The 57,671-nt window shown below is 42.8% G+C and carries 51 protein-coding genes (2 of these 51 cut by a window edge); 29 read left to right on the forward strand and 22 right to left on the reverse strand.

Features of this window, described 5'->3' with window-relative positions; all coding sequences use genetic code 11:
- On the forward strand, nucleotides 1-145 hold the final stretch of the coding sequence (locus KJK34_RS09535) for an exodeoxyribonuclease III (protein WP_223053645.1). Its footprint begins 617 nt before the window's first position; the window shows 145 of its 762 coding nt (coding positions 618-762); its start codon lies off the left edge, out of view; it ends in the stop codon at nucleotides 143-145.
- A 26-nt stretch (nucleotides 146-171) separates the two neighbouring features.
- Nucleotides 172-1,131 carry an OmpA/MotB family protein gene (locus KJK34_RS09540; protein ID WP_223053749.1) on the forward strand — a complete coding sequence of 320 codons (960 nt, stop codon included), beginning with the start codon at nucleotides 172-174 and terminating at the stop codon, nucleotides 1,129-1,131.
- A gap of 172 nt (nucleotides 1,132-1,303) precedes the next feature.
- Here the strand turns inward: KJK34_RS09540 and KJK34_RS09545 are convergent, their stop codons facing one another.
- Together KJK34_RS09545 and KJK34_RS09550 are read right to left on the reverse strand one after the other, a co-directional pair.
- A complete protein-coding gene (locus tag KJK34_RS09545; protein WP_223053646.1) occupies nucleotides 1,304-2,299 on the reverse strand; it encodes an aldo/keto reductase in 996 nt (331 codons plus the stop codon).
- Between the two features lie 26 nt (nucleotides 2,300-2,325).
- Nucleotides 2,326-3,177 carry a ChaN family lipoprotein gene (locus KJK34_RS09550; RefSeq protein ID WP_223053647.1) on the reverse strand — a complete coding sequence of 284 codons (852 nt, stop codon included), beginning with the start codon at nucleotides 3,175-3,177 and terminating at the stop codon, nucleotides 2,326-2,328.
- A 173-nt stretch (nucleotides 3,178-3,350) separates the two neighbouring features.
- Between KJK34_RS09550 and KJK34_RS09555 the strand changes: the two genes are divergently transcribed.
- Nucleotides 3,351-4,712: a hydroxymethylglutaryl-CoA synthase family protein gene (locus tag KJK34_RS09555; RefSeq protein WP_223053648.1), complete on the forward strand. Its 1,362-nt coding sequence runs from the start codon at nucleotides 3,351-3,353 to the stop codon at nucleotides 4,710-4,712.
- Nucleotides 4,713-4,753: 41 nt separating this feature from the next.
- Here the strand turns inward: KJK34_RS09555 and KJK34_RS09560 are convergent, their stop codons facing one another.
- Nucleotides 4,754-5,197 (reverse strand): hypothetical protein, encoded by a 444-nt coding sequence (locus tag KJK34_RS09560; protein WP_223053649.1) that lies wholly within the window; start codon nucleotides 5,195-5,197, stop codon nucleotides 4,754-4,756.
- 86 nt (nucleotides 5,198-5,283) lie between these two features.
- Between KJK34_RS09560 and KJK34_RS09565 the strand changes: the two genes are divergently transcribed.
- Nucleotides 5,284-6,576 carry an aminopeptidase P family protein gene (locus KJK34_RS09565; protein WP_223053650.1) on the forward strand — a complete coding sequence of 431 codons (1,293 nt, stop codon included), beginning with the start codon at nucleotides 5,284-5,286 and terminating at the stop codon, nucleotides 6,574-6,576.
- A 138-nt stretch (nucleotides 6,577-6,714) separates the two neighbouring features.
- Nucleotides 6,715-7,764 carry a PA0069 family radical SAM protein gene (locus KJK34_RS09570; RefSeq protein WP_223053651.1) on the forward strand — a complete coding sequence of 350 codons (1,050 nt, stop codon included), beginning with the start codon at nucleotides 6,715-6,717 and terminating at the stop codon, nucleotides 7,762-7,764.
- Here KJK34_RS09570 and KJK34_RS09575 read toward each other — a convergent pair.
- Both KJK34_RS09575 and KJK34_RS09580 read right to left on the reverse strand, forming a co-directional pair.
- Nucleotides 7,750-8,745 (reverse strand): YpdA family putative bacillithiol disulfide reductase, encoded by a 996-nt coding sequence (locus KJK34_RS09575; RefSeq protein WP_223053652.1) that lies wholly within the window; start codon nucleotides 8,743-8,745, stop codon nucleotides 7,750-7,752. The genes KJK34_RS09570 and KJK34_RS09575 overlap by 15 nt on opposite strands.
- On the reverse strand, nucleotides 8,736-9,206 hold the full coding sequence (locus KJK34_RS09580) for a CYTH domain-containing protein (protein ID WP_223053653.1): 471 nt from the start codon (nucleotides 9,204-9,206) through the stop codon (nucleotides 8,736-8,738). Before KJK34_RS09580 ends, KJK34_RS09575 begins: the two co-directional genes overlap by 10 nt.
- A gap of 223 nt (nucleotides 9,207-9,429) precedes the next feature.
- Between KJK34_RS09580 and KJK34_RS09585 the strand changes: the two genes are divergently transcribed.
- A complete protein-coding gene (locus KJK34_RS09585) occupies nucleotides 9,430-12,678 on the forward strand; it encodes a collagen-binding domain-containing protein (protein ID WP_223053654.1) in 3,249 nt (1,082 codons plus the stop codon).
- Between the two features lie 63 nt (nucleotides 12,679-12,741).
- On the opposite strand, the gene KJK34_RS09590 is transcribed toward KJK34_RS09585, so the two are convergent.
- Complete coding sequence (locus KJK34_RS09590) at nucleotides 12,742-13,740, reverse strand: sterol desaturase family protein (RefSeq protein ID WP_223053655.1); 999 nt, start codon at nucleotides 13,738-13,740, stop codon at nucleotides 12,742-12,744.
- Between the two features lie 167 nt (nucleotides 13,741-13,907).
- Here KJK34_RS09590 and mce point away from each other — a divergent pair, with 167 nt between their 5' ends.
- The 4 genes from mce to KJK34_RS09610 all read left to right on the forward strand — a co-directional run bounded on the left by mce (nucleotide 13,908) and on the right by KJK34_RS09610 (nucleotide 17,542).
- On the forward strand, nucleotides 13,908-14,309 hold the full coding sequence (gene mce / locus KJK34_RS09595) for a methylmalonyl-CoA epimerase (protein ID WP_223053656.1): 402 nt from the start codon (nucleotides 13,908-13,910) through the stop codon (nucleotides 14,307-14,309).
- A gap of 34 nt (nucleotides 14,310-14,343) precedes the next feature.
- A complete protein-coding gene (gene rbfA / locus KJK34_RS09600; RefSeq protein WP_223053657.1) occupies nucleotides 14,344-14,736 on the forward strand; it encodes a 30S ribosome-binding factor RbfA in 393 nt (130 codons plus the stop codon).
- Nucleotides 14,737-14,744: 8 nt separating this feature from the next.
- Complete coding sequence (locus KJK34_RS09605) at nucleotides 14,745-15,950, forward strand: ABC transporter permease (RefSeq protein ID WP_223053658.1); 1,206 nt, start codon at nucleotides 14,745-14,747, stop codon at nucleotides 15,948-15,950.
- 167 nt (nucleotides 15,951-16,117) lie between these two features.
- Nucleotides 16,118-17,542 carry an MATE family efflux transporter gene (locus tag KJK34_RS09610; protein ID WP_223053659.1) on the forward strand — a complete coding sequence of 475 codons (1,425 nt, stop codon included), beginning with the start codon at nucleotides 16,118-16,120 and terminating at the stop codon, nucleotides 17,540-17,542.
- A gap of 168 nt (nucleotides 17,543-17,710) precedes the next feature.
- Here the strand turns inward: KJK34_RS09610 and KJK34_RS09615 are convergent, their stop codons facing one another.
- The 8 genes from KJK34_RS09615 to panC all read right to left on the reverse strand — a co-directional run bounded on the left by KJK34_RS09615 (nucleotide 17,711) and on the right by panC (nucleotide 27,631).
- Nucleotides 17,711-19,081, reverse strand: a complete 1,371-nt coding sequence (locus KJK34_RS09615) for a PQQ-dependent sugar dehydrogenase (protein ID WP_223053660.1) — start codon at nucleotides 19,079-19,081, stop codon at nucleotides 17,711-17,713.
- A gap of 127 nt (nucleotides 19,082-19,208) precedes the next feature.
- Entirely contained in the window at nucleotides 19,209-20,822 is a 1,614-nt protein-coding gene (locus KJK34_RS09620; protein ID WP_223053661.1) for a DUF4139 domain-containing protein, read from the reverse strand.
- 65 nt (nucleotides 20,823-20,887) lie between these two features.
- A complete protein-coding gene (locus KJK34_RS09625; protein WP_223053662.1) occupies nucleotides 20,888-22,885 on the reverse strand; it encodes a transglycosylase domain-containing protein in 1,998 nt (665 codons plus the stop codon).
- 16 nt (nucleotides 22,886-22,901) lie between these two features.
- Nucleotides 22,902-24,263 (reverse strand): DNA repair protein RadA, encoded by a 1,362-nt coding sequence (gene radA, locus KJK34_RS09630; RefSeq protein ID WP_223053663.1) that lies wholly within the window; start codon nucleotides 24,261-24,263, stop codon nucleotides 22,902-22,904.
- A gap of 6 nt (nucleotides 24,264-24,269) precedes the next feature.
- Complete coding sequence (locus KJK34_RS09635) at nucleotides 24,270-25,415, reverse strand: alpha/beta hydrolase (RefSeq protein ID WP_223053664.1); 1,146 nt, start codon at nucleotides 25,413-25,415, stop codon at nucleotides 24,270-24,272.
- A gap of 39 nt (nucleotides 25,416-25,454) precedes the next feature.
- The gene (locus KJK34_RS09640) at nucleotides 25,455-26,417 is read right to left on the reverse strand and encodes a lysylphosphatidylglycerol synthase transmembrane domain-containing protein (protein WP_223053665.1); all 963 of its coding nucleotides are present in this window, start codon (nucleotides 26,415-26,417) and stop codon (nucleotides 25,455-25,457) included.
- Between the two features lie 4 nt (nucleotides 26,418-26,421).
- Entirely contained in the window at nucleotides 26,422-26,772 is a 351-nt protein-coding gene (gene panD, locus KJK34_RS09645; protein WP_223053666.1) for an aspartate 1-decarboxylase, read from the reverse strand.
- Nucleotides 26,773-26,785: 13 nt separating this feature from the next.
- On the reverse strand, nucleotides 26,786-27,631 hold the full coding sequence (gene panC, locus KJK34_RS09650) for a pantoate--beta-alanine ligase (RefSeq protein WP_223053667.1): 846 nt from the start codon (nucleotides 27,629-27,631) through the stop codon (nucleotides 26,786-26,788).
- A 109-nt stretch (nucleotides 27,632-27,740) separates the two neighbouring features.
- On the opposite strand from panC, the gene KJK34_RS09655 reads away from it, so the two are divergent.
- From KJK34_RS09655 to KJK34_RS09680, 6 genes are all read left to right on the forward strand, one after another.
- Nucleotides 27,741-28,547 (forward strand): glycogen/starch synthase, encoded by an 807-nt coding sequence (locus tag KJK34_RS09655; protein ID WP_223053750.1) that lies wholly within the window; start codon nucleotides 27,741-27,743, stop codon nucleotides 28,545-28,547.
- 20 nt (nucleotides 28,548-28,567) lie between these two features.
- Nucleotides 28,568-30,139, forward strand: coding sequence for a BamH family beta-barrel-assembly machinery protein (bamH, locus tag KJK34_RS09660; RefSeq protein WP_223053668.1), 1,572 nt, complete (start codon nucleotides 28,568-28,570; stop codon nucleotides 30,137-30,139).
- Nucleotides 30,140-30,149: 10 nt separating this feature from the next.
- Nucleotides 30,150-31,997 (forward strand): glutamine--fructose-6-phosphate transaminase (isomerizing), encoded by a 1,848-nt coding sequence (gene glmS / locus KJK34_RS09665; protein WP_223053669.1) that lies wholly within the window; start codon nucleotides 30,150-30,152, stop codon nucleotides 31,995-31,997.
- A gap of 100 nt (nucleotides 31,998-32,097) precedes the next feature.
- Entirely contained in the window at nucleotides 32,098-33,006 is a 909-nt protein-coding gene (locus tag KJK34_RS09670; RefSeq protein WP_236937627.1) for an AraC family transcriptional regulator, read from the forward strand.
- Nucleotides 33,007-33,280: 274 nt separating this feature from the next.
- Nucleotides 33,281-34,276: an NAD(P)H-dependent glycerol-3-phosphate dehydrogenase gene (locus KJK34_RS09675; protein WP_223053671.1), complete on the forward strand. Its 996-nt coding sequence runs from the start codon at nucleotides 33,281-33,283 to the stop codon at nucleotides 34,274-34,276.
- Between the two features lie 13 nt (nucleotides 34,277-34,289).
- Nucleotides 34,290-35,276: a TerC/Alx family metal homeostasis membrane protein gene (locus KJK34_RS09680; RefSeq protein ID WP_223053672.1), complete on the forward strand. Its 987-nt coding sequence runs from the start codon at nucleotides 34,290-34,292 to the stop codon at nucleotides 35,274-35,276.
- 93 nt (nucleotides 35,277-35,369) lie between these two features.
- Here the strand turns inward: KJK34_RS09680 and KJK34_RS09685 are convergent, their stop codons facing one another.
- Together KJK34_RS09685 and KJK34_RS09690 are read right to left on the reverse strand one after the other, a co-directional pair.
- The gene (locus KJK34_RS09685) at nucleotides 35,370-35,525 is read right to left on the reverse strand and encodes a hypothetical protein (protein ID WP_223053673.1); all 156 of its coding nucleotides are present in this window, start codon (nucleotides 35,523-35,525) and stop codon (nucleotides 35,370-35,372) included.
- Nucleotides 35,522-37,336, reverse strand: a complete 1,815-nt coding sequence (locus KJK34_RS09690) for an SLC5/6 family protein (RefSeq protein ID WP_223053674.1) — start codon at nucleotides 37,334-37,336, stop codon at nucleotides 35,522-35,524. Before KJK34_RS09690 ends, KJK34_RS09685 begins: the two co-directional genes overlap by 4 nt.
- Nucleotides 37,337-37,528: 192 nt before the next feature.
- Between KJK34_RS09690 and nadD the strand changes: the two genes are divergently transcribed.
- From nadD to KJK34_RS09715, 5 genes are all read left to right on the forward strand, one after another.
- The gene (nadD, locus tag KJK34_RS09695) at nucleotides 37,529-38,110 is read left to right on the forward strand and encodes a nicotinate (nicotinamide) nucleotide adenylyltransferase (RefSeq protein ID WP_223053675.1); all 582 of its coding nucleotides are present in this window, start codon (nucleotides 37,529-37,531) and stop codon (nucleotides 38,108-38,110) included.
- A gap of 70 nt (nucleotides 38,111-38,180) precedes the next feature.
- Nucleotides 38,181-39,038 carry a nucleoside 2-deoxyribosyltransferase gene (locus KJK34_RS09700; protein WP_223053676.1) on the forward strand — a complete coding sequence of 286 codons (858 nt, stop codon included), beginning with the start codon at nucleotides 38,181-38,183 and terminating at the stop codon, nucleotides 39,036-39,038.
- A gap of 250 nt (nucleotides 39,039-39,288) precedes the next feature.
- Nucleotides 39,289-40,800: a F0F1 ATP synthase subunit beta gene (atpD, locus tag KJK34_RS09705; protein WP_223053677.1), complete on the forward strand. Its 1,512-nt coding sequence runs from the start codon at nucleotides 39,289-39,291 to the stop codon at nucleotides 40,798-40,800.
- 73 nt (nucleotides 40,801-40,873) lie between these two features.
- Entirely contained in the window at nucleotides 40,874-41,158 is a 285-nt protein-coding gene (locus KJK34_RS09710) for a FoF1 ATP synthase subunit delta/epsilon (protein WP_223053678.1), read from the forward strand.
- Between the two features lie 210 nt (nucleotides 41,159-41,368).
- Nucleotides 41,369-41,680 carry a GIY-YIG nuclease family protein gene (locus KJK34_RS09715; RefSeq protein WP_223053679.1) on the forward strand — a complete coding sequence of 104 codons (312 nt, stop codon included), beginning with the start codon at nucleotides 41,369-41,371 and terminating at the stop codon, nucleotides 41,678-41,680.
- Between the two features lie 228 nt (nucleotides 41,681-41,908).
- Here KJK34_RS09715 and KJK34_RS09720 read toward each other — a convergent pair whose 3' ends face one another.
- Genes KJK34_RS09720 through KJK34_RS09735 form a run of 4 tightly spaced genes read right to left on the reverse strand, consistent with a single transcriptional unit; the run spans nucleotide 41,909 to nucleotide 43,585 of the window.
- Nucleotides 41,909-42,325, reverse strand: a complete 417-nt coding sequence (locus tag KJK34_RS09720) for a DUF3592 domain-containing protein (RefSeq protein ID WP_223053680.1) — start codon at nucleotides 42,323-42,325, stop codon at nucleotides 41,909-41,911.
- Nucleotide 42,326: 1 nt separating this feature from the next.
- Complete coding sequence (locus KJK34_RS09725) at nucleotides 42,327-42,548, reverse strand: helix-turn-helix domain-containing protein (RefSeq protein WP_223053681.1); 222 nt, start codon at nucleotides 42,546-42,548, stop codon at nucleotides 42,327-42,329.
- Nucleotides 42,549-42,550: 2 nt separating this feature from the next.
- Nucleotides 42,551-43,072 carry a DUF2975 domain-containing protein gene (locus KJK34_RS09730; RefSeq protein ID WP_223053682.1) on the reverse strand — a complete coding sequence of 174 codons (522 nt, stop codon included), beginning with the start codon at nucleotides 43,070-43,072 and terminating at the stop codon, nucleotides 42,551-42,553.
- Nucleotides 43,073-43,075: 3 nt separating this feature from the next.
- Nucleotides 43,076-43,585, reverse strand: coding sequence for a DUF2975 domain-containing protein (locus KJK34_RS09735; RefSeq protein ID WP_223053683.1), 510 nt, complete (start codon nucleotides 43,583-43,585; stop codon nucleotides 43,076-43,078).
- 122 nt (nucleotides 43,586-43,707) lie between these two features.
- Here KJK34_RS09735 and KJK34_RS09740 point away from each other — a divergent pair, with 122 nt between their 5' ends.
- The gene (locus tag KJK34_RS09740) at nucleotides 43,708-44,847 is read left to right on the forward strand and encodes an aminotransferase class I/II-fold pyridoxal phosphate-dependent enzyme (protein WP_223053684.1); all 1,140 of its coding nucleotides are present in this window, start codon (nucleotides 43,708-43,710) and stop codon (nucleotides 44,845-44,847) included.
- Here KJK34_RS09740 and KJK34_RS09745 read toward each other — a convergent pair.
- On the reverse strand, nucleotides 44,837-45,940 hold the full coding sequence (locus tag KJK34_RS09745; protein WP_223053685.1) for an AI-2E family transporter: 1,104 nt from the start codon (nucleotides 45,938-45,940) through the stop codon (nucleotides 44,837-44,839). The two genes, KJK34_RS09740 and KJK34_RS09745, sit on opposite strands and share 11 nt — an antisense overlap.
- A gap of 152 nt (nucleotides 45,941-46,092) precedes the next feature.
- Here KJK34_RS09745 and bioD point away from each other — a divergent pair, with 152 nt between their 5' ends.
- The 7 genes from bioD (at nucleotide 46,093) to KJK34_RS09780 (ending at nucleotide 53,427) form a co-directional block, all read left to right on the forward strand.
- Complete coding sequence (bioD, locus tag KJK34_RS09750; protein WP_223053686.1) at nucleotides 46,093-46,713, forward strand: dethiobiotin synthase; 621 nt, start codon at nucleotides 46,093-46,095, stop codon at nucleotides 46,711-46,713.
- On the forward strand, nucleotides 46,713-48,017 hold the full coding sequence (gene bioA, locus KJK34_RS09755; protein WP_223053687.1) for an adenosylmethionine--8-amino-7-oxononanoate transaminase: 1,305 nt from the start codon (nucleotides 46,713-46,715) through the stop codon (nucleotides 48,015-48,017). The genes bioD and bioA overlap by 1 nt, the downstream gene beginning before the upstream one ends.
- Nucleotides 48,018-48,044: 27 nt before the next feature.
- Entirely contained in the window at nucleotides 48,045-48,647 is a 603-nt protein-coding gene (locus KJK34_RS09760; RefSeq protein ID WP_223053688.1) for an SET domain-containing protein, read from the forward strand.
- Between the two features lie 41 nt (nucleotides 48,648-48,688).
- On the forward strand, nucleotides 48,689-49,855 hold the full coding sequence (locus tag KJK34_RS09765) for a beta-ketoacyl synthase N-terminal-like domain-containing protein (RefSeq protein WP_236937628.1): 1,167 nt from the start codon (nucleotides 48,689-48,691) through the stop codon (nucleotides 49,853-49,855).
- Nucleotides 49,856-49,890: 35 nt separating this feature from the next.
- Nucleotides 49,891-50,208, forward strand: a complete 318-nt coding sequence (locus KJK34_RS09770) for a hypothetical protein (protein WP_223053689.1) — start codon at nucleotides 49,891-49,893, stop codon at nucleotides 50,206-50,208.
- On the forward strand, nucleotides 50,208-51,110 hold the full coding sequence (locus tag KJK34_RS09775; RefSeq protein WP_223053690.1) for a histone deacetylase family protein: 903 nt from the start codon (nucleotides 50,208-50,210) through the stop codon (nucleotides 51,108-51,110). Before KJK34_RS09770 ends, KJK34_RS09775 begins: the two co-directional genes overlap by 1 nt.
- Before the next feature lie 154 nt (nucleotides 51,111-51,264).
- A complete protein-coding gene (locus KJK34_RS09780; RefSeq protein WP_223053691.1) occupies nucleotides 51,265-53,427 on the forward strand; it encodes a T9SS type A sorting domain-containing protein in 2,163 nt (720 codons plus the stop codon).
- Between the two features lie 141 nt (nucleotides 53,428-53,568).
- On the opposite strand, the gene KJK34_RS09785 is transcribed toward KJK34_RS09780, so the two are convergent.
- Nucleotides 53,569-57,671 carry the 3' portion of a DNA repair ATPase gene (locus KJK34_RS09785; protein WP_223053692.1) on the reverse strand. Its footprint extends 751 nt past the window's final position, so 4,103 of the gene's 4,854 nt are visible here — the last part of the coding sequence; the start codon falls outside the window, past its right edge — the gene reads right to left on this strand; the stop codon is at nucleotides 53,569-53,571.

Raw genomic sequence — 57,671 nt, forward strand, 5'->3', positions numbered from 1 at the left:
CGCCAATGCCCGCAACAATAACAAAGGCTGGCGAATAGATTACTGCCTGGCTACCGAGCCTATGCGCGAAAGGCTTACAAGGGCGGTAATATTACCGGAGGCAAGGCACAGCGACCATTGCCCCATATTGATTGAGTTTGAATAAGAATGAACCGATAAAACACAAAAATGATGATCAAGAGAATTTCTGCCGGGCTACTGGCGCTGGCGCTTACCACTTCGTGTGTATCGTCTAAGGTTTACAAAGACCTTGAAAATAAGTATGCCGACCTTAAAAAGGAAAACCGTTCCCTTGCCGACCAAAATACATCGCTGGAGCAGGAAAGGAACCAACTCGACCTCAAAAGCAAAGACCTGCAGGCGCAGCTTGACAAGCTGAAAGCAGAACGCGACAAACTCTCGACAGAATATGCTGCGGCGCAAAACAGCCTTAACACGCTAAAAACATCTTATGCCGCTCTTGAGAAAAACAGTAGTGACGCACTGGACAGCAACATGAAAAAGAACCGCGAACTGCTTGCACAGCTTGAGGCTAAAGAGAAAGCTCTTGCAGCCGAACAGGAAAGGCTTAACAAGCTGAGAAGCGAACTGCAGGACCGCTCGCAGCGTGTTGATGAGCTGGAAGGCATGATAGCCGCACAGGACGCAAGCCTTAAGCGCCTGAAAGAAACCCTTAGCAAAGCACTTAACAGCTTTGAAGGCAAAGGGCTTACTGTAGAGCAGAAGAACGGCAAAGTATATGTGAGCATGGAGAACAAGCTGTTATTTGACTCCGGTAGCTGGACAGTGGGTAAAGAGGGCCGCAGGGCGGTAACCGAAGTGGCAAAGGTTCTTGCCGAAAACCCAGAAATTGCCGTACTGATAGAAGGGCATACTGATAACGTTCCGTATAATGGTGGCGGGCAGATTACCGATAACTGGGATTTATCTACCAAACGTGCCACTGCCATAGTTACCATTATTAAAGAAAACAAGGGTGTTGACCCTAAAAACCTTACTGCTGCCGGGCGTGGCGAGTTCGCCCCTATTGCCGGCAACGATACTGCCGAAGGAAGGTCTAAAAACAGGAGGATAGAAATTATACTTACGCCAAAACTGGATGAAATCTCTAAAATGCTTAACGAGATATAATCTTTAATCATATAGAAAAAGGCTTTCTCAAAAGTGTCATTCTGAACAAAATAAAATGAAGTGAAGAATCTTTTATTTGATTGTAAAGAGATTCTTCCTTCGTCAGAATGACAATAATGCTTATCTAAAGTACTTTTGAGACAGCCTTATTTTTATTTCTAAGCTGTTGCGGTTACTTTACAAGTTCCAGCTTGTTAAGCTCGGCAGTGATAAAATCAAGCTCATCAGCAGCAAGCTTTATATTTACCGCTTTGGCATTTTGCACCGACTGCTCTGCATTACGTGCACCTGCAAGCGCAATGGTTATGCCCGGTTGGTCTATAGTCCATCGCAGTACCAGTTGTGCTAAAGTAGCATTCTTTTCTTCAGCAAGCGGCTTTATTTTATCAAGAAACGCATCCACTCTCTTAAGGTTTTCATCGCTGTAAAAATAAATATTAGCTCTGTGGTCGCCTTCGGCAAACTTGTGGCCGGGTTTCATTTTGCCGGTGAGCAGTCCACGCTCAAGCGGACTGTATGCAATTATTGCTTTATTATTTTCAATACAAAACGGTACAAGCTCCTTCTCTATACCGCGCTTTACCATACTGTAAGGCACCTGGTCAGATATTACATCAACATATTTAGATGCTTCTTCTAACTGTTCGGCGCTGTAGTTACACACACCCGCATAGCGCACCTTGCCCTGCTGTATAAGCTGCGCAACCGCCTCCATGCTTTCGTGTATGGGTGTGGTGCTTTCAGGCCAGTGAATCTGGTACAGGTCTATATAATCTGTTTTAAGGCGGCGCAGGCTGTCTTCGCATTCTTTTATGATACTTTCCCTTCCGGCATACTTGTAAATATCGATGTCCTGCCCGTGGTTATTTTTGCTTTTCATGGCAAAATCGCCCTTAGCCAGATCCCAGCGCATTCCAAATTTAGTAAGTATCTGTACCTTATCGCGCCCTATGCCCTGTAGGGCCTCGGCTACTATCTCCTCACTGTCGCCCTGCCCGTAAATTGGCGCTGTATCAATAGAAGTTACACCCTCATCATACGATTTACGGATGGCATCAATGGCATCTTTACGCTCCGTTCCGCCCCACATCCAGCCGCCTGCTGCCCAAGCGCCAAAAGTAATGGCAGAAAGCTGCAATTCAGAGCCTCCAATTTTTCTGTATTCCATACTATTATGATTTTAGATTGATGTCGTTAATATGTCTTTGTCATATCCTCATCTACAACCAGTATAAAATCGGCTTTATTAAGATGTTCCTTCTCAAGGTTCATAATATCCGCCTGTGTTACCGCCGCTATAGTGATGATTTTTACCTGTGGCTTTTCGCGCTTCAGGTACCAGTTTATGCCCTCATAATTATCGCTGTGGTAAGTACCGTTGTAGTGTATAAACACACTGCCCTTCTCAAGGTTTTTTGCAATAAAATGAGCCATGGTAGCATCTTTAACAGCCTGTGCTTTAGGCAGGTTGTCGCCGCCGTGGCCGCCCATCATCTCCAGCATTTTTACATAGCCCGGCAGGGTTGCATCATAGGCAATAGGTAGCGGGGCAATCCATGCTTTTTCGGCTGCAGGTAATGAGTCGAGCGCACCAAAACCTTTCTTATACACCATGCTGGCATATCGGCGCGGCACGTTGGTTGCAATAAACTTTATATTTTTACTTTTGGCAAAATCTACCAAAGGCTTGTAGTCGGTTTTATGGTTGTTCCACAAACGCGCAAGCGTATCAAAAGCCTTTTGGTTGATGGTACCATTAAGGTAACTGTCAAGTTCATCCTGGTTATCGGCTTCAATCATTTCGGCACCCATAACCAGCTTCTTCTTCTCAGAAAGGTCTTTGGCAAATTCAAGCTCCAGCCAGTGGATAAGCGCATCGTCATGGTGCTCGCCAAAAAGCACCACATCGGCTCCTTCGGCGGTTTCAAGCAGTTTTTTATAGGTTGTTTTTTTGCCTTTGGCGTTATACAACTGGTAAGGCTGCTTATCCTGTGCGCCTGCAAAGCTAAAGAGTAACAAAGTGGCAAGGGTATAGAGTATTTTCATTGTAGTACGTAAGATTAGACTGCTAATTTACGCATTAAAGAGGAGACACTAATTGCGGAAATGTAAAATTTAACCGCCTGTTTTTTTGATATTGGCAAAAGTAACAGCACGCTGATTTTTTATGGTGGTTATATTGTTAACAGTAAGTAATTTTACCTTTCAAATAACATTATATGAACACCGGAATAGATGCTATTGCCTTTGATATTGCTAAACTTTGCCTGCCTATAAAAACACTGGCACACGCCCGTAACATCGACCCTGACAAGCTGGAAAAAGGGCTGGGGCTGTTAAAAATGACCCTGCCCGACACCCACCAGGACGCGGTGGTTTTTGCAGCTAATGCGCTTACAAAACTCATAAATCAGCAAAACCTCAACCCTTCCGAAATAGCCCGCATATATGTGGGTACCGAAAGTGCTATTGACAGTGCCAAGCCTATAGGTTCTTACCTTATTGCGCTTATGGAGCAACTGCATGGCACGGGCAGTTTTAGCCATTGTGATGTTACCGATTTTACCTTCGCCTGCATTGGCGGTGTGGATGCCCTGCAAAACTGTATCGATTTTGTGCGGCTTAACCCTGATAAAAAAGCCGTTGTAGTAACTACCGATATTGCAAAATATGATTTAGATAGTACCGGCGAATATACACAGGGTGCGGGTGCACTTGCAATGCTCGTAACTGCTAACCCACGCATCATAGCTATAGAAAACCAGTGGGCTGTAAGCACCGAAGGGGTTTTTGATTTCTTTAAACCAACACGCTCGCTCAATAAAAAAGATATTACTGGCAATGACAACAACGAACCGTGGTTGGGCAATCTTGAAAATGTAATAGAAATCCATAAGCCGCAACCCGTTTTCGACGGACAATACAGCAACCAGTGCTACACTAACCGCACAAAGCAGGCTTACTTCCGCTTTAAAGAAATGGCAGGGGTAAGCAAACCATTATACAACTGCTGGGAAAGCATCATCATGCACCTGCCCTACGCCTACCAGGGGCGCAGGATGTTTGCCGAAATTTTTGCTGCAGATGCACAGCCGCCTTTGGTTACAGGCAAAGAAACAGAAGCTGAGGCAACCTCGAAAATTAAGGAAATAAGCAAAAGTGCGGCCTACCTTGATTTTGTAAGCCAAAAGCTGGCACCTGCCGAAACTGCATCTTCTTTAATAGGCAACCTTTATACCGGCTCTATTTTTATGGGGCTATTGAGTACGTTATGCATACATACAGAAAAAAACAGTAACCTTACAGGTGAAAAAATAGGCTTTCTTGCCTACGGCAGCGGCTCTAAGTCGAAAGTATTTGAGGGCACCATACAACCCGGCTGGCAGGAAGCCCTAAAGCCTGTACAACTTTTTGAAACGCTGGCACAAAACCATGAAATTGATTTTTCGACCTACCTTAAACTTCACAAACGAGAACAGCAGGAAAGCATATCACAACCTTCAGGTGAGTGGGTTTTAGATAATATAGAAAGGGAAAAGCCTAACCTTATGGGGGCACGGTATTATAAATGGGTAGAGTAGCTTAGTTACATTTGGCAATAATTGCTTGCGGATCAACGCAGTTATTTGTCGAAATTAGTCCAATAATCATCTGATATTTTAGATAAAATGTCAACGTTAATTTCACTATTTTCATGTTGATAGATGTGAATTTCTGATGCTTTTAAGTGGAGTTCAGCTACAATATATTTTGCCGAAACATCACCTTGATATAAATGTATGACTGTCTTATCATCGAAGCTTTCAGCCGAAATAATTTCGAGTTCCCCTGAGAAAATCTCGTCCGGCGAAGTTAAAACACAACTTTCTTCGTCTTTAAGATGACAGGTTAAAGACAAACTTTCTACAGCAGGTATTTCAATGTAAAAAAATTCAAATTCAGGATTTATCATTTCTGCCAGGTAAAGACAACTAACCTGCAATTTAAGTATGTTGTCATCAAAGCTCCACGCTTCAATCCCCCCGTCATGCAGTCGGCTAAATGTCCTAACAATATCATTTTCCATTTATCAAATATAGAAATCTAATTGTCTTTTATTAACCTGTTCATAAAATTCTCACTAATTTTGAGAATCATTAAAAATGCTTTAATATGAAATACCACCAGATAGACCGCAACCTTTTTATTAAGAACCGTAAAAAGTTCATGGCAGAGATGAAGCCGAAAAGCGTGGCGGTATTTAACTCTAACGATATTTACCCCATTAGTGCCGACAGTACCATGCCGTTTCAGCAGCACCGCGATATATTTTACCTTAGCGGGGTAGACCAGGAAGAAAGCATATTGCTTTTATGTCCCGATGCGCCTTATGAGCACCAGCGCGAAATGCTTTTTCTTCGTGAAACGAACGAGCATATTGCCGTTTGGGAAGGTGAAAAGCTGACTAAAGACAGGGCTTTTGAAGTTTCGGGTATTAAAACCGTGCACTGGCTAAAGGATTTCGAGAAAGTGATTTTCGAGATTATGACGTATTGCGAAACCATGTACGTTAATACGAACGAGCATTACCGTTCGGCAGTAGAGACCGAAACCCGCGAGGCGCGTTTTATAAAATGGTGGAAAGAAAAATACCCGGCACACAGCGTTGCAAAGAGCAACCCGATACTACAACGCATCCGCAGTATTAAAGAAAGTGAGGAGCTTGACCTTATACAGAAGGCGTGCGACATTACCGAGAAAGGTTTCCGCAGGGTGTTGCAGTTTACAAAGCCGGGCGTGATGGAATATGAAATTGAGGCCGAATTTATACACGAGTTCATCCGCAACCGCAGTAAGGGTTTTGCCTATACTCCTATAATTGCATCAGGCAAAAATGCAAACGTGCTGCACTATATAGAAAACAACCAGCAATGTAACGAAGGCGACCTTATATTATTTGACGTTGGCGCGGAATATGCCAATTACAGCAGCGACATGAGCCGCACCATTCCGGTTTCGGGCAGGTACACTGCCCGCCAGAAAGAAGTATATAACGCTGTACTTCGTGTTAAGAATGAAGCTACCAAAATGCTGGTGCCGGGTACATTATGGAAACAATATCATGTAGAGGTTGGCAAGCTGATGACATCTGAATTGCTTGGTCTTGGGCTTTTGGACAAAGCCGATGTGCAGAACGAAAACCCCGACTGGCCTGCCTATAAAAAATATTTTATGCACGGCACTTCGCACCACATGGGTCTCGACACGCACGACTATGGCCTGCTGCATGAGCCAATGAAAGCCAATATGGTATTTACCGTAGAGCCGGGCATTTATATACCGGCTGAAGGTTTCGGTATTCGTATAGAAGATGATGTTGTAATACAGGAAAGCGGTGAGCCGTTTAATCTGATGCGCAACATACCAATAGAAGCAGACGAGATAGAGTCGCTGATGAACGCTTAACCGAAACACATATAAATGCATTAAGCCTGCCCGAATATGGCAGGCTTTTTTTGTCAGCATTTTCTGTGTTGATAAAATATTCCTATTTAATATTAGAAAATAATCTTATATCTATATCTTGCGCTTAAATGTCAGGATATGAAAAAGGAGATTAAAGGACAGGGCGCAACAGGCAATATACACAACCACTTTGAGAAAAACCGATATGAACAAAGCATCTACCAGGATGATTATGAGGAAGATATAGCAAAAACACAGGTTATAGACGTTTATCCTAAAACCATTGTAAACACTGTAAAAAGCCCTGACCTTTCGATGGCTTATTCTATGAACCCCTATCAGGGTTGCGAGCATGGCTGTGCTTACTGCTTTGCCCGCCCCACACATGAGTACTGGGGCTATAGTGCAGGCATCGACTTTGAAAGGGTAATACTCGCCAAAAAAAATGCTCCCGAACTGCTGGAACAGTTCTTCAAAAAGCGGGGCTATAAACCTGAACCTATATTGCTTTCGGGTAATACCGACTGTTACCAACCGGTAGAACGTAAGATGCAGATTACCCGCAGGCTGCTACAGGTTTTCCTGGACTACAGGCACCCGGTACACATACTCACCAAAAATGCATTGGTAACCCGTGATACTGATATTTTACAGCAAATGGCCGAAAAGAATCTTGTAACCGTTTCTTTAAGCATACCCACCATAAACGAAGAGCTGCGGCGCAGGCTTGAACCGAGAACCTCATCGGCTATCAATAAATTAAAAGCAATAGAAACGCTTTCACAACACGGCATACCTGTCCATATCATGGTTGCACCAATGATACCGGGACTTAACACCATGGAGATACTACCCATTGTAAAAACAATAGCGGAGCGTGGCGCTCTTGATTTCGGTTATACGCTGGTACGGTTAAATGATGCTGTTGAACCCGTTTTCAGGGGGTGGCTTGCTGAGCATTATCCGGAACGGCAGGAAAAGGTGTTGCACCAGATAGAAAGCATGCACGGCGGCAAGCTGGGCGAAAAGCAGTTCTTCAAACGCCGGAAAGGCGAAGGCAATATTGCCGAGATGATACACACCTCGTTTAAGGTGGCGCGGCAAAAGTATTTTACAGGAAAAGAACTGCCTGAGCTTACCACTTCGCTGTTTGACGGTACCAAAGGCGAGCAGCTACGGCTGTTTTAGCTCCCGCCTGCTCATAATATCATTTACAATCATGTCGGCATGCACACGCGAGTTTTCTATAAACCACTTGTGGGTTTCCAGTCCGCCGCACACTACGCCTGCAAGGTATAATCCGCTTACATTGGTTTCCATTGATTCGGGATTATACTTTGGCGTGCAGTTTATCCCATCTGAAAGGGTAATACCGCAGCTTTTCAGGAAATCAAGGTCGGGGCGATAGCCGGTCAGCGCCAGTACAAAATCATTCTCTACAGTAACAGTACCTTCAGGTGTGGTAATCGTTACTTGTTTTTCGCTTATTGCTGCCACTTCAGAATAAAAATAAGCCTTAATGCTTCCTTCTTTAATACGGTTCTCTATATCGGGCTTAATCCAGTACTTAACCCTGTCGTTTATTTCACCTTTACGTATAACCATGGTAACCTCAGCGCCTTTGTGCCAACATTCCAGTGCGGCATCTACCGCCGAGTTGTTTGCGCCTATCACAAGTACTTTCTTAAAGGCATATTCATGGGCTTCTTTATAGTAATGGTGCACTTTCGGCAGGTCTTCTCCCGGCACGTTTATGTACATGGGTATATCATAAAAACCTGTAGCTATCACCACATTCGAAGCAGTATATACATTTTTATCTGAAGTAAGGTTAAACTGTCCGCTCTCCTGCTTTTGCACGCTTAGCACCCTTTCATATAAGTGGATATTCAGCATAAATTTGCGCTGTATGTTGCGGTAGTACTCCAACGCTTCCTGCCTGCCGGGCTTGGGTGCTATACAGGTAAAAGGCACCCCTCCTATTTCAAGCCTTTCGGCAGTAGAAAAAAACGTCATGTATAACGGATAGTTGTACAGGCTGTTAACCAACGATCCTTTTTCTAAAAGCAGGTAATTAAGCCCCTTGCGCTGTGCTGCTATGGCACAGGCCATACCAATGGGGCCTCCACCAATTATAACAAGGTCATATGGCTTAGTGTTTACTTCCATGTTTTGTAGGGGTTGCGGCTCAGGTAGGCATTATAATAGCGGACATCGCCCGTTACTTCTTTACCCAGCCAGTCGGGTTTTTCAAAAATTTCATCTTCGTGCTGCAACTCTATTTCGGCAACAAGCAATCCTTCATTTTCACCAAAAAATTCATCCACTTCAAAAATATGGCTGCCTGATTTTACTTCATACCTTATTTTATCTATACTGCCGCTTTCGCACAGTGCCAGCAGGCTACGGGCTTCAGCTACGGGAATTTCAGTTTCCCATTCCAGGCGGGTGGTGCCGCTTTCGTTGCTTTTTCCTTTAATGGTAAGATAGCCTTTATCGCCTTTGGTGCGTATGCGTACAGTACGCTCAGGGTGGCTGTTCAGGTAACCCTGCGCAATACGCTCGTGCTTATAGGCCTGCGCCTTAAAACCTGTATTTTCTACTAAGAATTTACGTTCTATTTCGTTCATATAATGAAATGCAATTGCTTATGCAAGTTAAGGAATTTAGGCGTGAAGATTAAAATATGTAGTCTGTGAACCGTTTACCACTATAAAATTATAATATGATTTTCTAATAATATTTCCTGCAATAGATTTACATTATACTGATATAAAGCAAGTTTCAATTTTTTTTGTAAATAAATTAACATTTTTTTATTACGTTTGCAGTTCAAATATTTAAATATTAAATATGACCCCCAAAATTACTCTCAGTGCTTTATTGCTTCTGGGCCTAAAGGTTTTTTCGCAAAGCCCTACAGCGCCCGCACAAGGTTTTAATGTATTTACAGAACAAAACCTTACACTTATTACTAACGAATCTGAAGGGCCTGTTGCCTGTGGCGGCAATCTTTCCATTCAGGGCAACTACCAGATTTCGGTTAATGATGCCGGAACTTTTACGGTTAACAATGTAAAAATCGGATTGCTTGTTGGCGGAAAGGTTAATTATACCTCCGGCAACGCAGTACAGATTAACAACAATGCTTACGTAAAAATAGGCAACAATACCGGCTCACACGTTTGGTATTACGACCAGAACAATGCCGCCTCGCCTATTCGTGTTACCCCAACGCCGGACTATAACTCTTCACCCAGGATTATGCTGCAGGCCAACGCCAATCAGCTTAATGTGGGTGTAAACAACAACCCGGTTTTCCAGTCGGGTGTTATAGATTTTGCAGGTGCATTCCAGTCATTAAAGGCGAGTTCGCTAAGCATAGCGCAGTGTACACACAATGCACAGCTAACCAACCCTAACGGACAATCTATATCCAATACCAACCTGCCCAACCAGATTAAGATTAACATGCAGGATGGTATCAACTATTTTAATATAACGGGCACCGACCTGAATAATGTACAGCAGTTTACCTACAACAACCAGCCAAGTGCATCTAAAATACTGGTTATAAATGTAGATGCCCCCGGTACTTTTAACTGGAAAGTCTGGAACCAGGCGGGTGTCGGCTTCCAGAACTGTCCTTACATACTGTATAATTTTTACAATACCACACAACTTAATATTACCGGCAACAGCACGATAGAGGGTACTGTGTTTGCCCCGTTTGCAGATGTAAATAAGACGGTTAACCAGTCTAACATTGAAGGCCAGGTAATAGCAAAATCGTTAGTACATGGCGGTGGCGAAATGCACTACGCACTGTTTGCACCAACCATAAGCGGTTGTGCGCCTGTTGCAGGTGTTGCACCTACAGCCGGGTTTAACGTAAACCAAACGGCACAATGCTTTAACGGCAACCAGTTTACATTCAGCAATACATCAAATACAGGTACTGCGGTACAGCCGGAGGCTCCTGTAACTTATGCGTGGGATTTTGGTGACGGAACCACAAGTACCGATATGAACCCTGTAAAACAATATGCAGCAGGCGGCACTTATACCGTTACACTTACTGCAACCAACACCTATGGTTCAGATACTTATTCTCAGGTTGTAACAGTAAATACTGTAGCTGCCGCCGTATTCACACAATCGGTAACAAGCACAGGGGCAGGCAGTATAACTAAACAGGTAACTTTATCTAATGCAGGCAGTTACAACAGCATTACATGGTATCTTAATAATGATGAAGCAGCACAATTTGCCAATCAGAGCTCTGCAAGCTTTACATTTACTCAGGCAGGCTATAATACCGTAAGCGTTCTTGTAACCGATGCCAACGGTTGCAGCGCAACTTACACTACTGCGGTAGTTATAGAATCTGAAGATGTGAATACAGGTAACGATGGCGGACTTGAAAGCGAAAGCCTTGGCGATGCCGTATCTAAAAGATATGTACAGCGCAAAATGAAGAGTGTGCCAACAGCATTAACCAAAACCGATGCTATGCTGTTTAACAAGGGCAGCATTCAGCACAGCTACTCAGCACGTTCTGCACAGGGGCAGACCATGCTTGATATGTTCCCGTCTCAGCTTGCACCGGGCAATGTGGCACACGTTACATCGCCTACCGATATATTAGATTATACCGTTGCCCAGGAAGTACTAAGCGTTGACTTTATGCTTTCCGGCAAAACTAAAGCTGTTGTACTGGGCGTAAGGACAGAAGATAAAGTGTATAACCACACTAAAGCGTCATGCGACAGGCTTCGCGGCGCAGAGATCATGGACGTTAAAACAGTAACTATAGATGGTTACAACTTTTTAATGCAGGCCATAAAACAGCGTAACGGCGTTACTGAATATGCCATATCTTTTGCTGCAGGAAAAAACAATAACGACAATTTTTACGCATTACAAACCAACTGGTTCGTAAAAGAATATACTGCTTACAATGATGTGTATAACTTCCAGGTGTGGTCAGTTAATCCTGAAAACACTGTTAAGCTGGTAAAAGACATCATTAACAACCTTAACAGCTACCTGCCTGTACATCAGACAGAAGTTCAAAAAATGCCTGAAACCTATGCTGCAAAAGTATCGAGGGAAGGCGTTAACCTTATGCTGAAACTAAAAAGCACAAAAGAAAACCAGAGCATAGAAGTGGCTATGGATGAGGTGTACAGCGAAACCAACGGGTTTGCGCTACGATATAACCCATTCAACTCTCAAAAAGAGCAAACTGTTCAGCTTGAGGTTAAAGATGGTTATGAGTATGACGGCCTTATAAAAGTTAACGGCGCCATACAGGATGCTTTCTATCACGCTGACGGTAACTGGGGACTTGATTATGATGCTGCCTATACTACCATAAACAGCTATTTAGTTTATAATGATTTTGAGAGGGTTTATAATGAAGAAGAGCTTGCCATACACAGAAATGTGCAGTTAAAAGCACACAGCGAGTATGATTACCTTACACTTTATAAATCATTACTGCCGGGCAACCTGCCTGCAGATTATACCGAGTACGGCTACCTGTCGTTTAAGGCAAAAGGCAGCGGCCTGCTTGAGCTTGGCCTTGTAAAGGCATCTGTAGAGGAATGGAAGCACCAGTACAGGGCTATTATAAATGTGGGTGAAGAAGAGCAGACTTATTATGTGCCTTTTGATTTCTTTACTTCTACGAAAACAAACCAAAAGATTACAGCAGACGATCTTTCTATGCTAACCTTTACGTTCTTACCGGTAAAGGCAGGTACTACTGACCTTGACCTTACCATTGAAGATGTTAAGTTTACCAAGTCGGCGCCACAGGGATACGAAGAGCTGCTTAATACTATGCAGAATGAATTCATGGTGTACCCTAACCCATCTCGCGGAACGGTAAACTGCCTGCTGTACAGCGATATTGCTGATAGCGCAACTGTAACCCTGCACGACATTACAGGTAAAGTTATTTATACCGCACCTGTTAACCTTGAAGAAGGCAGGAACGAGCTTCAGTTCAACTTTGATGTGCCTACCGGGCTAATGTTCTTTAACATTACGGGTACAAAAACCAATTATGGTACTTCTAAAATTATGTTTCAGTAGATAAGTTTTAATACCTGAAAGAGCTGCCGATTGGCAGCTCTTTTATTTTATGATAGTTTGTGGCTATGCAGTACCCGCAACAGTTTCAGGCTTTTTTACAACCTTCACGTCTTCGGGTTTGGCTTTTACGCTTTCTGCCTGTTTGTTCAGGAGGGCTATTTCTTCGCGCATTTGCTTTACGGTTTTAGTACTTCCGTCATGGCTCCAGCCCGGCGGGCCGAATATATACATGAACTTATGTTTCCATTTTTTAGATTTTTTCATATCGCGCCAAATGTTGGCGTACTCATGGGTTAAAACTACATAAGGGTTATGTGAACCCGGCGGCGTGGTTACACCGAACTCTATATGCACATCATCATCATAATCTTTCCATGTGCCAAATATCTTGTCAAAAATATTCAGGAAACCGCCGTGGTTTTTGTCCATATATTCCAGGTTTTTAGAGTGGTGCACCTGGTGCATGCGATGCGTGTTGAATATCTTCTCTACAAAGCCAAGCTTAGGCACGTAAACAGAGTGCAATTGAAACTGCCATAATGACTCTATACCCAAACATACCAGCAGCATTTCAGGCGGAAAACCAATGGCCGGTATCCACATGTAAAACAACGGCTTGTAAAACAACGTAAACCAGCCGTTACGCACCGCAGTACCTAAATTAAAATTATCTGAAGAATGATGAACTATATGGGCAGCCCAGAAGAAGCGCACCATGTGGTTCTGGCGGTGAAACCAGTAATAGCTGAAATCGTCTGCAAGCTGGCACAGCAGCCACACATACCATGCGTAGCCGAATGACTCCCACCCGAAAATATTAACCCGCACGCCATCTACCACCGGGTTAAAAAGTTCGTAAACAGTAACAAAAACCACAATGGCAGTTACTGTTTTCAGCAGGGCGGCAAGCACAGCAGAGCCTGTACCAATGGCAAGGCTTGATGAAAGGTCTTTCCAGTTGTAAAGGTCTTTTCGTTTGGTGAATTTGCTGTAGCTGAGCTCCAATAATATGAGGCCCAAAAAGCAGGGTACCCCATATACCAACGGGTTTGTAAAATCCATTAAAATGATATGATTGTTAAAGAATTAAAAGCAATTTCCTTAAAGGTAGGGCTTAAAAAACCGCATAAAGAACTTTAGGCAGCATTTAGTACAAGTTTAACGTTGTGCCGCAACAACACAAGGATTAAAAAGAAATAAGTATTTTTACAGATAATATGCAAATTAACATGAGGAAAATAGAACACATAGGCATTGCCGTAAAAAATCTTGAAGAGTCTAATCAGTTATTTGAAAAACTGATGGGAGCCCCTGCCTATAAAACCGAAGAGGTAGCCAGTGAAGGGGTTAAGACTTCTTTTTTTATGAATGGCCCCAACAAGATTGAGCTGCTTGAAGCTACAAACCCTGATAGCCCGATAGCAAAATTTTTAGAGAAGAAGGGCGAAGGCATACACCACATTGCTTTTGATGTGGAAGACATAACTGCCGAAATAGAGCGCCTTAAAGCCGAAGGCTTTATCGTGCTTAACGAAACACCCAAAAAAGGTGCTGACAATAAGCTCGTAGCCTTTTTGCACCCTAAGGGCACCAACGGTGTACTGGTAGAACTTTGCCAGGAAATTATATAAGCCCGTGCATTTATAATTTAAGTACCTTTGCATTATGGAAACAAACAGGCAGAAAAAAATTGGCACCCTGCTGCAAAAGGACCTTGTGGATATCCTTCAGGGAGAGGTGCGTAAAAACAATATAAGCAACCTTATTATCTCGATATCAAAAGTAAATGTAACGTCAGACCTTTCTATTGCAAAGGTTTACCTCAGCATTTTCCCTACAGAAAAAGCAGGCGAACTGCTTAATGCCATTCGCTCTAACACGCCGCTTATAAAGCACGACCTCGCACAGCGCGTAAAGCTGCAACTGCGCAAAGTGCCTAACCTTATTTTTTATATTGACGATTCACTTGACCAGATGGAAAAACTGGACAAGGAACTTAAGGGTGAAAATAACCCTATTACCAATCCTGAACTGCTGGATCGCCGCAAAAAAATGTAATCTGCCATTTGAGCTTCCCACTTTACATAGCCCGCCGTTATACCATAAGCAGGAGCAAAAGCTCGGCTGTAAATATCATTACGGCTATTGCAGCACTGGGCATTGTAGCCAGTACGGCAGCACTTTTTATTATTATGTCGGCTTTTAGCGGGTTGCGTGAGTTTACAATATCAATGACCAGCGATACAGACCCTGCCCTAAAGGTTTTACCCGCGCTTGGCAAGTCGTTTATAGTTTCAACGGAAGATGAAGCAAAACTAAAGCAGGTAAAAGGCATTGCCACTTTTTCAAAAACTGCAGAACAACGGGTACTTTTCTATTATGAGGGCAAAGAACAGGTAGCTTTTTTAAAGGGGGTCGACAGTGTTTATCCTACAGTAAGTAATATTAAGCAACACGTGCTGGCAGGGCAATGGCTCGAACCGGGTACCAGCCAGGCGGTTGTAGGCTACGGCACTATGTCTAAACTTTCTATGGGGCTGCTTGATTTTAACAGCGCTCTTGAAGTATTTGTTCCCAAACCCGGAAAAGGCCTTATAAACTCACCTGAAGAAGGTTTTAAAAAAGCTGCACTGGTTCCTATCGGCTTTTATTCCATAAATGAAGATATTGACAGTAAGTATGTTTTTATGGACTTGGGATTGGCGCAGGAGCTCCTGCTTTTTAAGCCCAACCAGATAAGCGCGCTGGAGTTAAGCCTTACCCCTGATGCTGATGAAGATGCTATACGCGAGGAGCTTAATGCTATCTTTGACAATAAAATAACCATTAAGAACAGGGCACAGCTAAACGAGTCGTTATACCGCATGCTTAATGGCGAAAACCTGGTTACGTACCTGTTTTGCTCGCTGGTGGTAATAATGACGCTGTTTTGCCTGGCAGGTGCCCTTATCATGCTGATACTGGATAAAAAGGAAAATATAAAAACCCTTTTCAGCCTGGGCACAACGGTAAACCAGCTTCGCAGGATTTTCCTGTTACAGGGCATTTTCATTACCACAATCGGCGTTATTACCGGGCTGGCGATAAGCATAGGCGTTGTGATGGCACAGGAACATTTTAACCTGCTTATGCTTACGCAAACACTTGCATACCCTGTAAGCTTAACCGTAAACAATATTCTTATTGTTATTGTAACCATTTATGTTTTAGGCATATTAGCCTCATGGCTTGCGGCAACACGCATAAATGGCAGGTTGCTTGAAAATTCATGATAATTTTATATCGCCTGTAATTTTTTCTTCTATATTTGCGCCATACACTTACGAATTATGATAGTATTTACTGTCCGAATCCGATAGGGCTACTACATCCGCAAATTTTATTTATAGGCAAAAGTATTTTTGCCCTTTACTATTATTAATTTAATCCAACCCACATAATGACACAGGCTTTACAGGGAAAAAGCACGCTTTCCCGATTTTTTATATTACTGAAAGAATCGCTTAAAGGCGGTAATATCGATTTTACACAGGGCAGCATCCGCAGGGCGGTGCTCCTTCTTGCCATACCCATGATGCTCGAAATGATGATGGAATCAGTATTTGCACTAGTTGACCTTTATTTTGTAGGGCATCTTGAAAACAGCAGCTTTGCCGTACAAACGGTAGGGCTTACAGAATCTGTACTCACTATTATCTATTCTATCGCCATAGGCATGAGTATGGCAGCAACAGCCGTTGTGGCACGCCGTATTGGCGAGAAAGACCCCGAAGCGGCATCACGGGCGGGTATGCAGGCCATAGTGGTAGCCGTAGCCGTAAACCTTGTTATAGCTGCCTTTGGTTTTATATATGCCACCGATATATTACTCTGGATGGGCTCTTCACAAGCTTCTGCAATTTACGGAACCGACTTTGTGCGTATCATGATGGGAGGCAGCTTTGTTATCATGCTGCTTTTCCTTTTCAATGGTATCTTCAGGGGTGCCGGCAATGCCGCCATAGCCATGAAAAGCCTTTGGATAGCCAACATTTGTAACATCATTTTATGCCCGGCTTTTATTAATGGCTTCGGGCCTATACCGGCAATGGGGCTTACGGGCGCGGCAATAGCCACCACGGTTGGGCGGGGTATTGGCGTTGCTTACCAGCTATACAACCTGTTTAACGGAAAAGGCATGCTAAAGGTGGCGCTGTCTTACTTTAAGCCGCAATGGGAACAGATAAAAGCGCTTGTAAAAATAGCGGCACCGGGTGTTATGCAGTTTGTAATAGCCTCGTGCAGCTGGATATTTTTAGCGCAGCTTGTCGCCACCACAGGTGGCGATGAAGGCTCGGCGGGGTATCAGAGTGCATTACGCATAATGATGTTCTTTCTGTTGCCTGCATGGGGGCTTAGTAACGCCGCTGCCACACTGGTAGGGCAAAACCTGGGCGCTAAAGAAGTGCATCGCGCCGAAAGGTCGGTATTTGTAACGGCAAAGTTTAATGTTATTTACATGGGAATTATCATGCTGGTCAGCCTTTTTGCAGCCGAGCCTATCATGTGGTTTTTTACCAATAACGCTCACGTGCATGATATAGCAGTACAGGCCATACGGATACTGAGCAGCGGCTTTGTGTTTTATGGTGCAGGCATGGTACTTATAAACGCCTTTAACGGCGCAGGCGACACCCGCACACCTACAAGGGTTAACTTTTTCGGGTTCTGGCTTTTCCAGATACCGCTTGCCTATGTGCTTGCCAAAGTATTGGATATGGGGCCTACAGGCGTGTTTATAGCCATACCGGTGTCTGAAACCGCCATAACTATAGCCAGCATTATACTGTTTAAAAGAGGGCGCTGGAAGCAGGTACAGGTGTAGCATAGACTTATAAAATAAAAAAAGGGTACTGTCTCAAAAGTGTGTCATTCTGAACGAAGTGAAGAATCTCAAATAGTTGATTTAGTTAAGATTCCTCCTATCGTCGGAATGACAAAATGCTTGTAAAAGCACTTTAAGACAGCACCTTTTTGCTATAATAAGTTCAGCTTACTTTACAGATAATTTGTGGCTGTAAACATTACCGTTGCTGCCCGTTAACTGCATAAGGTATATCCCGGCAGGTAAATCACTTATGTTAACTGTATTTTCAGATGATACTGAGAATTGCTGTTGCATAAGTAGCTTTCCGCTCAGGTCATATACTGCGGCAGCCGTAAGGTTTATATCGTTACCTGATTTTACGGTAACCACATCTGTTGCAGGGTTAGGATAAAGGCTGAATGCAGAGCCACTGAACGCAGGTGCTGACATAGTACCGCCTAATATTTTATAAATATTACCGCTTACGCCTCCTGCTATATACAGTTCTCCGTTGATGTCTTCTCCAAAAGTGGTAAAAAAGTTGCCCTCATAAACATCAGACCAGGTTATATCAAAGTTGTCATCTACTATACCTATCTGGTTGTTACAATAATCGGCAAACAGGTATTTGCCCTGCAGGGCAGGATAAGTATCTCCCGTATAAACATACCCGCCCGTTACAGAGCAACCGTCTGTATCATCATGAAAGTACTCTGCTACAGGGTTTGTGTACATTTCAACCAGCGAACAGCCTTCGCTGTTATATGTCTGGCTGCCTTCAAAACAGCGCCACCCGAAGTTAAATACCGGGCCGGCAGGGTCAACTTTATTAATTTCTTCCACCTGCCCCTGGCCCACATCTGCTATCCACACGTCGCCATTATTTCTGTTGAAAGAAAACTTCCAAGCATTGCGCAACCCGTAAGCCCATATTTCGTCAGCGCCATCTGTATCCAGAAAAGGGTTGTTCAGCGGTATGGTATAGGGCAAATCGCCATTTACATCTATCCGCAGCATTTTACCCAATAATGATTCTTTATTTTGAGCGTAGTTGTTAGGGTCTCCGCCACTGCCGCCATCACCCATAGATATATAAAGATATCCATCAGGGCCAAAACGCAGGCAGCCCCCGTTGTGGTTGCTAAAAGGCTGGTCAATGGTAAGCAGTATTATTGCACTTGAGGCATCTGCAACATTTTCATCTTCACTAACGGTATAGCGTGCTATAACCGTATCGCCCGATGTGTTGGTATAGTTAATAAAAAAGTATCCGTTATTGGCATAATCAGGGTGAAAGGCAAGCCCGAGCAGGCCACGTTCGCCACCCGCAGAAGCTAACAACGAACTCACATTTAGGAATGGTGTCGCATTTATGGTACCATCTGCATTAAGGATTTTTATAAGACCTCCCTGTTCTGTAACAAAAAGGCGGCTGTCACCTGCATGCACCATTTCTGTAGGTTCTGATACACCCGAAGCAAAAAGCTCAAGGCCTACTTGTTGCCCATAAGCAAATGTGCCCGCCATTATAAGCGCTAATAGTAATGTTTTTTTCATAGCTGATTGTTTATTAAGTTCTTATACTAAGGTAGGAATATTTTTTAATAAAGTATGTTACCGCTAAAATAAAAGCCTCCCTGAAAAAAAGAAGGAGGCTTTGAAAAATATAAGGGTTAGTTGGTGGCTATAAATTGGCTATAACCTGGTCTTTCGGGTAACGGACTTTATAGCTTATCCGTACATTCTTGGTTTCACCGGGCTTAATTTTAAGCTCCCAGGTTAGTATGCCGGTTTCTTTATTAACCTGCGCACCGTCGTCTTTTAGGAGTTCAATCTCAATTTTTTCATCGGTGCTTAACGGATACTGGTCTTTCAGTGTAAGGCTTACCGCATCTTTTTTGTTATTGCGGACTGTAATATCATAAGTAAAGGTTTGCTCACGGTAAGATGAAAGGAATTTAGTACCCGATTTATCAGCTATTTTTTCGCGTGTAACTGATATCTTTTTATCCCTGCCCATGCTAAGGCTAAGCGTATCTGTAGTCTGGTTAGGATCAATGAATGTTTTACCTATATACATACCCTCAAACACTATATTTGCCTCTCCCCTAAGTAAATTGTATTGCGAATAATCGCTTAATTCTGCCAACAGGAATGCTTCTTTTTCCAGCTTTGGCACTGCATAATGCTTGTAAGTAGCGGGTAGCTTTATTTCTTTAAGGGTAACGCTGTGCTGCCTGCCGTTAGAGAGTATATCATAGGGCACATCTATATCAAAGCTGATGCTTAGCTGGTTTTCGCTTATGGTAGTATAATCAGATACTGATGATTCCTCTCCCGGAGCATATTTCGATTTTTGTATATTAAGCCCGGCAACCTGACCCTGTAAACTATTTAAAACTGCATTACTGTTATTATAAGGCTGATAGATTGCCCCGAACCGTAAGAACCATGCCTGCAAAAGCGGAGCCACATTGTTTTGGTTGGGTATGCCGCTGCTAAGAGTAAGCTTTGCCTGTTTCCAGTCGATGCCAGTTTGCTGCACCACCTGCGCTTTATATACCATATTGATGGGATCGGTTGTATTTTCAGCCCTCAGCTCATAAAAGGGCGACCATGAAGCGCCGGACGTTAGGTAGCTAAGCTCTACCGGCACATTGCCTGCCACATCATTCATTACCTGCAATACAAGCTTGCCACGGCTTGCATTAGGTTCTTTGGTAATATTGGTGTTGAGCCTGCTCCTTAGGTTATTGAGCAGAACCGTAAGCTTTTCCTGCTTTTGTGCAAGAGTATTCTCCTGTAGCACTATTTCTTTGCGCTTGTTGCGATGAAATTCCACCAGCTTTGCAAGTTCATCTACAGAAAGGCCTGATTCCTTACAGGCTGCCTGCTGGTTACGGTCGAGCAGTTCAAGGGCTTTCTGCTCAGAAGTACGCTCTAAACCGATGCGCTGTATAGCAGTTTCTAAAAGCGATATACTGTCGCGTACTTTTGTTAGTGCAGGCGAACCGGCATCAGGCTCATTCTCTGTAATATTATCGCGGGTAAACTGTACCGATAATACCGTTACATTTTTAGGTGCACCTATGCGCACAGTTGCCTCGTTAATATAATCGGCAACATTAAGTATAACAAGCTCGCTTGTTCCGGCAGGCAGCACTGCCTGTGCCGATTGTGTAATTTCGGCACCGTTAAAATATACGGTAGCGGCTTTTACCTTAGCCTGGGTAAAAACCGGTTTTTGTGCAAAGGCAATACCGCTGCAAAGCAGTAATGCAAAAAATAGCTTCTTCATATATATTGGTTTTATATATAAAGAGCACTTTTACAATAAAAAGGTTGGGACAGCAGCAAACTTTTTTAATAAGCCATGTTACCCAGATTAAAGAAGAATTTATCTACCTCTACCGAATCCATTTGTACAGGCTCAGCTTCTTTAAGCCTTAAGCGGTTGCGGCCGGGCCCGGTGAGATATACCTGCCCGTCCTGCGCTATAGTATCTTCAGGGTTAATAAGCCCCCTACGCAGCATAATATCCATAATAAATTTATTATGGCGGGCGGCGTGTGACTTAAGGTCGCCCTCATCATTAAACTGCCACATAAACGATTTTGGGCGCGGCACTATACTGGCAAGGTAAATACTTTCATCAAGCGAAAGCAAAAGCGGTGGCTTCTGAAAGTAATATTGTGATGCCTCGCCGATTCCATATACATCGGGCCCCCATTCTATAATGTTGAAATATACCTCCAACATACGTTGCTTGCTTACAATGCGGTTGTTCTCCAGTATGTACACCAGCAGTATCTCCTCCAGCTTGCGCGAAAGGGTTTTCTCGCGGGTAAGAAAAGCATTCTTAACCAGTTGCATGCTGATTGTACTTGCGCCCCGGGCAAATTTTTTAGTTTTAATATTCTTGATAATCGACTGGCGGAAAGCTTCTGTAATAAAGCCGCTGTGCCTGTAAAACGAAGGGTCTTCACTGGTAAGTACCGCATTTACAAGATAAGGGGAAATCAGCTCTAACGGAGTATAATCAGGGTTTTCTGGCCCGACAACTACTGCACGCTGCCTTACGCCATTATCTATCGCGCGATACGTAAATGTACCATTGAGCTTAGCAAGGTTAGCTTCGCCATATTTGGTAATCTTCAACCCGTTTTTGGTGAGGTTGCTGTCAAAAACAAGCTCTTTGGGTTTGTTCTTGTTATATTCAAAAACCAGGTCATAGCTAAAGGTACCTTCGGCTTCCATTCCTTCAAAATTGGTAAATAAGCCTTTGGGCAATGAAGTAATAAAATCCTGCGCCTTCATGTCGGGTATCTTAGCCTGAAGCTGGTAAACCGTGTCCTGCTCTACACTGTACTTGGCAAATGGCGAAAACTTTACTTTGTTGAACTGAACGACCGAAGAGCTGTCCAGTGCCATAAAATCGCTCCCGAAAAGAAAATGGTAATCAAAGCGTGCACTGTCTATAACCACATCCTTTTTAGCAATTTTAGGATGGTTTACCATAAAATCCTCTACAGAGGCCACACCATCTATATGCAGCTCTCCGCCATCCATATCAATATTATCTACCTTTAGCCTTATGGCATCAAACCCCGATTTAAGGTTATACCTCGTGGTTATGTACGGTAATTCAATACGTGAAGTGTCACTGTTAAAAAAGCGAAGGTCAGCCTGGCGGTTGCGTGGGTCGGCCATGCCTTCAACATTCCATTTCTGGAGCCTCTCGCCCTCATGCACCCCAAAAACTGAGGTTAGCTGCTTGTCTTCAAGCTTTAAATTTTCGAGGTTTATACGCACTTTCCTGCCCATATCGTCAAGGCGCAGCGAAAGGTTTTGCAGCGTCATATCGGTAGGCACAAGGTTTAGCATGCGCGTTAAAAGCCTGTATGCTTTTTTTGCATAGTTTACTTTTTCGCGGGGTTCGGTTTCTTCTTTAATCTCTTTTTTAGCGGGTTTAAGAAATGCATCAAAGTTTTTGCCTTTGCTGTTACGCACGAGCTGAATGTAGCCGTTCTTCATGTCCAGCCCGCCAAGCTGCAGGTCGCCTGTAAGCAGGCGCGATACATTAATTTTTGTAGTAAGTGTTTCTATGCTAAGCAGTGTGTCGGCTTTGTGCGGCACAAGGGTTATGCCCTGCATGGCAATACCGCTAAATCCTTCAAAGTGTGCATCTTTAACCGTGAGTGTAGTATTATAGTCACGCTCCATTTTAGCGGCTGCCTTTTCCAGCGTTTGCTCTAAAATGGCATTCCTGAATATAAAGAAGCACAAAAGCCCAAGCAGCATAAGGCCTGCAATAGAGCCAAGTGTTATAAAAGCTATTTTTTTTATTCTCTTTTTCTGCATTTTATCTGTAGCTGATTTATCCGAACAGGTGGCCTGCCACATCTTCTATCTTTGCCACCAGCTTAATGTCTATCAGTGTGTCTTTTAATGAAATTTTATTGTATTTGGATACAAATATCGTAGAAAAACCTAATTTTTCGGCTTCAAGTATGCGCTGCTCTACCCTGTTAACCGGCCTAATCTCGCCTGAAAGCCCTATTTCGCCTGCAAAACAAAAGTCTTTATTTACTGGAATATCTTCGTTAGACGATAATATGGCAGCAACCACGGCAAGGTCAATTGCCGGGTCATCTACATTAATACCCCCTGTAATATTAAGGAAAACGTCTTTAGCACCAAGGCGGAAGCCTGCACGTTTTTCTAATACCGCAAGTATCATGTTAAGGCGTTTGGCGTTGTAGCCTGTTGTGCTGCGCTGTGGAGTACCATATACCGCCGAACTTACCAATGCCTGTATCTCTACCATTAGCGGGCGCATACCCTCAAGAGTTGTGGCAATAGCGGTGCCGCTCAGCTCTTCTTCTTTATGCGATATCAGTATTTCCGAAGGGTTTGCCACTTCGCGCAGCCCGCTCCCCAGCATTTCATAAATGCCAAGCTCGGCAGTAGAGCCAAAACGGTTTTTCAGGGAACGGAGTATGCGGTAAACGTGGTTACGGTCGCCTTCAAACTGCAAAACGGTATCTACCATGTGCTCCAGTATCTTGGGGCCTGCTATGCTGCCGTCTTTTGTTATGTGCCCTATCAGTATAACGGGTACATTGCTTTCCTTTGCGAATTTTATAAGCTCGGCAGTGGTTTCGCGTATTTGTGAAATACTCCCCGCTGAAGATTCTATGTAATCGGAATGCAGGGTTTGTATGGAGTCAATTATCACCACTTCGGGTGTGGTGGCCTCAATCTGCTTAAATATGTTTTGTGTCTTGGTTTCGGTAAGTATAAAGCAGTTATCGGCTGCGCCGGTTATCCTCTCGGCACGCATTTTTATCTGCTTCTGGCTTTCCTCTCCCGAAACATAAAGGGTGCGATACGGCAGTTTTAATGATATTTGCAATAGCAGCGTGCTCTTACCGATACCCGGCTCACCGCCCAAAAGCGTTAAAGATCCCGGAACCAGCCCACCGCCCAGCACACGGTTCAGTTCGGCATCGCCGATATCCATGCGCTGCTCTGCAGCCGTATCAATTTCATTTATCCGTAAAGGTTTTGATGCCCGTTTAGGCTCTGCCGACGAGGTGCGCCACGCAGGCTTTTCTTCTTTTTGTATCAGTTCTTCTACAATGGTGTTCCACTCCCTGCACGAATTGCACTGCCCCTGCCACTTTGGGTATTGCGTGCCGCAATTCTGGCAGAAAAAAGAAGTCTTTACTTTCGCCATTTACTATTACTCCGTCAGTTTTTTTAGTGTTTCCGCTTTTTCTATAATCACATCTTTGGTATAATCGCCAATAGGCTCATAGTTGTATGCCTTAAGGTATGCACGCACGGCCTTGCGGGTTTCTCCTTTCATTTCGTGGTGCAGCCCCTGGTAATATTCGCCTATTATCATTTTAGGGTAATCTTCCCTTGCCATATCGGCAAGCTCTTCCAGTTCGTCATAAGCCGCATTTTTCATAATTGCAGCTTCTATGGCCTTAAAATCGTTGAGCCTTACCGGAATTTTTATACCTAAATCATTTTTTATGGCATCATACTTTTTCCTCAGATATTCCACATAACCGCCGGGCAGTGTCACTATCTTTTCTTCATACTCTAAAGATGATATGGGCTGGTAGGCCGAAAATATAAAATAGAGCGCATCAGGAATGCCCATTACCACCAGCGAGTAGTGTGATGCGCCTGCAAATTCCTCAAATTTATACTTTAAATTCTCGTTTTCAGTAGCTTTTAGGTTTTCGTTAAGCGTACCTATTTTTTCTTTTATGCTTTTTACATCCCCGCTTGCGGTGGCAAGATAGTAATACAGAGGTTTTTGTGTAGTTTTAATCGCTTCTGCCACACGGGTTTCCATATCAGTAGAAAGTATCGGGCTAAATGCTATATAGGCATTAAACACAGGTTTTTCCTTGTACAGGAAAAAGTTCAGGAAACCTGCTGTTACATTATGCCCCGCCACCACCCTGAAAGGTGCCACGCGGTAGTTCTTCTCCATGTAGGGTATAAGCTCATTGGCTATAAACTGGTAAAACTGGTCGCCCTGCCCCTGCGGCAGCCCTGTAGTTTGATACACATCGGTATCCAGTTTGCGCCCTTCGGCACCTTCGTGGTTTACTCCAACAATAATTACTGGGGGCAAATCATCCCAATAGGTAGTGTAAGAAATTGTTCCTGAAAATGGGTCTAAAAGATACTCGCCATCAAGCAACACAAGCAACGGATAGCTGCGCTTAACATCCTGGTCGTAAAAAGGAGGCAGCACAACGTTAACCGGCCTGTTGCCAAAAAAACGCGAGGGCACATCTTCCGGAATTACCTGGGCGGGCACAGCGGAAGCCATACATAAAAAAAACAGCAATAATTTGTATTTCATGGGATTAGGACTTAATGGGAATGCCCTGCAAGGTAGCAATTATTTTTTGCCGTAGAGTAAAGGCAATGCTAAAAATGAGAGCCCTCCTAAAAAAATTATGAACACAATCTGAGAGGTCCACACTATCCATCCAAAGGCTGTACCCGCCTGCAGAGGAACGCCGTAAAGTTCCAGTATTGTAGCCAGCACAAACGGATATACACCAAAACCGCCATTGGTAAATGTAATGGCAAGGCTGCCAATTACAAAAGCGGTGGCAACAGCCCCCAGGCTTACATCTGCAGTTTGCGGTAATGCATATATGGTAATATAAAACATGGCAACATAAGTAGCCCAAATGTAAAGTGAATGTAAAAGGAAAGGCCACTTGTTCGGCATTTTAAAAACGCTTAAAGAACCCTCTACAAGCCCGTTTACTTTTATTTTAAGTTTAGCTACCCAGCTAAGGCGGGAGTACATATAAAACAGTACCGCTGCTATAAAAAATATACCGGCAACACTGCCGTAAAACAACAGCTTTTCTACAGGCACAACTTCTGTAAGGTATATTTTAAGGGTATCAAACTGTATGATGACTGTTCCTGTTACGCACAGTACCAGCAATATCAAATCGACCACCCTTTCCGATATTATGGTACCGAAACCTTTATCAAACGGCACATCCTGATAATTTTTAAGCACTAATGCCCGTGATACTTCACCGGAGCGCGGTATGGTAAGGTTAAGGAAGTAACCGATGCTTACCGCAAAAAAGTTTGCCATGAAAGGCGACTGGTAGCCCATGTGCGCCAGTGTGTACTTCCACCGATAGGCTCTTGATATATAACCTGTAAGCGCCAAAAAAAGCGACAGGGCAATGTAGGTATAGTCGGCATCTTTAAAATAGCCTGCCATTTCTTCGCGTTGCTGCGGCGTAAACTGGTTGTAGCTGTATATAATTAAAAAAACTCCCAACAAAAGTGGGAGTGTAATGCTTAATATCCTGCTTAGTTTTTTATTCAAAACCTTATGTTAATGAGTTATCCTTTTCGTTAGGAAAAACAATAGAAGGCTTAAACTTCTTTGCCTCCTCAAACTCCAGTATGCCATAAGAAATAATGATGATTATATCTCCTTTCTGCACCTTTCTTGCAGCAGGCCCGTTAAGTGTAATTTCGCCGCTGCCCCTGTTTCCTTTAATCACATAAGTTTCAAGGCGTTCGCCATTGTTAATATTAACTATCGAAACTTTTTCCCCTTCAATAATATTGGCTGCATCCATCAGTGCCTCATCAATGGTAATGCTGCCTATGTAGTTTAAATCGGCTCCAGTCACCGTTACCCGATGTATCTTGGATTTTACAACTTGAATTTGCATGGCACAAAGGTAATCAATTTAATGAAATATTGTCTATTAACCTCACATTGCTTAACATAACTGCAACAAAGCCCCGGTATTTTTTATTTTCTTTTACGGTTGCCGGCACAAGGGTATCTTCGTCGGCTATTTCAAAATATTCAAGTTCAAACTCAGGGTGCTGCGCAAAAGCCTGCTCCACATAGTTTTTCACTTGCATAACATCTTCATTCTTAAACTTTTCCTTCGCTTCGTTAAGCACTTTATATATAAATGCTGCCTTTTCCCTGTCCTGCCCTGTCAGCCTTTGGTTGCGCGAGCTCATGGCAAGGCCGTTCGGCTCGCGGGTTATGGGGCAGCCAATAACCTGCACCGGCATATTTTGCTTTTCCACCAGTTTTTTAACTATCTGCAACTGCTGAAAATCTTTTTCACCAAAATAGGCGCGGGTGGGGTTTACATATTCAAACAGTTTTTTTACTATGGTGCCCACACCGTCAAAATGCCCGGGGCGGTGGCTGCCTTCCATTTGGTGCTCCAGCCCGTCAAAAGAAAACGAGGCCGACTGGGTGTTGCCGCCATACATTTCATCTACCGAAGGGGTAAACACTATAATATCAGGGCTAACTGTTGCAATCTGCTCTATATCGGCATCAACAGTACGCGGGTATTTTTCAAGGTCTTCGGGGTTATTAAACTGTGTGGGGTTTACAAAAATGCTGATAACTGTAACATTGTTGTCCTTAACAGATTGCCTTAAAAGCGAGAGGTGGCCATTGTGCAACGCCCCCATTGTAGGGACAAAACCAATTGAAGAACCTTTGCTGATATAAGGTGCCAGGTGCGCCTCCAGATCGGCTTTATAATTGAAAATGAGCATTAAGTTTAAATTAAAAAACGGTGCTAAATTAATTATTTAGTTATAAACTGGCTAAAAATGTTTAATTTTGCATGCTTTAAGACCCAATTAAAAAAAATAATTTTTGAAGATGGAGGATAAGAGGATATTATATGTATCATCTGAAGTAGTGCCTTATTTGGCTGAGAATGAAGTTTCGTTAATGTCGTATGAAGTACCAAAAATGATTAATGACCAGGGCGGGCAGATCAGGATTTTTATGCCGCGTTATGGTAACATTAATGAAAGGAGGCACCAATTGCATGAGGTTATCCGCCTATCCGGCATGAACTTAGTGGTTAACGATATGGATATGCCGCTGATTATTAAGGTGGCTTCTATACCCAAAGAAAGGATACAGGTTTACTTTATAGACAACGACGAGTACTTTAAGCGCAAGGCAACCTTTACAGATGAAGACGGGGTTTTATATCCTGACAATGACGAGAGGGCAATATTTTTTGCCAAAGGTGTGGTAGAAACGGTTAAAAAGCTTAACTGGGTTCCGGATATTATACACGTGCATGGATGGATGGCCGGCATGCTGCCTGTATATATGAAGCATTATTACAAAAATGAGGCGCTGTTTGCCGATACCAAGATTGTAACATCTGTTTATAACCAGTCTTTTGACGGTAACCTGAACGACGAGATGCTTAAAAAGGTATTGTTTGACGGTGTGCCCGAAGAAGATGTAAAGATGCTTGCAACACCTAATTATACTAATTTAGTTAAAGCCTCTATAGCACACTCTGATGCTGTTATTGTTTCATCTGAAAACCTTTCGGCTGAACTGCAGGCAGCTGTAGAAGAGTCAGGAAAACCATTCCTGCCTTACGTTTCTAAAGATAAATTTGCTGAAGCATATACTAATTTCTACAAAAATCAGGTTTTATAGTAAACTTTTTAAAAAAACCTATGACAAATTCTTTTTTCAGGACATTACTTTTTGCTCTAAGTATTGCTTTTTTTGCTTCATGCGATTATGAATATAACGACCTTGGCTCTGATATTATAGACGACGATATACACCACAACATGCTGCGCTATGAAGCAAGCGTGGCAGCTTATGATGCTGCAACGGGTGCTGTACAGGCTAACAACCTGCCTATTAACTCACTTGGCGTTTATGATAATCCGGTATTTGGTAAAACAGTTGCCAGTTATGTAACACAATTGCAGTTGGCAAGCGCAAACCCAACCCTAACCAACCCGGTTATAGATTCGGTTTACCTGTATGTGCCTTATTTCAGCCGTTTTGAAAGTACAGATGAGAATGGTAACAACACCTATTCACTTGACTCTATATATGGTAACCCCGAAGCCCGAATAAGGCTGAGCATTTATGAGAACAAATACTATTTAAGGACAACCGACCCGGGTTCAGGAGATGCCTCCGCACAAAAGTATTATTCTGATGAAAAATCGCTTGTTGAAAACAATAGGGGTACTTTACGATTAAATGACGGAACTGCTTCTCAAAATGATCAGTTTACGTTTAGTAAAAATGAGATAAAACGTTTTTATGTAGAAGATGGGGAAAGTAAAGTTGCAGAGACTTTTCAGCCGGGTATGTTCTTATACCTGAACAAAGAATTTTTCCAGCAAAAGATACTAGACGCTGCAAGCGGTAACTTATTAAACAACAGTGTTTTTGCAGAATATTTCAGGGGGCTTTATTTTAAGGTTGAACAGATAGGCGACCAGCAGGTAATGGCTATGCCACGTTTCGATCAGGGTAAAATAACCATAAAGTACACCGACAACAAGCTTGACACAGAAGGTAACCCTACTAACGAAACTGAAAAGAAAACATTAACGCTTAACCTTACGGGCAACAGCATCAACTTTTTTGAAAATACGTATACCGATGCCTTTACTACTGCTATAAACCAAAATGATGATGCAAGCGGCGATGAGCGCCTCTACATTAAAGGCGGTGCAGGCGCTATGGCGGTTATAGATGTATTAAGCCAGGAAGATATAGATTTACTAAGGCAGGAAAGAGTACTTATAAACGAGGCAAACCTTACTTTTTATGTAGATAAGCAGGCTATGGCAAACGCCAAAGAACCGATGCGAGTATATCTTTATGACCTTAAGAACAAAAGGCCGTTATATGACTACAGTATAGATAATACCAGTAATAATACCTACCCTAAATATGGCAAATTTGTGCACGGCGGGTTACTGGCCTATGATACAGACGGGCGTGGTTTAGGTTATAAAGTGCGTATTACCAACCACATCAATAATATTATCAATAACGACTCCACTAACGTTAAGCTTGGGCTTGTGGTGACCGAAAACATAAACGTTACCAGCAATGCATCGTTAAAAACACCATTTACTGCCGGCACTACCGAGGTTAAAACGGTACCGGTTTCATCTGTTACGCATCCGTTCGGCACTGTGCTTTACGGCAGCAACAACAGTGTTCCTGAAGAGAAACGCCTTAAACTTGAAATATTTTATACTAAACCAAATTAATTATTAATCTATGTGTGGAATTGTTGGTTACATTGGGCACAGGGAAGCATACCCAGTTATAATTAAAGGCCTTAAAAGGCTCGAATACAGGGGGTATGACAGTGCAGGTGTTGTTCTTTATGATGGCAACGACCTAAAGCTTTCCAAGACGAAGGGTAAGGTTTCAGACCTTGAAGCCAGGGCACAGGAAGAGATTTCTCTTACAGGCACTATTGGCATCGGACATACGCGCTGGGCTACCCACGGGGTGCCAAACGATGTTAACTCACATCCGCATTTTTCTAATTCAGGTAATCTGGTAATTGTTCATAATGGTATTATAGAAAACTATGAGCCGCTTAAAAAAGAACTTATCAGCAGGGGCTACACCTTTAAATCAGATACTGATACTGAAGTTCTTGTAAACCTTATAGAAGACGTTAAGAAAAAAGATAACCTTAAGCTTGGTAAGGCTGTTCAGATAGCGCTTAACCAGGTTGTTGGCGCTTATGCCATTGCCGTTTTTGACAGGGAAAGGCCAAATGAAATTGTAGCGGCACGCCTTGGCAGCCCGTTGGCAATTGGTATCGGCAAAGATGAATTCTTTGTAGCTTCAGATGCTTCTCCGTTTATAGAATATACATCAAACGCTATATACCTTGAAGATGAGGAAATGGCGGTTATACGCCTGCACAAGCCAATGAAGATCCGTAAAATTAAGGACGATTCTTTGGTAGACCCTTATGTACAGGAACTGCAAATGAACCTTGAGCAGATAGAGAAGAATGGTTACGACCATTTTATGCTTAAGGAGATATATGAGCAGCCGGCTGTAATTAAAGATACTTACAGGGGAAGGCTTCATGCTAACGAGGGGCTTATAAAAATGGCGGGCATAGAAGATAACCTGCAAAAGTTCCTTAACGCCGACAGGATCCTTATTGTAGCGTGCGGTACATCATGGCATGCCGGCCTTGTAGCAGAATATATTTTTGAAGAGTTTACCCGCATACCTGTAGAGGTAGAGTATGCTTCAGAATTCCGTTACAGGAACCCGATTATTAATGCTAATGATGTGGTTATAGCCATATCACAATCAGGCGAAACTGCCGATACGCTTGCTGCCATTAAGCTGGCAAAAGAGCATGGTGCATTTGTATTCGGTGTTTGTAACGTTGTTGGTTCATCTATTTCACGCGAAACGCATGCAGGTGCTTACACGCACGCAGGCCCGGAAATTGGTGTGGCATCAACAAAAGCATTTACTACACAAATAACCGTATTAACACTTATTGCACTAAGGCTTGCAAGTGCAAAAGGCACTCTTTCAAACTCTGCTTACCACAGGTATTTGCAGGAACTTGAAATCATGCCTGAAAAAGTAGCGGAAGCGCTTGAAGTAAATGATAAAGTTCAGGCTATAGCCGAAATTTATAAAGATGCACCCAACTGCCTTTACCTTGGCAGGGGCTATAACTTCCCTGTAGCATTAGAAGGCGCACTCAAGCTAAAAGAGATTTCATACATTCACGCAGAAGGTTACCCTGCAGCAGAAATGAAGCACGGCCCTATTGCGCTTATAGACGAGCAAATGCCGGTTGTGGTTATTGCACAAAAGCAGGAGCACTACGATAAGATTGTAAGTAACATACAGGAAATAAAATCACGCAGCGGTAAAATTATAGCTGTGGTTACCAGTGGCGACACCCAGGTTAGGGAGCTTGCCGACCACGTTATAGAGATACCAAGCACAGTAGATGCTTTATCTCCGTTGTTAACCACCATTCCGCTACAGCTGTTAAGCTACCATATTGCGGTAATGAGGGGATGTAACGTAGACCAGCCGCGTAACCTTGCCAAATCGGTAACGGTAGAATAAAAACAAAAGACACTTTCATACAACAACCCGCAGCTAAAACTGCGGGTTGTCTGCTTTATAAAAATTAAGCTAAATTGGCTGCTTTAAAATAGTAGTGTTTTTGAAGGACAACAGCATATACATCAACCGTATTAACCGGGTTTTTGACTTTATAGATGATAATCTTAATGAGCCGCTGTGCCTGAAAAAGCTTTCGGATATAGCCTGTTTTTCGCCTTATCATTTTCACCGGATTTTTCGTGACATAACAGGTGAAACCCTTAATGAGTATGTTATACGGCAGCGTATAGAAAAAGCAGCGGCGGCCCTTCTTCATAAAGAAAATATGAATGTTGGTGAAGCAGCCGTTTTATATGGCTTTAATGATAAAACATCATTCTCAAGAGCTTTTAAAAAGTTTTATGGTATAAGCCCGACGGGGTTTAAGAAACAAAATTCAAGCAGGTACAGCAGGATAGAACAACTAAAAAGCAAGAATAGCCAACAAAAACACGCAGCCGAAAAATACCTTTGCATTATTACTAACCTTAAACAATGGATGGCAATGAATGCAGAGATTACAGTAAAAGATTTACCGCAAATGCATGTAGCATATGTTACCGCGCTTGGTGTTCAGGAACTGGCAGGCGCTTTTAATACGCTCATACAATGGGCTGCGCCGCGTGGGCTTATGCAGGGTAACGATTTTAGAATGCTTACTTTATATCACGATAGCTTTAAAGTAACAAGTGCCGATAAAGTCCGCATGAGTGCATGTATCACAGTAAACGATAAGGCTTTGACAGGCGGAGCAATAGGCTTTACCACCATTGCAGGCGGCAGGCATCTTACAGGCCGTTTTAAAATCGGCCTTGATGAATTTGAGAAGTCATGGACGGGAATGTTTATGGAAATGAACGAGCTTGGCTTTAAAAAAGCAGACAGGAACCCGTTTGAAATATACTACAATGATTTTAATGAACATCCTGAAAAGAAATGTATAGTAGATATATGCATACCAATAACATAAAAAAAGGCATTCCCCGGTTGTACCTTAAGAATGCCTTTTAAACACCAAAAACAAAAAATTTAACTAACCTTGTAATCCTTTTGTGTGCTAAACAAAATTCAAGATAATAACGCAGTGGATGGGGCTAAATTGTCTGCTCAATTCATAATAAAATGTTAATATTTTATAAGTGAAAGACAGATAAATAGTACCTTCAATTACGCTAAAGAAAACGTTTGCTTTTGGCACATGCTGCAATTTTTGAGTACTTTTGACATTCTTAACGCTAAATGAAATGAATGAAACTCCAAAGTTCGCCGTTATAGGCGGCGGAAGCTGGGCTACTGCTATTGCTAAGATGCTTTGCGTAAACGTACCTGAGATAGCCTGGTACATGCGAAACACCTATGCAATAGAACACCTTAAACTGCAAAAGCACAATCCTAATTACCTTAGCTCTGTAGAATTCGACACTAAAAAGCTGAGGCTCACCAATGATATAAATGAGGCGGTGGCTTATGCCGATTATATAATTTTTGCAATACCCTCTGCCTTTTTAAATACCGAACTTAAAAACCTTACAGAAAGCCTTAAAGGCAAAGTAATATTTTCTGCCATAAAAGGTATAGTACCCGAAACGAGCCTGATAGTGGGCGAGCATTTTCATCGTACTCATGATATACCTTATGAGAATATTGGTGTTATAACCGGGCCGTGCCATGCCGAAGAAGTGGCTCTGGAGCGCCTTTCTTACCTTACCATAGCCTGTGGCGACCAAAAGAAAGCCAAGATAATGGGCAAACACCTTAACAGCCATTACATCAATACTAAAATATCAGACGATATTGTGGGTACCGAATATGCCGCCATGCTTAAGAATATTTATGCCATTGCAGCCGGTATTGCACATGGGCTTGGTTATGGCGACAACTTTCAGGCACTACTGATGAGCAACGCCATCCGCGAGATGAAAAAGTTTATCCGTAAGGTGCACAAAATGAAACGAAACATTAACAATTCAGCCTACCTGGGAGACCTTTTGGTAACAGGATATTCTGTATTTTCGCGTAACCGAATGTTTGGCAACATGATAGGCAAAGGCTATACGGTAAAATCGGCAATGATGGAAATGAGCATGGTAGCCGAAGGCTATTATGCAACCAAAAGTGCTTATACCCTAAACAGTGAGTATAAAGCAAAAACGCCAATTATTGATGCCGTTTACAGCATTTTATATGAAGGTAAAGATGCCAAGAGCGTGTTCAGGAAACTAACGGAAAAACTCGACTAATACAGCCCACGATATGGACCACCTGATAGACCACCCCGGCATTATTGCCGTTTTCTCTATAGTAGTTATTATCATGCTCCTGCTGGACCTTGGTGTGTTTAACAAAAACAGCCATGTGGTAAGTAACCGCGAAGCGCTTATATGGTCGGTTGTATGGATTTCGCTTTCCATGATATTCAGCGGGGTGATATATTATCTTGTAGGATGGGAGTCATTTACCCAATTCCAGAGTGCCTACTGGATAGAAAAGGCATTATCGGTAGACAACCTCTTCGTCTTTATACTGGTTTTCGATTTCTTTAATGTACCTAAATACCTGCACCATAAAGTGTTGTTCTGGGGTATTATTGGTGCATTGGTTTTCAGGGCCATATTTATATTTACAGGCGTTGAGCTTATAAACATGACTTACCTGCCGGAGATGACCATCTTCGGAATGGACGTAGAGATAAATGCGGTGCTTACCGTATTTGGTATTTTCCTGCTGTTTGCGGGCATAAAGTCATGGTCGGCACACGAAGACCCGGATGAAGACAAAGACTTCTACAAAAGCCCAGGAGCGCGTTTTATATACAAGCTTTTCCCGGTTACAAAAAACTTTGAAGGCGACCGCTTTTTTATTTTTGAGAACGGCAAGCGCATAGCCACTCCCCTGCTGGTTGTGGTAGCGGTTATAGAATTTACCGACCTTATTTTTGCGGTTGACTCTATACCTGCCATTTTTGCCATAGCGCCGGATGACCCGTTTATACTCTACACATCAAACATATTTGCGATACTTGGGTTAAGGGCACTCTACTTTTTGCTGGCTAACTTTATGCACATGTTCAGCAGGCTGCACTATGGCCTTGCCATAATCCTGTCGTTCATCGGGGTAAAAATGCTTATAGGCCCATTCTACCATATTTCCTCTCCGGTATCGCTGGCAGTTGTGGGCGGTATCCTTATTGTTTCGGTAATAACATCATTTATGTTCCCGGTAAAACAGAAACAGGAGTAGCTTTAAGAAGTTTTAATCAAACAACATATATACAAAAACAGCGGGCAAAAGTTGCCCGCTGTTTTTGTATTGTCTATTGAGAGAATGTATCCGTTAAGGCTTCTGCCTTTCGGTTTCCTCATCATTATCGGTATAAGAATCCGGTTCCGGCTTGGGCTTTGTTGTAAGCACCCTGTAAAAGAAATATGCCATAAAGCAGGTAACTATACCCTGCGCAGCCACCATAGTTATAATCGCTTCTGTTTTCATGAATGTACCCTCCCTTCTTTTCTTCTTTTAATAAATGCCCTGTAAACCACTATGCAGATAAATGCAAACAGCGATACCAGCAACAGGCGCCCTAATGTTTTATAAAATACGTTATTTGTAAATTCACCTTCGGCAATTTTATCGCCGGGTTTTACGGTCTGGCCTACGGCTACAACCGGGCTTTGCCCCTGCTTAAAGCCGTAAGACTTATAATCGGTAAACGTTTGCACCTCTACTTTGTCAAGCTTTTTATTAAATACCTTTTTCTCGTTCTGGAAAGACATCTTTACAAAATCTGTCGCTACCGAATCTACCACGCCTGCCTTTGTTCCTGCGGCATCAAAGTTTTCGGCATAATAAGCATCGGCAAACCATTCCTTATTCTTGGTATCGTCGTTAGATAATTTTGCTACCATGTCGGGCACACTGGCAAAAAGCACCCAGCCCAGTAATAATGGTGTTACTATCAAAATTACATATTTAAAGAATATAGGCACTTTAATATCGGCACCCATGTTTATCTCTGCCCAGCCTTTGTTGATTCCGAATATCCATGCGAATAACACCGTTTCTAAGAAGGCAAATACCACAAGGCTTACAGTACCCGCCCAGTAGTCATATTCATCGAACACGCCCTGGTTGAAAAAGAACACTGTAGGCAAGCCCATTAAAAGTGCGATAAGCCCGAAAGACCATGCACCTTTTTTACCGCTCCAGTTAAACTCATCGCGCATAAAGCCCATCCACGGCGTACCCATTGCAAGTGATGATGTAATACCCGCAAAGAACAGCAAGCCAAACCAGAAAAGACCTGCAAATATGGCAAGCACCTCGCCCCATTGCTGGAACAGGTAAGGCATTGTCTGGAAAGCCATACCAAAGCCTGCATTCTGTAATACCCAGTCAAGCCCCAGATAACCAGCAGCAATTGGTATTACAATAAGGCTGCCCAATACTACTTCCACAAACTCGTTCATAAACCCGGCAGAAACCGCATTAAGCGCCACATCATCTTTAGATTTCATATAGGCAGCATAACAGTGTATGGTACCCATACCTACAGAGAGCGTAAAGAATATCTGCCCTGCGGCGGCAAGCCAGACCGATGGATTGGTTAATGAATCGAACTGCGGCGTCCAGAGGAAGTTAAGACCGTCCCACGCATTAGCATCAGGAAACAGGTTCGAAGCGCCGTCTGTACCCAGTGTTAAGCCTTTAAAGGCAAGTATAGCGCCGAAAAGTATTAAAAGCGGCATACCAATTTTTGCCACTTTTTCTATACCGCCAAGCCCTTTAGAAAGTATGTAGGTATTAAGCAGCAAACAGGCAATATAGAATATAACCGCTTCGTAGGGGATGCCCGTTGTGCTTACGCCGATAGTTGTATAATCGCTGAAAAAGCCTGCCACCTGAGATTGGTCCATCCCGCTGAAGGTACCCGCTACAGAGTGGTACACATAGCTCATTGTCCATGATTCGATATAGCAATAGTAAGAAGCTACCGCAATATTGGTAAAAATACCAAAAACGCCTATGTACTTCCAGATACGGCCTTTAGCCATAGTATCCAGGATGTAAGGCGTGCTGTGGTTGCCATACCTGCCCCCGTAACGGCCGGTAGACCATTCTATAAACAGTAACGGGATGCCCATTACCACAAAGCATACCAGATAAGGGATTATAAATGTACCGCCGCCGTTTTGCACTGCCTGTACCGGAAACCTTAGAAAGTTACCTAACCCGACTGCATTACCGGCCATGGCGAGGATAAGCCCCACCCGCGACCCCCACGACTCTGCTTTTGCTGACATAAAGGATGTTGTTTATTGGTTGAAACAGCCGTAAAGATAGAAAAAGTAATAGAAAAACAACTAAAAGCAAAAATTTAACCTGACAAAGCTAAACATCCGTACAGCTTTTTAACTATTTGCATGCAGTAACTTCATTTTAAGGACTTAAAACACCAATTGCGCCTTTACCTGATTTGGCTTACTTTTGCCTGTATGAAAACAGGGCTTTATTTCGGCACGTTTAACCCGGTACACATCGGGCACCTTATTATTGCCAACCACATGGCAGAATTTTCGGGGCTGGACCAGGTATGGATGGTGGTTACGCCACACAACCCCCACAAAAAGAAAAGCTCTTTGCTGGATGATTACCACCGACTGCAAATGGTGCACCTTGCCACAGAAGATTATGATAAAATACGCCCCAGCGATATTGAGTTTAAGCTGCCACAGCCCAATTATACTGTTAACACGCTGGCACACCTGCAGGAAAAGTTCCCCATGCATGAATTTTCTTTGATTATGGGCGAAGACAACCTGAACTCGCTCCACAAATGGAAAAACTATGAGGTGCTGCTGCAAAACCATGATATATATGTGTACCCGCGCATAAACAATGAAACTGCCGAACCCGATCTGCTTGCCCACCCGCGCGTGCACCGCATTGATGCCCCGGTTATAGAAATATCGTCAACTTTTATACGCAACAGCATTAAGCAGGGCAAAAATGTAAAGCCGCTGCTGCCCCAAAAGGTTTGGGAATATACAGAGCATAACCTGTTTTATAAAAAGTAACCCGCACCAATGTGCGGGTTTTGTTATGCTAACATTTTTAGTATATTTACTTATACCAATATTAAAAATTATGCAAACAACTACCCCTAAAACGTTTTGCTTTGTACTAATGCCTTTTGACAATAGATTTGATGATATCTACACACTTGGAATAAAGCAAAGTTGTATAGATTCTAATGCCTATTGTGAAAGGGTTGACGAGCAAATATTTCATGAATCTATACTTGAAAGAATTTATAATCAAATCGCAAAAGCAGATCTAATAATCGCAGATTTGACGGACAAAAACCCGAATGTATTTTATGAAGTAGGTTACGCACATGCACTTGGAAAGAAAACAATATTATTGACTCAAAATTCAGACGATATTCCTTTCGACTTAAAGCATTATCCCCACATAATATATAATAATAAAATAACACAATTAAAAGATGAGTTAACTAAAAAGGTAAAGTGGTTTATTGAGAATAGTAGTAGTAATAAATTTGATTATAAAATCGGTATAAATCTTTATCTAGAAAGCGAAAGCTTGGATAATCACAATAATATATATATTGCCAAAGGATATTACTCGGTATCACCAACTTTTACTATCCACAATAATGGCACAACAACCTATTATCCTGAAGATTATAGTATTGGCATTATAACAGATATTAACTACACTAGTTTGCGTATTCCTTCAAATAGCAAGACCATTAAACTACCAGATGGCAAACTCTTACATATGGTTCCAAAAATTGATGAAATTTTATATCCTAACTCATACACAGAACTATCAATTCAATTACTACCAAAAGGTTATAAAGTGAATGGGTACGGAGATATGGAAGAATATTATAAAGAAAGTCAAGAAATAATTATTAGGGTTTTTACTTCAAACCATTATCGAGATTTTTATTTAACAATAAAATTTACAGTAAAATAAAGACATCGGTAAATACTATACTTACATTTTAATAAAATTTTCTACTTACTTAATAATTACAACTATTACTTTCCTCAACTGCACCACTTCTAAAATAACAATATCGTAGCGGATTTATACTAATCCGCTTTTTTATTAAAAAAAATGCAAAATTAAAATTGCATAAATCCCGAATAAAAAACTATCTTTGCGCTCGAAAAAAAGATACTTTTTCAAGTAAATAAATAGCTGTTAAATAAATACATAAGCAATGTCTAAAGGAACAGGAAAAGTTGCACAGATTATCGGGCCGGTGGTAGACGTAGTGTTTAACACACAAAACGCTGAGCTTCCTAAGATCTACGATTCATTGGAGATCACAAAAAATGATGGCACTAAATTAGTGCTTGAGGTACAATCGCACATAGGTGAAAACACTGTGCGCACCATCTCTATGGACTCTACTGACGGTTTGAGCAGGGGCCAGGAAGTGGTAGCTACCGGGGCGCCTATCCAGATGCCTATCGGTAACGATATTTACGGACGTTTGTTTAATGTAGTAGGCGACGCTATTGACGGACTTGGCGACCTGCCAAAAGCAGGCGAAAGCGGTTTACCAATTCACCGCCAGGCTCCTAAATTTGAAGACCTTTCTACCTCTTCGGAAGTACTGTTTACAGGTATCAAAGTAATCGACCTTATCGAGCCTTATGCAAAAGGTGGTAAAATTGGTCTTTTTGGTGGTGCCGGTGTTGGTAAAACAGTACTTATCCAGGAGCTTATCAATAACATTGCAAAAGGCCACGGTGGTCTTTCGGTGTTTGCCGGTGTGGGCGAGCGTACACGTGAGGGTAACGACCTTATGCGTGAGATGCTTGAATCGGGCATTATTAAGTATGGCGACGACTTTATGCACTCTATGGAGGCAGGAGGCTGGGACCTTGCTAAAGTTGACAAAAACCTTATGAGGGAAAGTAAGGCTACCTTTGTGTTCGGACAGATGAACGAACCACCGGGAGCACGTGCACGTGTGGCACTTTCAGGACTTACCATTGCCGAGTACTTCCGTGACGGAGCAGGTGAAAGCCAGGGTAAAGACGTACTTTTCTTCGTAGATAACATATTCCGTTTTACACAGGCGGGTTCAGAGGTATCGGCACTTCTTGGCCGTATGCCTTCTGCGGTGGGTTACCAGCCAACTCTTGCAACAGAGATGGGTGCCATGCAGGAGCGTATTACCTCTACTAAAAAAGGATCTATTACATCTGTACAGGCAGTATATGTACCTGCGGATGACTTAACTGACCCGGCACCTGCTACAACATTTGCCCACCTTGATGCAACAACGGTACTTAGCCGTAAAATCGCCGAGCTTGGTATTTACCCTGCGGTTGACCCATTGGATTCTACTTCAAGGATACTTACCCCGCAAATTTTGGGTAACGAGCATTATGACTGTGCACAACGCGTAAAAGAAATTCTACAAAAATACAAGCAGCTACAGGATATCATTGCCATTCTTGGTATGGAAGAACTTAGCGAGGAAGACAAACTGTCTGTAAGCCGCGCACGCCGCGTTCAGCGTTTCCTTTCTCAGCCGTTCCACGTAGCTGAGCAGTTTACAGGTATACCGGGTGTACTTGTAGATATTAAAGACACCATTAAAGGATTTAACATGATCATAGATGGTGAGCTTGACCACCTGCCGGAAGCAGCCTTTAACCTTAAAGGTACTATAGAGGATGTAATTGAGGCAGGACAAAAAATGCTTGCAGAGGCATAGTAAGCCTTTAGCTTACAGCTTTTGAGCAACAGCGCAAAATAAAGCTGTTAACCATTAACTTATAACTGAAGTTATGTTATTAGAAATAGTATCACCGGAAGGGCATTTATTTAAAGGCGAGGTTACATCGGTAACTGTGCCGGGCGTAAATGGTGAATTCCAGATGTTGAACCACCACGCCAATATAGTATCTGTACTGGCTGCGGGCGACATTAAAATAGCGGTTGGCACCCTGAATGCCGCTGCGGAATATTCGCCAAAGTTTACCCGTAATGAAAAGGAAGGCAAACTTGTTTTACCTATTAAGTCGGGCACTTTGGAAATGAAAGACAACAGGATTATTATTTTGGTTGATTAATTCGTTCATAATTCTATTAAAAACCCTTTCTGTACAGAAAGGGTTTTTTTATGAGACATGATTCTATCTTTCAGGCAGCAGCAGAAATCTTTAAAAGCTATTCGAGATTCTTCGCTTCGCTCTGAATGACAGAATGCGTAATTTTGACAGTCGTAATAAGCATGTCATTCCGATATTAGGAGGAATCTCTAAAATAATACTGCTATAGCTATGTATAAAACAGTGGGAACACATAATTACTATATTTATATCTCGACGAACAGAACCAAAACTGTGCTTTATACAGGTGTTACAAATAACTTGCTTGAGCGCCTTTACTTTCATAAAAACCCAGAGGCTCATTCAAAATCATTCACAACCAGATATAAATGCTTTTACCTTATTTATTTCGAGCGTTATGAAAACATAGATACCGCAATAGCAAGAGAAAAAGAAATAAAAGGCTGGAGCAGGGCAAAGAAAGATAATCTGATTGTAGAATTTAATCCTGAACGAAAGTTTCTCAACGATGATATAGTTTAGGTTCATTGCTACGCTCAGAATGACACATAATGATTGTTATGCTGACTGCAGGAGAAAAACTATTCGAGATTCTTCGCTTCGCTCTGAATGACATAGCTACTAATTCATGATAAAAAATATGCTGTCATTCCGACATTAGGAGGAATCTACACGAACACACCATGATTGTTTTAAGCTTATGGAGGAGATAAAAAGTTAGCTGTAGTGATACACATAGAAAGTTCACAGTCACCACAGAAAACATCCCACAAAATACAACAAGCCAAGAATTAGCATAGTGCCGCCCGAAAGCATAAGTATAATTGGCAGTGCTTTAAAACCGGCTGCTGAATCATCATAAACTTCCGAGGGCTTTTCCGGATTATAGTATATCGTAAGGATTGTGCCTGCTGATTTTTCCGGACTGAAACCGTATGGCAATTGGCATATAACCTCATTACTGCCACTATTATATTTCACAACAGGGTAATATAGTTTAGTGTAACCTGACTTCCCGTGCTGATGGTACTTTTCAATATTATCTATAACTACAGCTTCAGCTTTTGCGGCATTTTTAAGCAAGCTAATTTTTATTCTTTGCCTGTAAGCGAAAGAAAGCAACACTATTCCTGCACCAACAAATATATAGGGTGTTATATCGTCCATCTTACAATTTATTAGGCACATCATCTACAAACTCCATAATATCGCCCGGCTGGCAGTCGAGCTCGCGGCAAATAGCTTCCAGCGTACTAAAGCGTATGGCCTTTGCTTTACCCGTTTTAAGTATAGAAAGGTTGGCTGTGGTAATGCCCACACGCTCGGCAAGCTCGTTGCTGCGCATTTTGCGCTTGGCAAGCATTACATCAAGATTTATTATTATAGCCATGCTTAAATAGTTAAATCGGTTTCTTCTTTAAGCAGTGTACCCTTTTGGGTAAGGTAATGAAATACATATATAATCTTGCCGCTTAAGTAGCCTACAAGTAACATGGGGATTTCAGTAAATATAATTCTCGGGTTATTAAACCAAAACACACCCACAAAAATAAACAGCAGGTATTTTGTTTTAGCAAAAATAATAATGCCGCTGCTCGCCTTTTTAAACTCTGATGGCTGGTTCTCATAAAAAACCTCATCATTATTAAGGCGTATAAAACTGCGCCTCAGTTGCAGCAGCACATAAACCAGGTAACAAAGCAAAAGCCCGTATAAAGCATAAAAAACAGCTAACGTTACAGGCTGGTTGGCAACGCCGTGCATACCCTCAAACTGTTCGCGCGCCATAGTTTCCGCTTCTCCGGGAACTGCCATTAATTTATATGCATTAAAAAACTGCACTATTGCAGTACCACACATAAATAGTATTAAAACCTTTAGTGTAAGCAATATTGCTTTTAAATTACCTTTCATAAGTTATACGGTTAAATCGTTATCTTCTTTAATGCCTTTTGCCATCAGGAATACTTCACTAAGTACAATAAAGAAAAAGCCCATAGCCAAACTAAAAATTGGCGATGCAAATCCGTCAACATCTATACTTATTTTCAATTCGTTGTTGGCCAACAGATAATAAAAGAAAGGAGGCACAATCCAGAAGAGTCCTGAAACCAGGAAGCACTTTCCGGTCTGGTCTAAATACATAATTACTTTCAGGTCAAAAAATATCCTCTTACTGAAGAGCGCTAATGTCTTTTTCAGCAGGTAAATACCATAAGTAAAGGCACAATGTGCAGCATAAATTACGGCAAAAAGAAATATCACTTCTCCTTTATCGGCATCGAGAATGTAGCCGTTAAAATCAAACGGTACTTTTGTCGGGAAAATAGTTATCATCAATATTAGCGGTAATCCGAATATGATGCCAAGCATTGAAAAGAAGAACACTATTGCTACAATAGAACGTAAAAGTGATAGTCGTTGCATAATAATTGATTAGAAATTAATGACACAAATATATAAATTTATTGATAAACAATAATTATTAATTGCTTTTCAACATGAACAATTAAATGCGAAGTTTCTAAAAGATACTTATTTTTGATACGATGAAAGCACTACCTCCGCATTTAGCAAAAAAACTGCAAACAAGGGCAGATGAGGGCGCGTTGCGCAGCTTACCTGGTGCACTCCCTTTAACAGACTTTGCCTCGAACGATTATCTGGGACTTTCCGGCAATTTAGCTTTACATACAGCCGCTCAGGAAATTCTTACTCAAAATCAAAATACGGCAGGCGGTGCAACAGGCTCAAGGCTCATTACAGGAAACCATAACCTGTACCCTAAAGCAGAAGCTACCATAGCTACATTTCATAATGCAGAAAGTGCGCTATTGTTCAATTCAGGCTATGATGCTAATATTGGTTTTTTTTCCTGTGTACCTCAAAAAAATGATATTGTATTGTATGACGAGTTCATACATGCCTCCATACGCGACGGTTTAAGGCTCGGTAACGCTGCCTCATATAAATTCAGGCATAATGATTTGAACGCACTCGAAAAGCTAATATTGCAACACCGTGAAAAGGCACAGGAGTTTTATATCGTTACCGAATCTGTATTTTCTATGGATGGTGACAGCCCTAATTTAAAGCAATTAGCAGGCATTGCTGCAAAATACAATTGCCGAATTGTTATTGATGAGGCACATGCCGTAGGCATCTTTGGCACGAATGGCGAGGGGCTTATAAAACAGACAGAACTCGAAGATAGCGTATTTGCGCGCATAGTTACCTTTGGTAAGGCAATGGGTTGCCACGGCGCGGCTGTTCTGGGCGTTAAGGAGCTGAAAGAGTATCTTGTTAATTTTGCAAGGAGCCTTATATACACCACTGGGTTGCCGCCCCATGCCGTTGCCACCATAAGCGCAGCGTATATGCTGATACCGCAACAGGCAGAAGCACGGCAGGCGCTTTACAACAACATCAGCTTCTTTAAAGCTGAAGCGCAAAGGCTCAACATAAAAGGCTTAATAGCCAGTAGTTCAGCTATACAATGTGTTGTGATACCGGGAAATAATAAAGTAAAGCAGGTTGCAGCACACCTGCAGCAACACGGGTATAATATAAAGCCTATACTATCCCCCACTGTACCGAAAGGGCAGGAAAGGCTGCGCTTTTGCCTGCATAGCTACAACACCCGGCAAGAGATATCCGGCGTCTTAACCTGTTTAAAAGCTATTCTTTAACCTCAGCACTCTTTCGCCTTGGCCTTCGTTTGAACCAGTTGCTGTCTTCCTCACCAAACAGGTAGGCATACGGCTCTGTATCCGGGCTCATTTCAAACAGTTTCTTTAAAATGGCAATAGTCGGTATAATCAGTATCATGCCCACTATACCCCATATAGCGCCGCCTATCAGTAATCCTAAAAAGGTTACAAGTGCGTTAAGGTTTACATTGCCACCTGTAATTTTTGGGGTTAGAAATGCGCCTTCCAGCAACTGTATAAATGTAAAGGCTACTACTACCGCTATAGGGTAAAAAACATTGTCTTTGGTGATAAGCGCAAAAATAAACGGCAGCACCGCGCCAAGAATCGGGCCGAGGTAGGGTATAATATTCAGCATACCCGCCAGTACCCCAAAAAATATAGCGTGCTCAATACCCAGTGCAAAGAGTACTGCGGTATTCACTATTGCCAGTATCAGCATTACCTTGCCTGCCCCGGTTATATAAGCGTGCACAATACGCCTGATAGAAGAAAGCTTCTTAAGCAGGTCGCCATCTTTTTCTTTCCTGAACACTTTACTTATAAATACGGCAAGGTGGTCGCGGTAAATCAAAAGGAAAAAAATAAAAACGGGCAGTAGTATAATATCAGACAAAGTGTTTATTACCGAGAAGATGAGTTGGCTGGTATTGGCATCTTCAGGCTGCACAATCTCTACTGCTTTATTTAGCTCAAAACCATTATACATGCCCATATCCACACCCAGGTTTTCATACGCCCATGTATTGGCATCTATTACATAGCCATTTATTTTCTCCGACATATTGCTGCCGAGATCTTCTATAAATCCGCGAACCTGGAAATAAATGAATATAAGCGTGCCCGATATAATAAATACAAAAGCCAAAAGACATATAAACGCGCTTATAGAGCGGGGAATTTTCCTTCTTTCGAGCCGGTTACAGGCCGAAGTGAGCAGCATGGCTATAAAGCCGGATATAAAAAGTGGTACCAATATAGCCTTAGCCACTATCATAAAAAAGATGATAATGATAATAAGCAACGATATATAAACCGTTTTTATATAATTGGGTATTTTAAACTCATTCATAAGTAAACACATGTTAAAATAAGGGTGGTAGTCAAATTTACATATAATAAAATCCTGATATTGATAATGTTTTATTAAAATTACAAAGGGTATATAGCCTGTTAATGAAAGAAATTTGTTTTAATAACTTTGCAAAATATACTCGAATAAAAATGAAACTATTTATTACAGGAATAGGCACCGATGTTGGTAAAACAGTAGCTGCCGCCATAGTTACAGAGGCATTGCAGGCCGACTACTGGAAACCCGTGCAGGCGGGTGACCTTGATAACTCTGACACACATAAAATAAAAAAGTACATCAGCAACAGCAAAACGGTTTTTCACCCGAACAGCTATGCGCTGAACACACCTGCAAGCCCGCACCTTGCCGCCGCGCTTGACGATGTTATTATTGAACTTGATGGTGTAAAAGAGCCCAAAACCAAAAACAATCTGGTAATAGAGGGCGCGGGTGGGCTGTTGGTTCCGCTAAATGATACGGATACCATTGCCGACTTAATTAAGCCCGACTATAAAGTAATTATAGTAACACGCCACTACCTGGGCAGCATTAACCATACGCTGCTAACGCTTGAGGCATTACAACACAGGGGCATACAGCCGGCAGGTATTATTTTTAACGGTAACGAGAATAAGCCTACTGAAGATATCATCCTTAAAAAAACAAATGCGCCGGTTCTAGGCAGGATAGCCGATGAGCCTTATTTCGATAAAAATGTTATTGCCGAATATGCCGATGCTTTTCGCGATAACCTTTTAAAACTTGCATAATGACCAACAACCAAGCAAATGCCCAAAATGCTACGCTGGCAGAACGCGATGCAAAGCACCTTTGGCACCCTTATACACAACATAAAACAGCAGCACTGCCCGTTGGCATTGTGCGGGGCGAAGACGCCCTGCTTTGGGATGAAAACGGAAAACAGTATATAGATGCCATAGCTTCGTGGTGGGTAAACCCATACGGGCACAGCAACAAATTTATAGCCGATGCCGTTTACAGGCAGCTCACAACACTGGAGCATGTGCTTTTTGGTGGTTTTACGCACGAGCCCGCTGTACAGCTTTCCGAAAAATTGATTGAAATTTTGCCCACTAACCAGCAAAAGCTTTTCTTTTCAGATAATGGCTCTACGGCGGTAGAGGTTGCCATTAAGGTAGCCCTGCAATACTATTACAACAAAGGCGAAAAGCGCACCCGCATAATTGCTTTTGAGGATGCCTTTCACGGCGATACGTTTGCGGCAATGGCGGCAAGCGGCATATCGTTCTTTACAGAAGCGTTTAAAGGTTCGCTGATAGAAGTTACCCGCATACCTGTTCCCGTTAAAGGCAAAAAGCAGGAAAGCCTTAAAGCGATGCAGGAACTGGCTGCAGCGGGCAACTATGCGGCTTTTATATTTGAACCGTTGGTGCAGGGCGCGGCAGGCATGGTTATGTATGAACCGGAACCGCTAAACGAGCTTATAGCATTATGCAGGAAAAACGGCATTTTTACCATAGCCGATGAAGTAATGACAGGCTTCGGCAAAACAGGTAAAAATTTTGCCTGCAATTACCTTACAGAGCAGCCCGACATGATGTGCCTCAGTAAAGCCCTTACCGGCGGTACCATACCTATGGCAATAACTACTTTTACCCAACAGTTATTTGACGGTTTTTATGATGATGATGTTAACAAGGCATTGTTTCACGGGCATACTTTTACGGCTAATCCAACTGCCTGCGCGGCGGCACTGGCCGGATTGGAGCTGTTACAGCAACCCGACATGCAGCAAAACCTCATCCGTATAAATGAAAACCACACACGTTTTAAGGCAACTATAGAGCATCATCCGCGTGTAAAGACAGTCAGGGTGCTGGGCGTAATACTGGCTTTGGAGCTTTTAACCGACAGCAAAGAAAGCTACTACGGCGGGCTGCGCAACAGGCTCTATAACTTTTTTATTGATAACGGTATAATTATCAGGCCGGTAGGAAACATAATTTACATACTGCCGCCTTATATTATAAGCGATGATCTGTTAGCAAATATTTATGAAAAGGTAGCATTGGCGATAGAGAAAATAGTGTAATTTAGGATTACTAATTACATCATTTTTATGATCCATCCTGATACTGAACTCCGCTTTATCAACAACATAGTGGGCTATGGTGTTGTAGCAAAGAAATTCATTCCAAAAGGCACAATAACATGGGTTCAGGATGATCTGGACAGTGTTTATACCGATGCAGCACTTTCTAAAATAAACCCATTAATGCACAGCTACATCGAAACCTACTCTTTTACAAACGGCAGGGGCGAAAAAGTGCTGTGCTGGGACATAGCTAAATATGTAAACCACAGCTTTAACCCAAGCTGTATGAGCACTGCCTATGATTTTGAAATTGCCATACGTGACATTCACCCCGGCGAGCAGCTAACAGACGATTACGGCTACCTGAATGTGTCTGAACCTTTCGAGGCAGAAGATGAAGGCACAGCACGAAAAGTGGTTTATCCTGATGATTTGCTAAAGTATCATGACATCTGGGATAAAGCCATACAGGACAACCTGCACAAAATTCAGGAAGTGGCGCAGCCATTGCAAAAATTCATACCCGCAAACCTGTGGGAAGAGTTTAGCAAGGTGCTGGCAGGGCAGCAGCCGTTAAAATCTATAAAAAGCTGTTATTTTCCGCAAATTGAGGCAAACAGGCCGTAAGGTTATGCCATTAACTGCTTTTGCAGTACTTTTGCCTGTAAATGCAACACATTTTGGCACTACCTGTTTCTATTACCTCACTCGCTTCGTTTTCTCCATTAGGCAACAGCCCCGATTTGGTTTGGCAAAGTTATCTTGATGATACAACGCGCATCCGCACAATAGGCTTTGGCAACAAGGCAGCTTTGGGTGCACCACTTACAGAAGATGTAAAACGACAGGTAAAAACGCTTAGGGAAACAGAAAGCCGCTATGCTTCGCTTGACGATTCAGTATTATATGCCATTATTGCCTCAAGGCAGGCAGTAGCTGCTGCCGGATGGCAATCGGGCGACGATTTTGGCATCAATATAGGCTCGTCACGGGGCGCAACCGGGTTGTTTGAGAAGTACTATTCAGAGCTCATTAATACTGGCGCTACGGCTACGCAGGCGTCTCCTACCACAACACTGGGCAATATAGCCTCTTGGGTGGCGCAGGACCTTAAATCATCCGGGCCTGATATATCACACTCCATCACCTGTTCCACTGCGCTGCATGCTGTTCTTAATGGGGTTGCGTGGCTTGGTTCGGGCATGGCGCAAAAGTTTTTAGTTGGCGGCAGCGAGGCTCCGCTAACCCCTTTTACCATTGCACAGATGCAGGCCATGAAAATATACGCTTCAAAAGAAAGCGATTATCCTTGCCTTGCAATGGACTTAACCAAAAAAAGCAACAGCATGGTTTTGGGAGAAGGCGCTGCGGCTGCCTGCCTTGTACCCGGCAGGGTGCCAAATGCACTTGGCTATATAGAAGGAGTGGGCTATGCAACCGAAGCCCTTAAGCATAGTGTCTCTATATCTGCAAATGCGGAGTGCCTGCAAAAGTCGATGCAAATGGCTATCACGGGTATTAATCCCGCTGAAGTGGATGCTGTTGTAATGCACGCCCCGGGTACAGTGAAAGGCGACCTTTCAGAGTATAATGCCGTAAAAGCTGTATTCGGCGAAAGCCTGCCCCTGCTTACCACCAACAAATGGAAAACGGGCCACACCTTTGGCGCTTCGGGACTGCTGAGCCTGGAGCTTGGCCTGATGATGATACAGCACAACAGGTTTATTGATGTGCCTTATCTTGCTCCGCAAAAGCAAACAAAGGATATTAAGAAAGTGCTTGTAAACGCGGTTGGCTTTGGCGGTAACGCCGTAAGTATTTTAATTAGCCGATAATTTTAAGTACTTTTGGGTAGCAACCTTTATATCTGATGAACAGTAAGTCCACTTATTATTTTGCTGCCGCAATTATACTGCTCGCCCTCCCGGCGGCAAATATGACGTTGTGGATAGTAACTGCCACGGATAATAACGACAACTTTGAGCAAACCCTTGATAATTATCTTGCATATTTCCCGGAATGGCTGCAAAACCCAAAACTGCTTACTCTTATAAATATACTCATGCTCGCACTTGCAGGAGGGCTTTTTTATAAAAGCATGGCTGCACCTAAGCTAAGGATCGCTGGCATAGTGTTAGGCATTATCAGTATTTTGCTGCTTATGTGGAATGTATTTTCATTGTTATAATGCTGCCAATTGCCTTTCATCCCATATATAAACACCCTTTACCGGAAGGTCATCGGTTCCCGATGATAAAGTATGAGCTGCTTCCGCAACAACTCTTACATGAAGGCACAGCAACACCGGCTGATTTTTATGCGCCGCCAATGCCCGGTATGGGGCATGTACTTCGGGTTCATAAAGAAAGCTATGTAAACGACCTGCTCAACCTTACGCTGGAAGCGCGGGCAGCTCGCAAAATAGGATTTCCGCTTTCGGTAGAACTGGTAGAACGTGAGCTGCGCATAGTGCAGGGCACCATCTGGGGGAGCTTGCAGGCAATAAGTAAAGGCATAGCATTCAATATAGCCGGCGGTACCCACCATGCCTACAGCACCCACGGAGAAGCCTTCTGCCTGCTTAACGACCAGGCAATAGCGGCACAATACCTTTTAGACAACAGCCTTGCGAAAAAAACTCTGATTGTTGACCTTGATGTGCACCAAGGCAATGGTACGGCTGAAATATTTAGTGGTAATGATGCCGTTTTTACCTTCAGCATGCATGGCAAAACGAATTATCCGTTTAAAAAAGAAATATCCGATCTTGATATTGCCCTGCCGGACAATACCACTGATGCTGAATATATGTCTATACTCAGCGAAACATTACCCAAACTAATTGAAAGGGTTAAGCCCGATTTCATATTTTACCTGTGCGGGGTAGATATACTGGCTTCTGACAAACTGGGCAAGTTAGGGTGCAGCATAGAAGGTTGCAGGCAACGCGATGAATATGTACTAAGCACCTGCCATAAACTCAACATACCTGTACAATGCAGCATGGGCGGTGGCTACAGCCCCGATATTAAAATAATTATAGAGGCACATGCCAACACCTATCGTGCGGCTAAGCAAATTTATTTTTAAATCACTGCGAATTCTAATTCCGCAGGCACCGATACTCATTTACGCTAATTACATACTATATAGCTTATTATATTCGTTTTTATATTATATTTTACGCGTGTTTTCGTACGCTTAAAGTATTTTAATATATATTGCACCCTTTTAATTTTTAACTATGAGAAAATTTTTACTTATACTGGCGGTAATTTGCACATTACCATTTTATGCACAGCGAAGAGTTGCTGCAAAAGTGCAGGAACTACGCAGTAACGGAGCCGATTATAAGAGCTTTAGCCCCCTTGTGCCTGCCGAGGGTACAAAAGATTATCCGGTGGTGGAGAATGAAACTTATGCTACACTAAATACTGTTGTTTTAAAAAATATATACAATAACAAGCCGGAAACACTAACGCTTACTATACCTTATCAGGGCAGCCAGATAAACATAAGCCTTTATAAAGTAAATATTTTTGCCGAAGGTTTTCATGCAGATACAGACAAGGATAAAGACTTTGCCTATAAACAAGGAGTATATTACAGGGGTATTATCAATAACGACAATGCCTCTTTAGCCTCTTTCAGTTTCTTTGAAAATGAAATGGCAGGTATTGTTTCGAATCAGCAGTATAATAATATTGTTGTGGGGAAACTGAAAAAAGAACACAATTTCTCCGAATACATTATTTACTCTGACAGCGAGCTGAATGTTGCTAATTCTTTTAACTGCCTGACATCGGATGAAATTAACGACAGCAGGAATTTTGGGAAAAAATCGGCAGTAACCGCGCAGAGTACTGAAACCATCCGTTGTGTGGGAATTTACTTTGAAGTAGATTTTAGCATGTACCAGGAAAACTTTTCAAGCCAGGATCTTACTGCTAACTGGCTGACTTCATTATTCAACAGCATACAGACGCTATATGCCAATGATGGTATAGACATCGCGTTAAAATCGTTTTTTATATGGACGTCTTTCGACCCTTATTTAGGAAGTGACGCCGAGGATAAACTTTTCGGCTTTCTGGAAGAGCATGAGTTTAATAGTTTTGATGGCGACTTAGGCCAGCTTGTGGGAGAAGATGCCGGAGGCTTAGGCGGGCTTGCTTTTCTTAACGGCGTATGCAACGCCCCTATTAATGTGAGCTATGTAGATGTAAACGACAATTTCCTGGCAGATTTACCACAGTATTCGTGGAGTGTGCAGGCCTGTACACACGAGTTTGGCCACCAGTTAGGCTCACCACACACACATGCCTGCGCATGGAACGGTAACAATACCGCTATAGACGGCTGTTTTGATACCGAAGGTGGCTGTTCACCGGGGCCAATACCCCCTACAGGAGGTACTATTATGAGCTACTGCCATTTAAGCCAGGTAGGAGTTAACCTTGCCAACGGCTTCGGGCCGCAGCCTACCGCACTAATGACAAATGTTGTAAACTCTGCAAACTGCCTTGCCACAACCTGCGAAAGTATTATCTGCCAAAGCGGGTTAAGCAATCTGTCAGTAACAAGTTCATCATCAAACAACTTTATAGCTTCATGGGATGACGCAGCCAACACTACAGGCTTTTGGGACGTAATGGTGCACGAAGCAAGCGCAACACAGGGTGATATGTGGAACGAAGTAGGCGCGCAGTTAGTAACCTTACAGGGCCTGCAGCCAAATACGTATTATGTGCTTAAAGTACGCTCTGTATGCGAACAGGGTGTATCGCAGATTGAAGAAATTCTTTTTGCTACGGATGCTGACTGGTGTGAAGGCCAGATATTTACAGATACAGGAGGTGCCACAGCTAATTACAGCGATAACCAGCAGATAACACGTACTTTTACGCCTACAGAAGAAGGAAAGGTTATACGCGTAACCTTTACCTCTTTCAGCATAGAGCAGGATTTTGACTTCCTTAGGGTTTATAACGGTGCAGGCACTAACGCTCCTCTTATTGGTAATTTTACCGGAGTGTTTATACAAAACCAGATAACCTCTACTGCGGCAGACGGCTCACTTACTTTTGAGTTTACTTCTGACGAAATAATAAATGCAGGAGGATGGGTAGCAACGGTTGAATGTATCAATGCTGTAAGTGGCGTGAATGATAATGCATTCAGTAATTTTATATATTATCCTAACCCTGCCACGAGCACAATCAACATAAGTGCCGGCGAAGAAATTACAGAGGTAAAAGTATATGCTGTGTCAGGCCAGTTGCTTTTCACAAGACAGGTAAATGCTACGCAAACTGCCATAGATATTTCGGCTTTGGCTAACGGGGTTTATTTCTTTAAAGCTACAAATGGTAGTAAAGAAACGAACTTCAGGGTAGTGAAGCAGTAACAGTCTTTGAAAAAACAGGGCTGCCTTAAGTGTGTTTCCGTTTCGAGCGTAACAACGTGAAGTCGAGAAATCTAAATAGAAATTCTTAGAAATTTCTCCACAAGGTCGAAATGGAACAACAACACACTTAAGGCAGCCTTTTTATTTCTGCTCTATACCTTTTTTCAGGATATCCTTTATCCCTTCAAGGTGTTCTGTAAACTCCGCAACCTGAGACAGCATTAAAGCCATTTCATTACGGTCGCCAAAGCCTTTCAGCTTGTTGTTCTTTACAAAAGTTTCTTTTATAGATGCCCAGCGCGCTTTTTCATCTTCATTAAGCGAATTGGTCATTTCTTTATATTTAAGCAGGTTGGCTTCTGCGGCGCTGGTAAGCGTTTGCGTTTCGTTACGGTAATGCGAAAGCAGTAATGTATCTACTTCCTCATCATTCATTACCGGCACTATTTTGGCCACCAGCTTGTTCATATCCCTGTATGAGCCCTGCAGCCTGAACGGCGGCTCGGTGCGGTAAGCATCTTCCATCGCGGCAGAGGCTATATAGGCAGCATTGGCCTTAAGCACTACATTACGCACTTTTATAATCTTATCCAGCAGCGCAACATACGTTTCTATTTCCTGCTTGCTGTGGTTGCCTTTCAGGTCGGCACCGTCGCGCTGCCCGGTTTCCGCCATCTGTATCAGCGGGTACAGGTCATCAGCATTCTTAGCCATCAATCCTGCCAGTACAGGGTTTGCAGTAAGCGCGTTTTCTATAAGGCTCAGCTCAAAAAGATCGGCTTTGTTACCTATAACATCACCCAGGTTGTATATATCAGCACGGTTAGCCAGCATATCCGGTATGCGGAACTTCTCCCCTGTTTCGGTATAAGGGTTACCCGCCATCACCACGCAGAACTTTTTCGACTTCATGTCGTAGGTTTTGGGCTGACCGTTGTACACCCCTTCTATCTTTCGCGTGCCATCAGCCAGCGAAATGAACTTTTGCAGGAACTCAGGGCTGCAATGCTGTATATCGTCAAGATAAAGCATTACATTGTTACCCATTTCCAGCGCAAGGTTCAGTTTTTTAAGCTCCTCACGGGCTGCGGCATTGGTAGCAGAAGACGGATCGACAGAAGTAATGTCATGCCCTATTGCCGGGCCGTTTATCTTCATGAAGACCAAACCAAGCCTGTTGGCGATGTACTCCATAAGGGTAGTTTTACCATAGCCCGGCGGCGATACCAGCAGCAACATACCCGAACGGTCAGTGCGGCGGTTCTCTCCTGCAGTACCTAACTGTTTGGCAAGATTATCGCCGAACAACGGCAGGTACACCTGGTCTATAAGCTTGTTACGCACAAATGAAGTAAGTACTTTCGGCATAAACTCGTTAAGCCTTAGCTGCTCTTTCATTTCCTGCCCAATTCTGTGGCGCTCAGCGCGGAATTTCTCAAACGCCGGCACTTCTTCTTCAAAATACTGCGACAGGAGGCGGATGAACTCATGGTAATGGAAACTATAATTTCCATCAATTACTGTCGGGTGTGAACCCGCAAGCTCCTTTATTTCCTCAGAAGGCTCTATAGCGACTACTTTCTCTGCCGACTCATGCCTGTACAACAGCAGCGCGGTGACCTCATATAAATAATTCAGAAACTGCTGCTGCCCGGTTTCATTCAGGTAAGAAGCTACCCATTGTGCCGCAAGTAGCACACCGCTTTCTTTATCGGGTGCATTATCTATATTATGCCTGAAACTGACAGAAGCGTTCTTGCTCTCCAGCATTTTAAGGAAGTTCTCTGTTAGTTGTGCAGCTTTGTGGCTTAAGGTAAAGGCATCATCATCTTTAAGCTCCTCAAACAGGTAATGTGCTGCCTGGGCTACATCTTCTGTAAACGCCCTGCCAAAGGCTGTTTCGTTAATAAAAGCCTGTAAGCGCTGCGCTATATCGTCAATTACATATTCAAACTCCCTGCTGTTGGGGAATACTGAAAGTACTGCCCCGCTTGCTTTAATTTTTTTATTGAGCTTTGTGCGCGCCTCGTCTTCCATACCATACCAAAAGAACTGTGCCAATGCCCTTGTGGCAGGCGCATAGCGCAGCAGCCCTAGGTTATGGTGCTTTGCCGCAAGTACTTTCAGTATTTTAAAAGCATCTGCATCGTGCACGCCTTTTACATAGCCTTCTGTATAGTTTTTAGATGTTTCTTCCGACACCAAAGCCTGCAATGCACTGTCTTCCATTTCAAAAAGCTGCTGCGGGTTTTGGTTGCGGAATATCTTATAGGCCAGGAAAGCCGACCTGTATATATGCTCATTCTCGCTTACCAGTTCCTGGTTCCAGTACTTTTGAGAAGACAGCAGGGTACTGTCTTTTATATCCTGGTAAAAATCGGTTCCGGTAAGGTGGTATTGCAGGCTGCCGTCTTTATAAACTATGGTAAGGTCGAGCGGTTGCTTGTTTACCGCAAACTTATGCTTGCCGAGCCTTATAATGTTTTCACCGTCCTCATACAGTTCCTGCTTGTCCTTTAGTTTGCGGAGTGCATCTTCCCGCGCCGATTTCAGTTCGGTTTCAATGGCCTCTGCCTTACCTGTATCTTCGAGCTCATGCAGTTGCTGCACAAGGTCGCGCAGCTTGCCTATCATGAGGTCGGATGCAAAATAGCCGTTTATCTCATCAACCGAATTAAACGTAAGCGCTTTTGCAGCAACGTTTTTAAGGATGCGCCCCGAAGCAGTCTCTATAGCTACGGCTTTTTTATTGCGTGCTTCTATAAGTGCATTTTTGCGCGCCTCGAATGCCGAATAAACCTCTTCACGCTTTTCCATGACAGAGCCTGTAAACTCTTCATAGTCGGCAAAACGCGTCTCAAGGTCTTCAAGTTGTACCGATATTTTATTCAGTAGCTCGTCTGCCTTTTCGGGTGTAACGGCCCTGTCTAGCGCATTAACGATGCTTTGGTCTATCAGCTTTACCTGTGCGGCAAAATCGGCTTTTGCCTCCTTACTGCCCAAAGAAGTTATCTTGTTCTTAATATCAGCCTTGACACGGTTTAGCGTAGCAAATATCAGCGAGATGTTATTTATTATCTGTGTTGATTTGCTCGTGTCCTCTATCTTCAGGTTCGATACAATATCAATAAGCATTTCAAGGTCGGCAGTAATTTTATTTACTTCCTCCTGTAATGCCTTGCCTTCTGCAACCGTAGTTATGCTTTCAATTGCGCCTTTCTTTTCATCAACACGGGCGTGATACGGCTCCAGCGCCTTATCATCCATAAGGAACTGCACGCAGTTTTGCGATATTTTCTCCGTTTCCTCAACTATCTCGGCTTCCAGCGTGTTGATGAACTCCGAATCCACATACCGCACTTCACGCAGGCTTATAACCTCGCCACGCAATGAACGTAAAGCAGCTAAATCAGCTACATATACATCAATGTCATCCAGCGGCGAGCTTTTTATTTTTACAAACAGGCTTTCGGCTTTCTGGCGTACCTCATCCGTAAGTTTTTTTGCATTCTGTCTTAGCTGCACCACCTTTTCAAATTCGTCTATGGCGGCGTTGGCCGTTTTCTTTATTTCGGTAAGCGGCAGGTTCAGCTCAAAAGTTTCCTTGCTGTTTATCCAGTAATAACCATCGAGTATGTTCTGCGCCATGCGGGTAAGGTCGGCATACAAACCCTCGTAATCGTCATTTTTGTTCAGTAGCGTTATAATAGCCTGGCAATCCGCCATAGCTTTCACAATATCCTTATTGCCTATTTTGTAGATGTAGCTGTCTTTATGCGGCGACGGCATAAAATCGCCTTTTACAAACGGCGTTTGCCATATCTGCACCAAATGGTTCTTTGTAGCCTCATCCTCCGCGCGGAAGTAACACAGTTCACCATTCTTTAAAATGGTAAAGCCGTTACATACTATGGGTGTGGTTACCTCTCGGGTAATAAGATTGTACTGCATCAGCACATACTGCCCGAATTTTTCTTCATAGAACACATACATAAAGTCTTCGCCGTTTGGCGACGCTATGCGTTCCTGGAACATTAGGTTCTGCAGGCTGTTTTCATACATCTTATACTCCCCTGTTTGCAGGTAATAGCCGTTAGAAAAAATTAGCCCGTGGTCGTCCGGCAGCAGTATTGCCGAAGTTTCAAGACTATCTATCTTGCGGACTTCCTGCAGCTTGTGGTTGTATATAAAGTAGCGCGGCTCTTCCTGAAACGGTTTTATGCGAAGTGCGATAAGGTTACCCA

The organism is Flavobacterium coralii, assembly GCF_019891545.1.
In the GTDB taxonomy this organism is placed as follows: Bacteria; Bacteroidota; Bacteroidia; order Flavobacteriales; family Flavobacteriaceae; genus Flavobacterium; species Flavobacterium coralii.

What these genes read in the sequence shown, in the direction of transcription:
- KJK34_RS09540 (WP_223053749.1), top strand. Translation starts at nt 172, where the DNA reads ATGATCAAGAGAATTTCTGCCGGGCTACTGGCGCTGGCGCTTACCACT.
- KJK34_RS09545 (WP_223053646.1), bottom strand. Translation starts at nt 2,299, where the DNA reads ATGGAATACAGAAAAATTGGAGGCTCTGAATTGCAGCTTTCTGCCATT.
- KJK34_RS09550 (WP_223053647.1), bottom strand. Translation starts at nt 3,177, where the DNA reads ATGAAAATACTCTATACCCTTGCCACTTTGTTACTCTTTAGCTTTGCA.
- KJK34_RS09555 (WP_223053648.1), top strand. Translation starts at nt 3,351, where the DNA reads ATGAACACCGGAATAGATGCTATTGCCTTTGATATTGCTAAACTTTGC.
- KJK34_RS09560 (WP_223053649.1), bottom strand. Translation starts at nt 5,197, where the DNA reads ATGGAAAATGATATTGTTAGGACATTTAGCCGACTGCATGACGGGGGG.
- KJK34_RS09565 (WP_223053650.1), top strand. Translation starts at nt 5,284, where the DNA reads ATGAAATACCACCAGATAGACCGCAACCTTTTTATTAAGAACCGTAAA.
- KJK34_RS09570 (WP_223053651.1), top strand. Translation starts at nt 6,715, where the DNA reads ATGAAAAAGGAGATTAAAGGACAGGGCGCAACAGGCAATATACACAAC.
- KJK34_RS09575 (WP_223053652.1), bottom strand. Translation starts at nt 8,745, where the DNA reads ATGGAAGTAAACACTAAGCCATATGACCTTGTTATAATTGGTGGAGGC.
- KJK34_RS09580 (WP_223053653.1), bottom strand. Translation starts at nt 9,206, where the DNA reads ATGAACGAAATAGAACGTAAATTCTTAGTAGAAAATACAGGTTTTAAG.
- KJK34_RS09585 (WP_223053654.1), top strand. Translation starts at nt 9,430, where the DNA reads ATGACCCCCAAAATTACTCTCAGTGCTTTATTGCTTCTGGGCCTAAAG.
- KJK34_RS09590 (WP_223053655.1), bottom strand. Translation starts at nt 13,740, where the DNA reads ATGGATTTTACAAACCCGTTGGTATATGGGGTACCCTGCTTTTTGGGC.
- mce (WP_223053656.1), top strand. Translation starts at nt 13,908, where the DNA reads ATGAGGAAAATAGAACACATAGGCATTGCCGTAAAAAATCTTGAAGAG.
- rbfA (WP_223053657.1), top strand. Translation starts at nt 14,344, where the DNA reads ATGGAAACAAACAGGCAGAAAAAAATTGGCACCCTGCTGCAAAAGGAC.
- KJK34_RS09610 (WP_223053659.1), top strand. Translation starts at nt 16,118, where the DNA reads ATGACACAGGCTTTACAGGGAAAAAGCACGCTTTCCCGATTTTTTATA.
- KJK34_RS09615 (WP_223053660.1), bottom strand. Translation starts at nt 19,081, where the DNA reads ATGAAAAAAACATTACTATTAGCGCTTATAATGGCGGGCACATTTGCT.
- KJK34_RS09620 (WP_223053661.1), bottom strand. Translation starts at nt 20,822, where the DNA reads ATGAAGAAGCTATTTTTTGCATTACTGCTTTGCAGCGGTATTGCCTTT.
- KJK34_RS09625 (WP_223053662.1), bottom strand. Translation starts at nt 22,885, where the DNA reads ATGCAGAAAAAGAGAATAAAAAAAATAGCTTTTATAACACTTGGCTCT.
- radA (WP_223053663.1), bottom strand. Translation starts at nt 24,263, where the DNA reads ATGGCGAAAGTAAAGACTTCTTTTTTCTGCCAGAATTGCGGCACGCAA.
- KJK34_RS09635 (WP_223053664.1), bottom strand. Translation starts at nt 25,415, where the DNA reads ATGAAATACAAATTATTGCTGTTTTTTTTATGTATGGCTTCCGCTGTG.
- panD (WP_223053666.1), bottom strand. Translation starts at nt 26,772, where the DNA reads ATGCAAATTCAAGTTGTAAAATCCAAGATACATCGGGTAACGGTGACT.
- panC (WP_223053667.1), bottom strand. Translation starts at nt 27,631, where the DNA reads ATGCTCATTTTCAATTATAAAGCCGATCTGGAGGCGCACCTGGCACCT.
- KJK34_RS09655 (WP_223053750.1), top strand. Translation starts at nt 27,741, where the DNA reads ATGGAGGATAAGAGGATATTATATGTATCATCTGAAGTAGTGCCTTAT.
- bamH (WP_223053668.1), top strand. Translation starts at nt 28,568, where the DNA reads ATGACAAATTCTTTTTTCAGGACATTACTTTTTGCTCTAAGTATTGCT.
- glmS (WP_223053669.1), top strand. Translation starts at nt 30,150, where the DNA reads ATGTGTGGAATTGTTGGTTACATTGGGCACAGGGAAGCATACCCAGTT.
- KJK34_RS09675 (WP_223053671.1), top strand. Translation starts at nt 33,281, where the DNA reads ATGAATGAAACTCCAAAGTTCGCCGTTATAGGCGGCGGAAGCTGGGCT.
- KJK34_RS09680 (WP_223053672.1), top strand. Translation starts at nt 34,290, where the DNA reads ATGGACCACCTGATAGACCACCCCGGCATTATTGCCGTTTTCTCTATA.
- KJK34_RS09685 (WP_223053673.1), bottom strand. Translation starts at nt 35,525, where the DNA reads ATGAAAACAGAAGCGATTATAACTATGGTGGCTGCGCAGGGTATAGTT.
- KJK34_RS09690 (WP_223053674.1), bottom strand. Translation starts at nt 37,336, where the DNA reads ATGTCAGCAAAAGCAGAGTCGTGGGGGTCGCGGGTGGGGCTTATCCTC.
- nadD (WP_223053675.1), top strand. Translation starts at nt 37,529, where the DNA reads ATGAAAACAGGGCTTTATTTCGGCACGTTTAACCCGGTACACATCGGG.
- KJK34_RS09700 (WP_223053676.1), top strand. Translation starts at nt 38,181, where the DNA reads ATGCAAACAACTACCCCTAAAACGTTTTGCTTTGTACTAATGCCTTTT.
- atpD (WP_223053677.1), top strand. Translation starts at nt 39,289, where the DNA reads ATGTCTAAAGGAACAGGAAAAGTTGCACAGATTATCGGGCCGGTGGTA.
- KJK34_RS09710 (WP_223053678.1), top strand. Translation starts at nt 40,874, where the DNA reads ATGTTATTAGAAATAGTATCACCGGAAGGGCATTTATTTAAAGGCGAG.
- KJK34_RS09715 (WP_223053679.1), top strand. Translation starts at nt 41,369, where the DNA reads ATGTATAAAACAGTGGGAACACATAATTACTATATTTATATCTCGACG.
- KJK34_RS09720 (WP_223053680.1), bottom strand. Translation starts at nt 42,325, where the DNA reads ATGGACGATATAACACCCTATATATTTGTTGGTGCAGGAATAGTGTTG.
- KJK34_RS09725 (WP_223053681.1), bottom strand. Translation starts at nt 42,548, where the DNA reads ATGGCTATAATAATAAATCTTGATGTAATGCTTGCCAAGCGCAAAATG.
- KJK34_RS09730 (WP_223053682.1), bottom strand. Translation starts at nt 43,072, where the DNA reads ATGAAAGGTAATTTAAAAGCAATATTGCTTACACTAAAGGTTTTAATA.
- KJK34_RS09735 (WP_223053683.1), bottom strand. Translation starts at nt 43,585, where the DNA reads ATGCAACGACTATCACTTTTACGTTCTATTGTAGCAATAGTGTTCTTC.
- KJK34_RS09740 (WP_223053684.1), top strand. Translation starts at nt 43,708, where the DNA reads ATGAAAGCACTACCTCCGCATTTAGCAAAAAAACTGCAAACAAGGGCA.
- KJK34_RS09745 (WP_223053685.1), bottom strand. Translation starts at nt 45,940, where the DNA reads ATGAATGAGTTTAAAATACCCAATTATATAAAAACGGTTTATATATCG.
- bioD (WP_223053686.1), top strand. Translation starts at nt 46,093, where the DNA reads ATGAAACTATTTATTACAGGAATAGGCACCGATGTTGGTAAAACAGTA.
- bioA (WP_223053687.1), top strand. Translation starts at nt 46,713, where the DNA reads ATGACCAACAACCAAGCAAATGCCCAAAATGCTACGCTGGCAGAACGC.
- KJK34_RS09760 (WP_223053688.1), top strand. Translation starts at nt 48,045, where the DNA reads ATGATCCATCCTGATACTGAACTCCGCTTTATCAACAACATAGTGGGC.
- KJK34_RS09765 (WP_236937628.1), top strand. Translation starts at nt 48,689, where the DNA reads ATGCAACACATTTTGGCACTACCTGTTTCTATTACCTCACTCGCTTCG.
- KJK34_RS09770 (WP_223053689.1), top strand. Translation starts at nt 49,891, where the DNA reads ATGAACAGTAAGTCCACTTATTATTTTGCTGCCGCAATTATACTGCTC.
- KJK34_RS09775 (WP_223053690.1), top strand. Translation starts at nt 50,208, where the DNA reads ATGCTGCCAATTGCCTTTCATCCCATATATAAACACCCTTTACCGGAA.
- KJK34_RS09780 (WP_223053691.1), top strand. Translation starts at nt 51,265, where the DNA reads ATGAGAAAATTTTTACTTATACTGGCGGTAATTTGCACATTACCATTT.